Raw genomic sequence first — 44,468 nt, 5'->3', positions numbered from 1 at the left:
GGGCGTTACTCCTTCATTTTACCTATTGAATTATCAGTTCTCCCACAACCGAACGGTTGTAGTGCGTAATCTTTTCAATTACGAACGTGTCACACATTGCCAGTGGTATTGTCCCTGCTCTAATATATTATGGTATAGATTTTATTATAGCTAAATGGTTTTTGCCGTCAATTCTAATATTAAGTAGTATTATGGCTATACTGACGGGGAGTTCCTGGACAACCATTGGAACTATAGGCGTTGCTGCTATGGGAATAGGAGAAGGTCTAGGTATTCCCGCAGGCCCTATTGCTGGGGCCATTGTCTCCGGAGCTTTTTTTGGGGACAAGCTATCACCACTGTCTGATTCCACTAATTTAACTGCAGCTATTGTTAATGTTGATTTATACGATCATATCAAACATATGCTATATACAACTTTGCCTGCAGCTATTATTGCATTAGGACTGTTTACTTTTATGGGGTTTTCCCTAGTGGATAGTGGTAGCTCTGCTGTAAATGCTAGAGAATTGCAAGATTATATGCAGGATAATTTCAATTTTTCTCTGTGGTTGCTTATTCCACCAATAGTAATTGTAGCTATGATAGTAATGAAGGCTCCTCCGATTCCAAGTTTAATGGCAGGGGTGATTCTGGGAGGAATAATCCAGGTATTTATTCAAGGGCAGTCTGTTGGCGATGTATTCAATTATCTATATCACGGATACTCTATTTCTACTGGACAGTCTGATATGGATGAATTGCTTACAAGAGGTGGCCTTGAGAGTATGTACTCTGTTGTAATATTAGGTATAGTTTCCTTAGGCTTTGGTGGTATTATGAATGCAACAGGCATGCTTGCAGTAATAGTTAATAAGATGAAGCAATTTGTAAAAAGTCAAGGAAGACTTGTAGTGACAACAATGACTACATCTATTATGGTCAATATAATTGGAGCTAATCAATATTTGGCAGTTATACTTCCTGGTCAAATGTATGAAAGCTGTTATAAGAGGCTAAACTTGCATAGGAAAAATCTAACTCGTGCTCTTGAAAGTGGAGGAACATTAACGGCTCCACTCATTCCTTGGAATACAAGTGGTGTGTTCGTACTTTCAGTTCTAAGTGTAGACGCTCTAGCTTATGCACCGGTCGCTTTTATTTGCTGGATTACAATGATTGTGACAGCGATTTTTAGCTTTGCAAATATTACAATGGAAAATGAATAAAGGCAGTTAAGCAATTGGGGTGTTGCAAAGTATAATAAAACTACAGAGGCAGACACTAAAATAAAAAGATAAAGAAAAGGGAGATAAGATGACAGAGAAAAAAGTAATAATAAATAAAGGTTGGAATTTGGAGAATAGTTATGCTCGTCTGCCAAAGACATTTTATACTAGCATTGAGCCAACTCCTGTACGGGCACCCAGCTTAATCAAACTCAATCAATCACTGGCTAAGTATTTGGGCTTAAGTATTGATGAACTACAAAGTGAGGAAGGCGTAGCAATACTTGCTGGCAATAGCTTGCCTGAAGGAGCTTTGCCTCTTGCTCAAGCTTACGCGGGGCATCAATTCGGCCATTTTGCAATGTTAGGGGACGGCCGTGCTTTGCTACTTGGCGAGCAAATCACCCCTAAAGGGGAGCGGTTTGATATTCAGCTCAAGGGTTCAGGTAAAACGCCGTACTCTCGCGGGGGCGATGGTCGGGCGGCACTTGGGCCGATGTTGCGCGAATATATAATTAGCGAAGCAATGCATGCGCTTGGTATTGCCACCAATCGCAGTCTAGCAGTAGTTACAACTGGTGAGTCAGTAATCCGTGAAAGTGTACAGCCTGGTGCAATTCTAACCCGTGTGGCTGCTAGTCACCTGCGCGTGGGTACCTTTGAGTATGTTTCACAATGGGGCACTGCTGAGGAACTTCGAGATCTGGCAGACTATACACTACAGAGGCATTTTCCAGGATTTGATGGTGCTAAGAACCCGTACCTATTTCTGCTTCAGCAAGTGATTAAACGTCAGGCTACACTTATTGCTAAGTGGCAACTGGTTGGTTTTATTCATGGGGTGATGAACACCGATAACATAGCCCTTAGTGGAGAAACAATAGATTATGGTCCTTGTGCCTTTATGGATACCTATGACCCGGCAACTGTATTTAGTTCTATTGATACCCAAGGCCGCTATGCCTATGGCAATCAGCCCCATATAGCAGGGTGGAATCTAACTCGATTTGCTGAAACCCTATTGCCATTGCTTCATGATGACCAGGAGCAGGCTGTAAAACTTGCCCAGGATGCCATAGCAGGGTTTACTGAGTTGTACCATTGTAACTGGCTGGCGGGAATGAGAGCAAAATTAGGTATATATAATGAAGAAAAACAGGATGAAACTCTGATTAAAGACCTACTCAGTATAATGCATAAGTATGGTGCCGACTATACTAATACCTTTCGCACACTAACTTTTGATAAACTAGAGAATACTGTCCTGGTTGGTACTACTGAGTTTGAAGAGTGGAATAAATTATGGCAATCGAGATTAAGCAGACAGGAGGAATCTAAAGCTTCTTCCCACCAGTTGATGAGGAAGTCAAATCCTGCCCTAATCCCTCGCAACCACCGGGTAGAAGAGGCACTTGAAGCGGCAGTTAAACATGGAGACTTCAAGGTGATGGAGCGTCTTCTAGATGCTCTCTCGCACCCATATGCCCACTCTCCCGAGCAGGATGAATATTCTGTATTACCTTCACAATCTGCCCATCCATATCGGACCTTTTGTGGTACCTGATACGGACAAGCATAGGGCGTGATAAGTTATTTGGATAAACCTTTGAGGCTTTTAATAATTACAGGAAGAGAAATATTTTGGTCTGGCCTAGTTGTATTCCAGTAAAGCAACAAAAGAGTAGTAATAACAGTGGGAATCCAAATAAATGGTTTATCATAAAAAATTATAACGAGAGCCAATATTTTACAAAATCTATAAAAAATGATGGCATATACTGCATTCTTTCGACTTAGAGAATTAATCATAATGCCTCCTTGATTGTAAGAGAATTAAATCCTTTTACTAGTATAGGATATTGGATAATACCTCCTATTGTCAAGACAATTTTTGTTAACAAGAGTTTATCTCTTTATAGTATATTATTCCCATAAATCTAAATTATTTATGGGAATTTTTTTTACCCTGCATATCAAGGAGCCGGTAGTAGACCTGCGTTGTATCTAAATACCTCCTATATAGGAATTAAATCTGGATCAGGTAGTGAAACAAGTCCCTATATTATTGAACGCTAAGAAAAAATTTGCAAGGAGTTGGTCACCTCAATGTGTGATCAACTCCTACTGATCAAAAGAGTATGCTTTATATAACTGCAGCATTCTATTCGCAGAATGCTCCCATGTAAAGTTATGATGCACATGTTGAATAGCAGCTTTCCCCATGGAAGTAACTTTTGTTGGATTGGACAGTAAATCAATCAAAGCTTTTGAAAGCTCTTTCTCAACTGAGTTAGGATCTAGTAAAACACCTGTTTTTTCATGCTTAATAATCTCTGGTATCCCACCTGCATTTGTTGCCACTACAGTGACCCCTGTAGCCATTGCTTCAATATTTACTAACCCAAAAGGCTCTGCTTTTGAAGGGACCACGATAATATCTGCAATTTGAAACCATTTTTGAATTTCGTTATGGGGAACATAAGGAATAAAATGTATTGAATCGGACATATCTTCTGCAGTTTGATGTAGTTTCTTAACGTATCTTGTTTCCTTATTTAAACCAAAAAAAGCACTACCCACTACAAAAAGGTCCGTGTTTGGCATCTGTTTTAGAATATTTGGGAAAACATTCAAAAGGTGATGAACACCTTTTATTTTTTTTAGCCTACCCACATAAAGCACTACCTTTTTCTTTTCTATACCCAAAGATTGTTTAAACTGTTTTATATCTTTTTGTATCGTAGGGTCCCATTTTGATTTAAATTGATTTATGTCTATTCCATAATGATTGACAGTTACTTTACTTTTATCACAACCTGTATACTCAACTAAATAGTTTTTCATATATTGACTGTTTACGAGAATTTTATTAGCAACATTAATACATTGAAGTAATTCCTCTTTTGAAATTCTGTCAGGCATAATAAAAAATGTAGAATGGAGAAATAACCAGAGCTGCTTTTTTGGAAATACTCCCCGTAAATGTTTTATATACTTAGGACGGTTTTCAACTTGGATAATATCCGTATCTGTCTCTTGTAGTTTTGCTGCCACCTGTTTGATATAAGATTTAGCACCTTTATAAGGGAAGCGAATATATGTTAGTTTTCCTGCCTTTTCATAGGTGGGGTGTTTTCTAACTTTTTTACCGAAGATAGTAAAATCAACATCATCCTGAATCATAGTGGTTATTTGATGAACAATTGTTTCTACTGACGTGGAATTAGGATCAGGAATAGGATGAGAACCTGGAGTAATTATAGCCACTTTAGGTCGTTGTTTCATTTAACCTCCTCCTTTCAAGTACGCTTTATTATATTCAAAATTTAGAGTAAAGTAGCCAATATTTTATAAAATCATATAATAAAGCAAACAAAGCTAAAGGAGAAGATAAAAGTGGATGATTTTAAAGAAATTATTGTAACGAAAGGATCTCCTAAAGTAAGAGTGAAGAAAAACCCAACATCCTACAAACTTATTGGAAAAGGGATACAAGGCGCTGTGTTTAAAATATCTTCAGAGCGCTGTGTCAAGATATATCCGGAAGAAAAACACGCTGCAATGGAGCAAGCAGTATTACAGGCTGCTAAAGGATCTCAATACTTTCCCATGTTATATGAAAGCGGAAAGAACTATACTGTGATGGAATTTGTTTCGGGTATTACCCTTAGAGATTACCTATTTGACAAAAATGAAATCCCAATACATATAGTTGAACAATTGTTAACAATGTTAAAAGAACGAGAGCAGTTAGGTATACCTAGGGTTGATGCCAATTTGAGACATGTTATTATTAGCGATGATCATACGATGAAGGTAATAGATCATGTAAATTCATTCAAAAAGAAATTGCGAGTGCCAAAATCATTAACTCAAGGGTTAAAAAACCTCGGTTTATTAGAGGACTTTTTAAAAAAGGTAAGAGTTCTTGATGAAGAAACCTTTATTAAGTGGAAGAAATCCAGAACTATTGGTAAATACATAAGTAAGTACCGGTTGTAGGTGAAAATATGAGCAAAGAAAAGCTGGCGAATCTTGAGGTAGGTCAATGCCTGGGAAGAGGAGTACAAAGTCAAGTTTATAAAGGATATGACCTTATAAATAAAAGGGATGTTGCAATTAAAAAAAGGGTAAATATAAAAGGCGCACAGCAAGAAGTAAAGATTATGAAAAAATACGGCCAACACCCTTATTTACCAAAGCTTTATGATTATTTTACATATAAAAATCGGGCGTATATTGTGATGGAGCATGTTGATGGGAAGCCATTAGGCAGAGGTAGAAAAGTAGAAAAAAAGAGCGAGGAAGATGCGGTTGAAATAACAATAAATGTACTAAAAGGTTTGGGGCATTTGCACACACATAACATTTTGCATGTTGATACCTTACCAAAAAATGTTATGTTACTGCCAGGGAACAATGTTAAAATTATTGACTTTGGGTTCTCTTTTGAAAAGGGCATAGAAGGGTTGTATAAAGGGGAAAGAAAGCATAAAAGAGTAACGGGAAAACCTCCTGAATTAAGGGAACAAATTCTTTTGTTAGATGATACTACAGACATCTATGCAGCAGCATATCTGTGTGTATCATTACTAAATGGGCAACAGCCAAAATGGGACAAAAAAAATGGAAACATGTATTTAACTTAAAAAACAAATCACTAGAAACTGTTTTACAAAAAGCTATGAGTAAAGAGAAAAGATTGAGATATTCTAGCGCTGAAAAGTTTATTTGTGCCTTGGAACTAGGTTCAAAATGAGGTCTGCGAAATTGCATTGAGTAGGGACTACCGGAGTCCCGCCTACGACCAGTTCCCAATTGTCGTTTTGATCCAACCTTATTACATCAAAACCTTTGGGAGGGACAATGTATTGGTCTGAATCTAAGCTAAGTACGGCTGCCTCAATAGCTGTACCAATATAGATGTAATCTTGAAATACCGCCAATGCCCAGGGTGTTCATTTCTAGCGTCTCCAGCGCCTACGTAGAGGTGGTCATTGTAGCTTAGTAACAGATCCACATTACCCCGAGGGTTTTTATCTGGGTCACCAAAAACATCCACTTGCTCCCAGCCATCCCTCTCTGGGTCATAGCTACTGAATAACTGAATCTCAGCCTGACCCATGAGCGGTAGGTCACCCATGTATAATTTCCCTCTGTGTTCTGCCAATCCTCCTCTCCCTTAATTTTATTAATTTGTTAGCAGAAAAGTTACACTAGCAATGTAAGAGTTAGTCTTGCAATTTTGCCGATAATCTGCTATATTTAAATTAAGCACATCCCTTTAGTAAGAAGGTAAAGTTTTTTGTAAGAACGGTTTCGTTTTATGCAAGAAAGTAAACCCTGCTTTTAGGATTGTGTTTTTTGTTTTTACAAGAAGATAAGTTAGAAGTTGTAAGGAAGTGTATTTTAAAATCCAAGTATATGATAAAAAGAGTAGAAGTTCCTCGATTATGTTTGTCAAGTTGTTTGGTAAGCTTAAAGGGATGTGCTACTTGTAGGAGGTCTGCATAATTGCAGGCCTCTTTTTACATAGTAGCCTATGGAACCTAAGTGGAGGGAAAAGAAATAATAGCTATAAGGGACAATGGTGTATTCCTTGTGGACATGTAGAGTGGGACGAGGATGTTTATGAGGCATTAAAAAGAGAAACCTTTGAAGAAACTGGACTGAAGGTTGAAGTTAAAAGCAGGGGACGATTTAGATGAAGTAGAATTTTTTAGTTATAATACTGTACCTAAACTAGCTTTTCCCACAGATCAGATAGTAATAAATAAATTATATAATGAGGGTATTTTGACTTGCAATTTTCAAAACACTCTGCTATAATAAGATTAAGCACATCCCATCAAAGTAGGTTAAGTTTTTTGTAAGAACGCATTAAGTTTCGTTTTTTGCAAGAAGAAGTGCCAGCTTTTAGGAAGGATTGTGTTTTTTGTTTTAGAAAAGTAATTTCAAGGTAAAAGGTAAAAGGTAAAAGGTAAAAGGTAAAAGGTGAGAATTAAGAATTAAGAATTAAGAATTAAGAAGTAAGAAGTAAGAAGTAAGAAGTAAGGAAGTGTATTTTAAAATCGAAGTATGTGATAAAAAGAGTAGAAGTTCCTCGATTATGTTTGTCAAGTTGTTTGGTAAGCTTAATGGGATGTGCTGCTTGTAGGAGGTCTGCATAATTGCAGACCTCTCTTTATGTACGTTGAAAGTGACCTGGATAAAAAATCCAGGCCACTTTTTGTTTACATATTATGGTGCTTTTGTATATTTTTTATTAATGGATTAATAGCGTAAATTTGAATGTTTTAAAATATGCAGGGTAACCTAAAATCAACGAGAGGATTCTCTCAGTAAATTTTAAAGGAGGTTTAAACTTAATGGTACAAAAACCAAAGGCAGAGCCATTTAGAATAAAAATGGTTGAACCAATAAAAATGATTTCACGAGAAGAAAGAGAAGCTGCTCTTAAAGAAGCTGGATATAATCTATTTAATTTACGATCCGATGATGTATACATTGATTTACTAACCGACAGTGGTACTGGCGCCATGAGTGACAATCAATGGGCTGGACTAATGCTTGGGGATGAGGCATATGCAGGCAGTAAAAACTACTTTCATCTAGCTGACAATGTAAAAGAGTTATTTGGGTACAACTATACAATTCCTACCCATCAAGGAAGAGGAGCTGAACAAGTTCTATTTCCGGTGTTGTTGACCAAGGATAAGCCGTATTCTATTAGCAATTACCACTTTGATACAACTAAGGCCCATGTTGAAATAGCAGGAGGACGAGCAGCTAACATTCTAACTGGTGAGGCATTTGAAACTCATATTGAATCACCATTTAAGGGGAATTTCGATTTAGAAGCAGTTGAAAAGTTCATTCAAGAAAAAGGACCTGATAAGATTGGGATGGTGGTTGTTACAGTGACATGTAACAGTGCTGGAGGACAACCTATTTCCATGGAAAATATTCGTCAAACCAGTGAATTGGCAAGAAAACACAATATCCCACTTGTGATGGATGCTGCAAGGTATGCGGAAAATGCTTACTTTATAAAGTATCGTGAAAAAGGTTATGAAAACAAATCAATCCGCGAAATTGTAAAAGAGATGTTCAGTTATACGGATTGTCTAACAATGAGTGCCAAAAAAGATCCTTTAGTGAATATTGGTGGGGTCTTGGCATTTAAAGATGACGAAGAACTATTCCGAAAATGTCAGTCCAGAACAGTACCTCTAGAAGGATTTCCTACTTATGGTGGTCTTGCAGGTAGGGATATTGAAGCAATGGCTAGGGGCTTAATGGAAAGTATTGATGAAGACTATCTAGAGTATCGAATAGGACAGGTTAAGTATCTTGGGGATAGATTAGACGAAGGTGGAGTTCCATACCAGAAACCAACAGGTGGACATGCGGTGTTTGTAGATGCTAAAAAAATGTTGCCACATATTCCTTTCGATCAATTCCCTGCGCAAGTCTTGGCCAATGCACTATATCTGGAGTCGGGTGTTCGTTCCGTAGAAATTGGTTCCTTCTTGCTAGGGCGAGACCCGGATACAGGGGAAAACTTAGAATCTCCATTTGAGTTGTTGCGACTTACAATTCCGCGCAGGACTTACACAGTATCTCATATGGATGTGATTGCAGATGGGTTGATTGCAGTTAGTAAATATGCAGAGCAATTAAAAGGTTTAGAATTCACTTATGAACCAGAAATACTAAGACACTTTACTGCGAGGCTAAAACCCTTATAAACTTAAGATGAAGGGGAGTTTTTATTATGAGTAAAGGAACAGGTAGAGAAACATGGACCAGTAATTACGGTTTCGTTTTAGCTTGTATTGGCGCTGCTATGGGCTTAGGAAGTATATGGATGTTTCCATGGCGCTTAGGTGCCTATGGTGGTGCCGCTTTTTTGTTACCCTATCTAGTATTTATGTTTGCGTTGGGTATTACTGGGCTTATGGGAGAATTTGCCTTTGGACGAAGTCAAAAAAGAGGTGCCATAGGTGCCTTTGAAAATGTTTTAAAAGAGAAGGGGTCATCAATTGGCCCTGCTCTAGGTGCGTTACCAGTACTAGGTGTTACAGGAGTATTTGTATTTTATCTAATTGTGGTAGGGTGGATTTTCAAATACTTCGCTTTATCACTTACAGGAGCCTTTAATACAATAGATATTCCTGCATACTTTGGCGGTTTTGCAGGGAGTACAGAGGCGGTAATCTGGCATGCCATTGCTCTTGTTGCTACTTTGATAATTGTAAAATTAGGTGTTTCAAAAGGTATCGAAGCAGCAAACAAGTATATGATGCCAGCGCTATTTGTGATACTACTGTTAGTAGCTATTCGAGCAGTTACTCTTCCTGGTGCCATGGAAGGAGTGCGTTTTATACTTTTCCCTGATTGGTCTTATTTAGCGCAGCCAATCACCTATGTAATGGCTTTGGGTCAAGCGTTTTTCTCTGTTGCACTTGGTGGTGCAGGTATGCTGGTCTATGGTAGTTACTTGAGAGATGATCAGGATATACCATCCTCAGCTTTTAACACGGCTTTTTTCACTACCATTGCAGGATTGCTGGCAGCTTTCGCCATAATACCCGCTGCATTTGCCTTTAATCTACCAGCAGAAGCCGGACCTCCATTGCTTTTCATTACTTTACCCAATGTATTTGCAGAAATGCCTGGTGGTTATATATTCGGTGTATTGTTTTTTCTAAGCGTACTTTTTGCAGCAGTATCCTCCGCCATTAACTTAATGGAGGTTCCAGTTGAGGCTGTAATGGATCGCTTTAATTGGGGAAGAGATTTCAGTGTTCTAGCTGTTGCTGTTTTCGGTTTTGTGGTTGGATTGCCATTAACATTGAACATGAACTACTTTGGGATGTTTGCTGACTTTGTAACCATATATTTGGTTCCACTAGGTGCTGTATTAGCAGCCATTGTATTCTTTTGGGTATTTGGAATTTCTAATGCCAGAGAGGAAATTAATAAGGGTGCTAAAACACCTATTGGAGCTTGGTGGGAACCCATAGGTAAGTACGTTTTTGTTGGTGTTTCTGTTGCCGTGTTAGTACTAGGGGTTATTTACGGAGGTTTTTAACAAACTAAATTTTAAAAAGGGGTGTATATAGAAAATATGGAAACTATTAACTCTAATAAAGCAGCTCCAGCTATTGGACCGTTTTCACATGCTGTAAAAGTAAATGGTATGGTTTTTACCAGTGGACAACTACCTTTTACTGCAGAAGGACAATTAGTCAGTGAAGATGTTCAAGAGCAAACGAAACAAAGCTTAAATAATGTGAAAGCTATTTTAGAAGAAGCTGGAACAGATATGAGCAAAGTAATTAAGTGTATGATTTTCATCAAAGATATGAATGATTTCCCTAAAATTAATGATATCTATGGATCTTTTTTCAGTGAGCCATACCCAGCACGTAGCCTTGTAGAAGTTGCCCGTTTGCCAAAGGATGTTAAGGTTGAAATCGAAGCTATTGCTTTAGTGTAACTTAACTTGTATATGCTAAGAACCCCATCCTTGCTTTGGGGTTCTTAGTTTATTCAAATAAAATTCTATTAATTGGTAGCAAACCGTGATATAATTATATATTATTATTTATTCTAAAAAAGAAAGAGGTAACTTAAAGTTGGAAAAAAATTTTTTGTCTTTAGGAGTTAGAAATGAATTAAACGAAGTTTTAGAAAAGCTAGGAGTCAAGGAGCCTACTCCTGTTCAGCAACAGGCAATCCCTATTTTATTAGAGGGAAAAGATATTGTGGCTCAAGCCCAAACAGGTACAGGGAAAACCTTTGCTTTTTTGCTACCCATACTGGAAAAGGTAAACGTGAACAAGCCTTATGTTCAGGCCTTAATAGTTACTCCTACAAGAGAGCTGGCGATACAGATTACTGCCGAATTAAAGAAATTAACCCCTGCAGTAAGTGCTAATGTATTGGCTGCTTACGGTGGTCAGGATGTGGAAAGACAAGTCAAGAAGCTAAAGGGTTCAATTCATATAGTTGTTGGGACGCCAGGACGAATATTGGATCACATCCGTCGAGGAACAATAAACCTTTCTGGGGTGAAAATGCTAGTTCTTGATGAAGCTGATCAAATGCTACATATGGGCTTCTTACATGATGTAGAGGAAATAATTAAACATACATCTGATAAACGGCAGACGATGCTTTTTTCAGCAACAATACCGGGGAAAATTAGAACTTTGGCAAGGCGTTATATGAAAAATGCAGTAGATGTTCAAATAGATAGTAAAAAGATAACTTTAGATGAGATTAAACAAGTAGTTTTAACGACTACTGATCGGGAAAAGCAAGACAGATTATTTAAATTAATTAATCAGTACAAACCATACTTAGCTGTGGTGTTCTGTCGTACCAAAAGAAGGGCTAGTAAGCTTAATGAAGCCCTGCTTGAGAGTGGTTATCTATCTGATGAACTACACGGTGATCTATCTCAAGCTAAGCGTGAGCAGGTTATGAAGCGCTTTAGAGAGGCCAAGATACAAATACTTGTGGCAACTGACGTAGCAGCAAGAGGCTTGGATGTGGAAGGGATTACTCACGTTTTTAATTATGATATCCCTCAAGATGCAGAAAGCTATATTCATCGCATTGGAAGAACTGGTCGAGCAGGGGAAGAAGGAAGAGCGATTACATTAGCCACATCGAGGGATTCCTTTTCACTAAGGGAAATTGAAAAGGGAATTGGTATGTCTATTGAGATAGAAGGGGAAAAATTAGAACGACCAAAGAAACAACCCCTTAAAAAAGGTAGGCAAGATAAAGGGTCACGAACCGAATTCAGCAAAAAGAAAAAGCAGGGGCAGTTACAAAAGAAGTCAGCTCAAAAACCAAACGAGAGAGACAAAGGGGTAAGGAAAAAAAGAAAAAACGTAAGAAGCCGAGCCAATTAAACCATCGAGGGGACTGTCAAACCGTCCCTTTAACAGTCCCCTGTTCGTTAATATGCCGAATCTACTGAAGTTTCCATGTAGACTACTAAATAATCTCCAAAGTAAAAGCCAGGCAAGAAAAATATAACAGTCCAAATAAGGGCACCAATAGCAGCTATACTAAAAAACTTCGATAGTGACATAGTTCCAATCTCATGAGGGCATGAATCTTCATATCTATTTCTTAATAAGTGAAGTTTTTCTTCCAAAGTGGTGTCCTTGTGATAACCAAGAGTAGTTAGAAGAGCAACATTTTCATCGTTAGCAAGGAATTGTACGAGCATTTCTCTTTTAAAAAGTAGAACTGTCTTATAGCCCTGTTTCTTTCGAAGTTCAAAATATTTAAGGTTGAGCTCTCTACAAATTTCGTCCTTATATTTATCCCAAAGATATAATTTGTTTTTTTTATGCTTAGTTAAGGTGACTAGAGAAGAAGGTTTTATCCCTTTTACAGTTGGTGCAGCTATAAAAGCAACTAGTGAAGTAATATATTCCTTTCCTTCTAATTTACTAACAGTTTTTAAGTATTGCATTTTTATTAACTTGTCCAAGATAATCCCCCTTACGAAAATCTGTTATAAAATAAACTAAATAAGTATGATAACACCATTATAGTTGATAACGATTTTCATTGTCAACTAGTTTTGATTAAATACTTGGAAACAAAAGCTGGTTTGTTTGGAGGAAATTCGACGACTAAACTGGAATTAATACAACAATAATCTTTTTTTGGAGGTGTTTTTTTGTTTATTAATAAAGAGAAACACGTATTTGTCATGGACAAAAATAACCAACCCGTAGAAAGAGTTGCCCTGCCGTGTAATTTGACTTTTGAAACCTTAGATTGTTTTAGCGAACAGATAAAATGCTCCGAAGACACTATTGCTACACTAAATTTTGATAGGGTAAATCCAGCTACTGGTCCTGTCTATTTAGAAGGTATAAAAGCAGGAGATGTAATAGCCATTAATATCTGTGACATAAGGATAAAATCCCCAGGAAAGATGGTAGCAGCTCCTGGAGCAGGTGTATTAGCTTCAATATTAGAGGAAGCTGAGACAATGATGGTTCCTATAGAAGACAATAAAGCTACATTTAAAAACTTACAGTTACCATTAAATCCCATGATGGGTGTTATTGGGGTAGCCCCCAAGGATGACCCAATACCTTGTGGTGTCCCCCATAGTCATGGTGGGAATATGGACACTAAACTAATTGCAACTGGATCCACTCTATACCTTCCTGTTCAAGTTGATGGGGGGCTGATTGCTATAGGTGACTTGCATGCAGCTATGGGAGATGGAGAAATCATGGTTTCAGGGGTTGAAGTATCAGGAGAAGTAGATGTTACAATTACTAAGGCTGAAAATGTTAACTTTAGTAATCCTGTAGTTAAAACTGATAAGGAGCTTGCTATTATAGCATCTGCTGAAACACTAGATGAGGCAATTGAGATAGCAACTATCCAAATGGCCCGATTTTTAGAAACCCAAACAGAGCTAAGTTTAAATGAAGCAGGTATGCTGATGAGTGCTTGTGGCAACGCTCAAATTTCACAAATAGTAGATCCTTTAAAAACAGCTAGATTTTCCATGCCTATAGACGTACTTAGAAAGCTAGGGGTATTTATTGCGTTTTAACCACCCTTGACAAGAATGATTGCAAAATGTAAGGAGCGTGACTAAGATATCTAAGATTTTGGTATTGACAGAAAAACCTGCAACAGGAAGAGATATTGGAAAAGTGTTAAACTGCAAGCAAAAAGGTGATGGCTACATTTATGGAGATAAATATGTGGTGACTTGGGCAGTTGGGCACCTGGTTACTTTGATGGAACCAGATGAATACGATGCTAGGTATAAGCGTTGGAGCTTGAATACATTACCCATAATTCCTGAAGAGATGAAGTTGAAGGTACCCCAAAAGACCTCTAAGCAATTTAAGGTAGTAAAAAAATTAATGAATAGTAATGGAATAAGCTCTTTAATTTGTGCTACTGATGCAGGGAGAGAGGGAGAGTTGATTTTTCGTTATATCTATAACCTTGCGGGCTGTAAAAAGCCATTTCAGAGGTTGTGGATTTCCAGCATGACCGATGCAGCAATAAAGGAAGGGTTTAGTAAGCTAAAGGAAGGAAGCGAATACGATAACCTCTATTACTCTGCTAAATGTCGTTCTGAGTCCGACTGGCTTGTGGGGATAAACGGTACTAGGGCTTTTACAGTTAAGTACAATACGCTTTTTTCCATTGGGCGGGTGCAAACACCTACCCTGGCCATGTTAGTTAAAAGACAAAAAGAGATAGCTTCCTTTGAACCAAAGAAATATTGGGAGATTAAAGCTAATTACAATGAATTTACGGGTACGTGGTTTAATCCTGAAACTAAAGAAAACAGAACCTATGATCAGGAAGAGGCAAAGGCCATTGCCAAAAAGGTTAAGGGAAAAGTAGGGACTGTCGAGGAAGTTAAAGAGGAGCAGAAGCGAGAGTTGCCTCCATTGCTATATGACCTTACTGAGCTGCAGCGGGATGCAAATAAGAAATATGGCCTATCAGCCCAGCAGACCCTAAATATAGCCCAAAGTTTATACGAAAAATATAAGTTAATTACTTATCCCAGGACAGATAGTCGCCATTTAAGTAGTGACATGACGACTATCTTGAAACCTACTGTAGCCAAATTGGCAGTAGAGGAATACAAAAAACATTGCGACTACATACTAGGATTAAGTAAACTGCCAATAACTAAGCGTATAGTAGACGATACTAAAATATCAGATCATCATGCTATCATACCTACACCTGTTACACCTAACCTTAGTAAATTATCTGACAGAGAAAAAAATATATATCACCTCATTGTTTCGCGCTTTTTATCAGTATTTTACCCTAACCACCAATACACAGTAACTACAATTAAGGTAGAAGTGGAAGGGGAAAAATTCATTTCTAAAGGAAAGGTAATTAAAGAAATTGGCTGGAAAGTACTACAAGTAGAAGCTGAAACTAAGAGGGGAAAAGGGAACAAAGAAAAAGAACAGATTTTACCCGACGTAAGTCAAGGAGATCAGGTTCCAGTTGAGAGTGCAAAGGTAGTATCTAAGGAGACTAAGCCACCAGTGCCTTACACTGAGGCAACTCTTTTAGCGGCCATGGAGGGTGCAGGTAAGTTTGTAGAAGATGAGGAACTAAAGGAGCACTTAAAAGAAAGTGGCCTAGGTACACCTGCTACAAGGGCAGCTATTATTGAGAGGTTAATTAAGGTTAAGTATGTGACTAGGAATAAAAAGGCTTTAGTGCCTACAGATAAAGGAATGAAAATAATTGAACTAGTGCCGCCAGAATTGAGGTCACCCGAGACTACGGGTAGGTGGGAAAAAGGACTTGCCGCAATAGCCAAAGGAACAATGACTCCTACTAGATTTATGGAAAGCATCAATAGATATGTAAATTATATCATTAAAGAAGCTAAAAATAACTAGGCAGAAAAGAGGGGATAGGGTGGAAAATAAAATTAGACTAATAAATATTGGGGCACTAATTGCAGTCATTGTAATAAATTTTTTGGCAAACTGGCTGCCAATTAACAATCAGACTACAGCAGAGGTTTCTGCAAAATATCCTGCTCTTTTTACACCTGCAGGCTATGCTTTTTCAATATGGGGACTCATATACTTATTACTGACTGGCTTTGTTATATACCAAGCCCTTCCGGGGCAAGAAAAGAATAAAATGATTATTTCTATTGGATATTTACTTGCTATTAGTAGCGTATTTAATGTTTTCTGGATATTTGCGTGGCATTATGATTTAATAGGCCTTTCCTTGATTATAATGTTAGCGTTACTCGTTACATTAATTATACTATACATAAGAATAAACAATAAAAAGAAATCAATTGCATTAGCAGATAAACTACTGGTACAGCTTCCCTTTAGTATTTACCTTGGTTGGATCAGTGTGGCCACATTAGCAAATGTAGGCTCCTTTATCTATTACATGAACTGGGATACTCTACTTATAAGCCCTGTTATCTGGGCTATAGTCATGATTATTTTAGGAACTTTTATAGCTTTTTTAAATATCCTCACTAAACACGATACGGCATATGCTTTAGTTTTTGTTTGGGCATTTATAGGGATAGGGGTACGGCATAGCAGTGAAATTCTTATACTTACAATTACAGCATGGCTTGCAGCAGCAGCAATTACCTTTTTACTGGGGTGGACAAAATACTCCAATCATTATATAGACCGGAGGTATTAAAGGCATTGAGAGGTGATACATGATGATAAATTTGGAAGAGTATAATCCCAAAAAGCATGATAAGCATTTAATAGCTGAGCTTATATACCAATCTGATGAAGAGTTGAACTCTCTAGTTTATGGAGAACAGGAAGAAGCAATAAAGGTGATTACAGCACTTATAGATATGGAAGATAACTACTACACCTCTCCCTACATTAAATGTGTTGTATACCAGGAAAAATTTGCTGGAGTCTTAGTAGGTTTTCTAGTTAATGAGAAATCTCAAATAGATAAAAGCTCAGGAAAAGCATTTGCAAAGGCCATGGGGACATGGAATTTTTTGAAAAGGATGCCTCTGCTCTTTAGGATGGGGAAAATAACATCAGGGGAGATGGACGCAAAGGGGTATTATATTCACACTATCTGTGTAGCATCTCAATTTCAAGGGCTTGAGATTGGGAGAAAGATAATAGAAATTTTAGCAATAGATCATGAAAAGCTTTATTTACACGTGAATATAAAGAAGCAAGGGGCTCAAAAATTTTACAAGAGAGTAGGCTTTCAGCCCCAGTCAAAGGGCACCATAAATCATAAGGGGAAAGAAATAGGTACATACTTAATGGAAAAGAAATCAAGCTAGGGGATGATTTAAGAGATGGGATCAAAGTCTGCATTAATAGTTGGCGCCAGTGGCTTAGTGGGAAATGAGTTACTAAAGCAGCTATTGTCTGCTCAGGAATACGGCAAGGTCGTGGCACTTGTTCGAACTTCTCTGGGTATTGATCACCCAAAATTAGAGGAGAAAATAATAGACTTTGATAATATAGACTTCTACAAAGAATGCTTTAAGGTAAATGATGTATTTTGCTGTTTGGGAACTACAATCAAAAAAGCAAAAAGCAAAGAAATATTTAAAAAAGTAGACGTGGATTATCCCGTAGCAGTTGCAAAGTTGGCTAAGGAGACGCAAGTGGAAAAATTCTTAATTGTAAGTTCAGTGGGTGCTAACCCCAATTCAAAAGTTTTCTACTCTCGCATGAAGGGGCTTCTTGAGGAGCAATTAAAAGAGTTAGGCCTTAAGTCACTACATATATTTAGGCCATCGCTATTGCTCGGAGAGAGAAAAGAACAAAGGCTCGGGGAGGATATAGGGAAGTTTGTGACCAAGGGGATACTCTTTATGTTCAAAGGTACTCTTTCACATTATAGCCCCATAGAAGCGAGAGTATTAGCGTTAGGCATATATAGGATTGCCCAAAGTAATGCTAAAAGTGGGGTACATGTTTATAGCTATAATCAAATCTCAAACGTAACTCTAGAAACTTAGAAAACGGCTCCATTTTTAGAAGCCGTTTTTTCTATATTCACTAGGCAGGAATGAACTTTTTTTGATTTGCGCGCTCCCAATGGCGATGTTGGGCAATGGCATTAATAAATTCTTGACTAAAGTAGCCTTCTTGGTTGTGATTTCCCATGTCGGCGGCATTTTGGATTGTTAATACTCCCTGATCTTTAACCAGTTGAGCGTGAGTATCTTTGCCAGCGGTCTTTGCGCCTTTAATCTGAGAAGTGGTTAGTAAGTCAACCCCCTCGTTAGTAGCGCCGATAGTCTTGGCGTGCTTAAATGCTTCATTTATAAAGTGTAACGCATCTCCTAATTGCATGAGCTGGTCTACACTCTGGCGCCCACCGGGAACATACACCGCATCATACATAACAGAACCAGCACCTAGCCAACTTTTATTTACCTCTAGTTGTTGGCCATCCACTCCTGTAATCATACCCTGTTTACTACTAACAATATGACAGTGTAATCCTGCACTGTTTAAGGCATTCATTACTTGGTTTACCTCGGAGAAATTAACGCCATTTTCTGCTAGAATGGCTACCTGTCTTGTCTTTGCTGTTTTAATTGTATTTTCTTGGCTAACTGCTGGTGATGAATCAGAGACGTCAGCTTTGCTTGGATTTGCCGGGGGAGTTGCTCCAATCCCCATGGCTATTTGAGTAGCTAAGTGTCCATCTATATTGTTATACATATCTACTATCCGTTGCTTAACCTGCTTGTCCATAACCCCGCCTAACTCAAAGTGAAAAGCTTCAATTATATGCTGCTTCTCTATTGGAGACATGCTGTTCCAGAAAATTTTTGATTGGCGGTAGTGATCATTAAAGCTCTTGCTCCGCTCACGAACCTTTCGGCCTTCAACCTTTTCTGTGTAATGAACATATCCTCCTTCCTGATCTGGAACAGGGTGAGGCGAATTTCCCTGAAGAGCATTGGGGAAGTAGCTGACGCGGCCTTTATCAATAGTCATTCGATGGTAACCATCTCGTTGATTATTATGAAGAGGTGCTATCGGGCGGTTAATGGGAATTTCATGGAAGTTAGGTCCTCCTAATCGGATTAGTTGTGTATCTAGATAGGAGAATAATCTTCCCTGTAGCAATGGGTCGTTGGTAAAATCAATCCCTGGTACAACGTTGCCCGGGTGGAAAGCCACTTGTTCTGTTTCAGCAAAGAAGTTATCAACGTTTCGGTCTAAGGTCATCTTACCAATTTTTTTAACCGGGATAACTTCTTCTGGCCATAGTTTGGTTGCATCCAAGATATCAAAGTCAAAATTAAACTCATCTTCTTCCTTAACCATTTGTACACCCAGCTCAAACTCTGGGAAATCCCCTCTGTTAATTGCATCCCATACATCCCGACGGTTATAATCAGGGTCTTTACCAGCTAGTTTTTGTGCCTCGTCCCAAACTAGTGAATGGGTTCCCAAAACAGGTTTCCAGTGTAATTTTACAAAGTGTGCCTTACCCTGATTATTGAAAAACCTAAAGGTATTGACGCTAAAGCCTTCCATCATCCGAAAACTCTGAGGGATTGCTCTGTCTGACATTAACCATAGAACCATGTGGGCAGTCTCAGGTGTGCTGGCTACAAAGTCCCAAAAGGTGTCATGGGCGCCAGAAGCCTGGGGAATTTCATTGTGAGGTTCAGGCTTAAGTGCGTGAATCAGGTCTGGGAATTTGATGGCGTCGTGGATAAAGAAAACGGGTATATTATTGGCCACCAGGTCATAGGTCCCCTCTTTTGTGTAGAATTTAGTAGCAAAGCCTCGCACATCGCGCACAGTATCTGCAGAGCCTCGGGATCCAATAGCTGTAGAAAAGCGAACGAAAACCGGTGTTTTAACAGATGGGTCCTGTAAAAAAGAAGCTCGGGTAAACTCAGTCATGGGTTCATAAGCTTGAAAATAGCCATGGGCCCCGAAGCCTCTAGCATGAACCACTCTTTCTGGAATGCGCTCATGGTCAAAGTGAGTTAATTTTTCTCGAAAATGAAAGTCCTCCATTAAAGTTGGACCACGGGAACCTGCTTTAAGGGAATCGTCCGTATGAGAGACAGGAACCCCTTGATTAGTGGTAAGATTTTTATTGTAGTGATCAGCTCGATAAGGTTTTAACTGTTCATCCTTGCTGTATTCGTTTGTTTTATCCATTCATTACAACTCCTTCTTTTCAAATATAAATAATCTTACTTTTATTAGATTACCTTCTATTTAACTGATATATACTTAGCGCTACCTTGTTAAAAATGGCAAGTACTTTAGTTGATTTTCTATTGTTATTGTGATGATTTTTACAGTATTTAATATTTACTCTTGATACGATTATTCTATTAGAATGAGGGGGGACTAAAATGGCTTATGAGGTTAAGGGCGAAATTTTCAATACTTTGTTAAGCAAGTGGAAGAAAAAATATAAGATATATGCACCAAAAAGACTTGAAAAGCGAGGGCGTTTTTCTGATACAGATTTAATCCGCTACGGTGAAATTGAAGCAGTAGAAGAAATTGTGTGGAGTGAGAAATCTCACTTTTCCCCAAAGGAGATTGTACATCCTATAACACAAACCTTATTATATTTTACAGAAGATCAGTATCAGGAATCTTTGGTACAGGATAAAAAAATAATGATTTTCTTACGTCCCTGTGATATTAACGGTTTTAAAAGGCTGGATACTATTTTTCTGAATAATGGACCTTATCCAGACTATTATTATGAGCGATTAAGAGAAAAAGTGAAATTTGTAATGATTGAGTGCAAAGAAAGCTTTGACAACTGTTTCTGTGTTTCCATGGACGCTAATTTTTCCAATGACTATAATATGGCTGTTAGGTTTAATCAAGAAAACCTCTATTTCCATGTTAAGGATGATGTGGCTTGCGGACGCTGTAATGTTCACTGCATTACCTGTAGTTGTTTTACTACACAGGATATAACTTATGATGACAACCCAAAAACAGGGGAGAGAAGAAGAATCTGGGCAAGTTGTCACGTGGATAACTTTACCACAATGGCAGGTGGACACGAATTCAGAGAAGATTATGGTTCTAGAATGAGATTTAAGACCATGCATAAAATTTATGACTACAAAAAAAGATTTGGAGAGCATATGTGTGTTGGTTGTGGACGGTGTGATGATCAGTGTCCTGAATACATCTCTTTCTCAAACTGTATTAATAAAGTGCATCAGGTGTTAAAGGAGGAGAAGACCAATGAACAATAATCCCTATATACCGCAAAAGGTGAAAGTATTGAACGTAACTGCACAGACCAATTTGGATATAACCTATAAACTAGCATGTGATATGAAGCCAGAAAACGGACAGTTTGTTCAGGTATCTATTCCGGGGGGAGGGGAAGCACCTATTTCAATTAGCGATTTTGGAGATGGTTACATTGAAATGACCATTAGAAAAGTGGGTACTCTAACCAATGAAATTTATAGCCTTAAACCTGGAGATGACCTATTTATTAGAGGACCTTATGGAAAGGGATTTCCCATAGAAAAATATAAGCAAAGGCAGTTGATTGTCATAGCAGGGGGAACTGGCTTGGCTCCTGTTAAGAGCATTATTAACCATTTTTATCGCAATCCAGGGGAAGTTAACAAGCTTAATATATTACTAGGTTTTAAGTCACCAGAGGATATATTATTTAGAGAAGAAATTGCTTTATGGAAAGAAAAATTTGATATCACATTAACAGTTGACCAAGCTCAAGCAGACTGGCAAGGAAACACAGGTCTTATCAGGTTTTGAAATCTTGGGCATCCCCTTTCAATGTATGGAAGCGGTTAACAAAAGGTTAGAGCCCCTAGTTCAAGAACTAGAATTAAATCAAGGTGTGAAAATAGAGAATCCTCATAAGGGATATCCATCTGCAGGAACAAGAAATGTATCAGCTTGTATAGGAAATCAAGTCTGTCAATTTGCCAACTACAACACTACTGAATTTGCTAGAAAAGTAGAAAAGTCTATTTTCCCCAATGACTATCATGTTAAGAGAGCCCTTTCTGGTTGCCCTAATGACTGCATCAAAGCCCATATGCAGGACTTTGGAATTTTAGGGATGACAAAACCAGAGTATGAAGTGTATAGGTGTATTAGCTGTGAGGCTTGTGTAAAAAACTGTAGCAAAAATGCTACAGGGGCATTGAAGGTGCACAATGGCAAGGTAAAAAGAGATGAGCACCAGTGTATTGGTTGTGGGGAATGTGTCTTAAAATGCCCAACTAGTGCCTGGACTAGAAACCCCGAAAAGTATTATAAGTTATTAATAATGGGTCGGACAGGGAAGAAAAATCCAAGGTTAGCTAAGCCATTTTTAGAGTGGGTGGATGAGGCTTCAATTATAAAAATAATTCAAAATACCTATGAATACATTGATGAGTTTATAGATCGTACTCTGCCAAAGGAACACGTAGGCTATATAGTAGACCGGACAGGAGAACAAGTTTTTAAAGAATATGCTTTAAAAGATGTGAACCTTGGTTGTGAAGTAAAGGAATATTTATAATATATTTGAAACCTTTTTATTGTTTTTACGTCTATTAGATTATACAACAATAAAAAGGGGAGATATATTATGAAAACTAAAAAAATACTTATAGGAGTTTTATCAGCATCAATAATTACATTATCTGCAGGTACTTCTTTTTCATCTCAATTTAATGACAACTCCGTTGCGGTGCCTATCAACAGTTACAAGGATACTGTAATCGTAGGTTCTGAGCACAAAGAAGAAATTACTGGATTTGGTGCCTTTACTGGAAAGGTTAAGGAAATATCTGATTTCCAAAGTATGGAGGGAACAAAAATAGCTTTGCTAGAGTCAGAGGATGGGAAAATAGCTAATATTTTAGTATCCGAATCCACATATATATTGGATGATGCAGACATTAAAGAAGGATCTGTAATTACTGGATATTATGACTTAAGTGCACCGATGTTGATGATTTACCCTCCGCAGTATAGGGCTGAAGCTGTAGTGATTGAAACTGAGGAGAAAAATGTAAAAATGGACGTGTTTGATAAAAATTTAATAAGTGCAGATAACACATTAAAACTTAATGTGACTGATGAAACTAAAATTGTGTGGCAAGATGGTACAGAGTTTACAGGAGATTTAAAAAATAGAAAGCTAGTAGTTGAATATGATATTTCAACACGTAGTATTCCTGCTCAGACTAATCCAAAAAAAGTTACTGTATTAAATGAAGGGGAAGAAAATCGGGCAACTGCTATCATGGATAATGTATCCAATATGGAGATAGTGGTTAATAATGAGAGAATAGATGCACCTAGCGCTTATACTAATGAAGCTGATGTTGTAATGGTTCCTCTACGCCCAATTGCTGAAGCTATAGGCTATGAGATTTCTTGGGATAGTGAAACACAGAGTATTAGGTTGGGACTAGGAATTAATTTAACTATTGGAGAGGATAACTATATATATATGAAAACTGCTCCAATAAAATTAGGCACTGCACCCACAATAGAGAACGGTATAACCTATGTTCCTTTAAATTTCTTTAGAGAAGTTATGAAGATGAATAATGCTTATGTATTTGAGGGACAGATTGTGATAGATGATGGAGAAGTAATGGAGTAAGAAGGAACCACTACTAAATGGTATGTAAAACCATATATAGTAGTGGTTTTTTTTGATTTACAGTTTAAGCAAGTGTTATAATGGTATATAATAGCACTTTTTTGGGGAAACGGAGAGGAGGAGTTACGTTGATAGAGAAGGATAAAATCGATATATTTCAAGAAATTCCTGCTAACGTGGGACAAGTTTTCTGGATAAGTTCAGCTGACCATAAGCAAATGCTTTATATAAGCCCTGCCTACGAGAGTGTGTGGGGAAGGAGTTGTGAAAGCTTATATAAAGACCCCACTTCATTTCTTGATTCAGTCCATGAGGAAGATAGACCTAAAGTTCTTGCTGAATTTGCAAGATATCTAGAAGGAGAGCAATTTAATTTAGAGTATCGAATTCTCTTACCAGATGAGAAAGTTCGTTGGGTGTCAGCACATTCGTTTCCAGTAAAAAATGAAGATGGCACAATTATAAGACGTACTGGAGTAGCATATGACATTTCTAAGCGCAAAGAAGTGGAGAGACAACTTAAGCAAAAAAACAAAGAGCTAGAAGGATTTTTCAATGTTTCTCTAGGACTAATGTGTATTGCAGATTTGGAAGGAAATTTTATCAAGGTTAATAAGGCCTGGGAAAGAATCTTAGGGTACCCCACTAGTGAAATAGAGCAAAAAAACTTACTTGAATTTGTCCATCAGGATGATAAAGCCAGTACCCAAAATGTTGTGGCTCAACTTCATAAGGGTAAAGAGGTAACAAGCTTTATTAACAGATATGAAAGTAAAAATGGGAATTATCGTATTTTAGAGTGGAGAGCTAATATATATAATAATGTAATCTATGCATCAGCTAATGATATTACAGAGAGTGTCACACTGGAAAAAGAGCTTGAAAAAGAGAAGAACTTTTTAAATCTAATTATCGATAGTACTCCTAATCTTATTTTCTCAAAGAATTGGTACGGAAGATACACGTTGGTAAATGATGCCGTTACAAAATTGTTTGGAAAAGCTAAGGAAGAGGTTATTGGCAAAACTGATTTTAACGTTTTTACTATACCAGAAGAAATAGAGCCCTTTCTAGAAGATGACCGGGAAGTAATGAGGGAGGGAAAGAAAAAAATAATTAACGAAGAAACATTGACAGATAGTGAAGGCAATACTAGGTGGTTTCAGACAGTTAAAGTGCCATTGATCATGTCTGAAGATAGAGAAGAGAGACAAGTATTGGGGATTGCTACAGATATAACAGATAGAAAAATAATTGAACAGAAACTAGAGCAGCAAGAAAAACTCTATCGTGGGTTAGTAGAATCGCAGCAAGACTTGATTGTCCGTGTCGATATGGAAAACAGGTTTACCTATGTTAATGAATCTTACTGCAAGACTTTTGGTAAGGCAAAAGAAGAATTAATAGGTAACTCATTTGCGCCTCTAGTACATGAAGATGACTTAGGAAAAACGTTAGAAGCAATGCAAGACTTAGAGAAACCTCCATATAGAGCATATATAGAACAAAGAGCCAAGACAGTTAATGGTTGGCGTTGGATCGCCTGGGAAGATTATGCTATTAAAGACTCTAATGGAAAAATTATTGAAATACAGGGTGTAGGAAGAGACATTACAGAACTAAAAGAGGCAAAACGAAAGGCCGAGGAAGCAAACAGGGCTAAGAGTCAGTTTTTGGCTAATATGAGTCATGAAATACGTACACCTATGAATGGAATAATTGGCTTAAGTCATCTTGCTTTAAAGAAAAGTCAGGATGAAGGGGTAAATAAATACGTGAGGAAAATTAAGGATTCTTCTAATTTATTATTAAATATTATTAATGATATTCTAGACTTTTCTAAAATTGAAGCAGGTAGTCTTAGACTCGAGGAGAATACTTTTCATCTTTATGAGGTTATAAAAGATATAGGTGATGCTTTTTCCGATCAAGCGAAAGAAAAAGGATTGGAATTAATCATCAATATATCTCCAGAAGTGCCTAAATACGTCTCAGGAGACGACTTAAGATTGAGACAGGCACTGACTAATTTAATAAATAATGCAGTTAAATTTACAGACAGAGGACAAGTCACCATCTCTATTGAAGTTAAAGAGAATAATGGGGATGCAGTGGAGCTTTTGTTTGCTATAAAGGATACTGGAATAGGAATAGCTGAGGCAAAGAGCGGGCTTTTATTTCAGCCATTTTCTCAGGCAGATGGATCTATTACTAGAAAATATGGAGGCACTGGATTAGGTTTGTCAATAACAAAACGGTTAGTAGAGCTTATGGGCGGAACTATCTGGCTTGAAAGCGAACTTGGCCAGGGATCAATCTTTTACTTTAAAATACTTTTTAGCCTACGGGTTGATGCAGGGGCTATAGAAACCTTTACAAATAGGAAAAGTTTAAAAATACTTATTGTAGATGACATTCGTGAAGATAGAAAAGTATTAGGCGAATTTGTAAAATCTTTAAACTGTCAGTATACCTCTGTGGATTCGGGAGAAAGAGCTTTAAAGGAGATTAATAAATTATTAATACAAGGAAAGAGAAACTTTGATTTAATATTGATAAACTACAAAATAAATGGCATTGACGGATTTGAAACTATAGCACAGATAAAAAAAATACAGGAGCTGGGGACCCCACCTGTGATACTCATGATGAGTAGAAATGATGATGTTGAGAGTACTAAAGCTAGAGCTGATGCAGCAGGATTCGAAGGTGTACTTGTTAAACCTATCGAACAGTCTACATTATTCAATGCAATTATTAACGTGTTTGGGAAAAGAGAAAATCTATTCTCTGTAGAGAATGCTAGCGAAAAAAACAAAAAAATTAATGAAGAGTTATTAGGATTAAATGTCTTATTAGTAGAAGACATTTACACAAATCAAGAGATTGCACGAGAAATCCTAGAACAAGAATCTCTACAGGTAACAGTTGCTGAAAATGGATCTGAGGCACTGGAGTGTATACGTAAACATAACTATGACGTGATATTAATGGATATGCAGATGCCTATCATGGATGGATATAAAGCAACGAAACAAATCAGGGCGCTTACTGATGTAGAAAAAAAGAATATTCCCATTATTGCATTAACGGCTCATGCCATGGCTGGAGACAAGGAACGTTGCTTAGAAGCAGGAATGAATGACTATATCTCTAAGCCCTTTAACCCAGAAGAGTTATTAGCTAAAATTTCAGCATGGGTAGGAATAACAAACAATAACCAAGCAAGAGGAGGTAAATTAAGTACAAAGAAGGAGCAAAAAAGACTTCCCCATTACATGCCTGGCATAAAGGTAGGAGAAGGCTTGCATCGAGTAGGTGGGAATTCTGACTTGTATTTGCAGTTATTAAAAGGTTTTTCTGTGGATGCACTTAGAGTAGTAGAAGAGATTGAAGACGCTTATGAAAAAAGAGATTTCAGTCTACTCAAGACAAGTGTCCATAAGATTAAGGGTGCTACCGGCAATATTGGGGCAACAAAAGTCATGGATATATGCAAAGAAATTGAACTAGAGCTAGAGAAAGGGAGACCCATAGGCAAGTACATTCAAGAACTTACAGGAGAAGTGTCAGAAGTAGTAAACTCAATAGATAAACTTATTAATAATCAGCCTGACGTAATGCCAGAAACAAATTCTTTATTGGAAAAAGCAAACAAAGAAGAGTTAAATAGATTGTTAACCAAGCTAAAGGAACAATTGGAGGAAGATATTTTTATTGAACTGGATTTTTTAATGGAGTTAGAAAAGCACATACCAAGAAATGAAAAATTATTTGAGGAATACTTGAGCCTTAAAAAAGCTATTGAAGATTTTGATTACGAAACAGCGCGAGTTCTTGTAAATGAATTTGAGCAGCTGACAAAATAACTTTTAGGAGGAGAGCAAATGGAAGAAACTGCAGAAAAGCATACCATCCTGATTGTAGATGATTCACGAACAAACATCATGACACTAGCAGAATTACTAAAGGATGACTGGAATATAAAAGTAGCTACAAGTGGCAAAGCAGCACTGCGAATAGCAGAGGCAAAAAAACAGCCAGATATCATTCTATTAGATGTAATGATGCCGGAAATGGATGGGTATGAAGTATGTAAAAGATTAAAAGAAGCACCAGAAACGAAGGATATTCCCATTATATTTGTAACTGCTATGGATAGGGTAGAGGATGAAGAATATGGGCTTAGTTTAGGTGCCATTGATTACATTACCAAACCATATAGTCCCCCGCTTGTAAAAGCACGGGTTAAAAACCATTTGGAATTGAAACAGTACCGCGATATGTTAAAAGAAACCTCTATGATCGATGGTCTTACAGGTATTCCTAACCGGCGTCGCTTTGATGAGGCTTTATCTATGGAATGGAGCCGTGCTGCTAGATATGGCAATAGCCTTTCGTTAGTTATGATTGATATTGATCACTTCAAAAATTACAATGATACTTATGGGCACTTAGAAGGAGACGAATGTCTACGCAAAGTTGCAGCAGCAATGCAAAGTATTCCTAAAAGAAACACTGATATTGTAGCAAGGTGGGGAGGAGAGGAATTTGCTTGTTTGTTGCCAGATGCCGATGAAGCCTCTGCTAACGAGATAGCTGAAGAACTTCGAAAGAAGGTAATGGCCTTGCAAATACCTCATGAAAGCTCTCAAGTCTCTGATGTAGTAACTGTAAGCTTAGGGGTGGCCACTATGGTTCCCCAAAAAGGTCAACAACCTGATGTGCTTGTGAAGAAGGCAGATCAAGCACTGTATAATGCAAAAAAGTCTGGTCGAAATAGGGTGTCAACTGAAATATGAAAAAGAAATTATTTATAATAGTAGCATTTATTGTAATTGGCACTGCTCCATTTTATTTGTGGCAGATAAAACAGCCACATACTTTAGATGTATTCATCTTTAACCAAGCAACAATAGAAAACTCTTACAGAGAGCACAATGGTTTAACTTGGGTTCTAAACCAAAGTCAGTACCAGGTTGATGTGGGAGCTGAACTACCTGCTACCCTTGAGCTCTATGACCTAATCTATATAGCTGATACCTATGGGGGGTTGCAAGCTGATGAACTGGAAAAAATAAAAAAATCACTGTGGAGTGGCACAACATTAATAGCAGAACATAATACCTGTGGCAGTCTTAATCATTTATTAGGGCTAGAATGGACGGGATGGATTGGCCGCTTCTTTGTAGATTTAGATAGAACTGGAGAGGTACCAAAGTGGGCTATTGAAAGCTACGAAAAGCAGGGAAAGGAATGGGAATACTCGGGAAGTGGCTTTTTGTTTGCTAACAATGAAGACAAAGTTATAGTGCTAGATGACCCCATTTATGCTACCACTAAGGGGATTAAATTCAGCTTAACTGATGCAGGGCAGGGGCTTATGAAAAGCGGAAGAAATATTAATTACAACTACTGGTTTAATATTGTGGAGCCTTTAGAGGACACCAAGATCCTAGGGGAATACCACCTATCCATTACAGAAAAGGGAAAAGAAAATCTGGAGGAAAATGGAATACCTGCAACCTTTCCAGCGATTATAAAAAACCCAGCAGGTTTATATGAAACCTATTATTTTGCAGGTAGTTTTGCCCGTATGCTCTCTACGCCAAGCTTCTATCAAGCTAAAGGAATTCACCATATTCAAAGGCTATTTACATCTAATACAGTATTAAGTGAGGATGTTTTTTACTGGAGGGCCTATGTGCCTATGATGAAATCCTTACTAGATGATATTGCCCTAGGGGAAGGGTACAATGTAGCTGTAGAACCTGACCTTTACAAAGCAGATGAGGTGGAGCTACTAGCTCGGACTAATCAAGAGTTAATAGAAATATATATAGAGGGAGAATGGCGGGAAATGCCCATTCTTGGGATGAATATTGGAATGGCTAAGCCGGGGAAGTGGTTTACAGAATTCCCCGAAGCTGAAGAGACATATACCCGCTGGTTTAAGAGGATTTCTGAAATGAATGCAAATACAATCAGGGTTTATACTCTTCAGCACCCCTCCTTTTATCGAGCATTGTTAAAGTTTAATGTGCAGAATCAAGAAAATCCCATATATTTAATGCAAGAAATATGGCCTGAAGAGCATCCCCCTGATGATAACCTTCTAGGCCGCCAATACCAAAAGGAATTTTTAAGAGAGATAGAATTAGTAATTGATGCCATTCACGGGAACGCAGTAATCCCTGAGAGAAGGGGTAGGGCCTGGGGTGATTTTTATGCGGATGTTTCACCATATACTATTGCATACCTAGTGGGCAGAGAGTTTGAGCCAGAAGAAGTAATTAGTACTGATGAATTAAACTCTGGATTTACTTTTGAAAGCGATTACCTTAGCATGCTCAATGGAAGTCCTACAGATGCATGGTTTGCTAAGAACTGCTCCTATGTGCTGGAATATGAGGAAGCTCAATATAATAGACAAACTCCCGTGGCAATAGTGAGCTGGCCTACCTTAGATCCCATGGAGCACCCGGCTGAGTGGAATGAGCAGGGGGATAAATCGCTGGAATACAATGATAAAGTATCTATTGATATAAGGAATATCACTGTGGGAGAAAAAACCAAGGCAGGCTTTTTTGGTGCCTATCATATTTACCCTAACTATCCGGACTTTATGAATAATGAGCCATCCTACGCATCCTATAGAGATGAGCAAGGAGAATTTCGGTATGGGGGATACCTACAGCATTTTTTAGAATACCATCAGGGGTATCCAGCCCTAGTAGCTGAATTTGGACTTGCCACAGGTATGGGCAATGCCCACAGCAACCCCAATAATTATCATCACGGCAGCATGACTGAAGAAGAGCAGGGAAAAGGCGTAGTGCGGATGATGGAAGCTATTTTTAACGAAGGATATATGGGCGGAGTAATCTTTGAATGGATGGACGAATGGGCGAAGAAAACATGGACCACAGAGCCATTTATGGTGCCCTATGAGCACAATGTTTTTTGGCACAATGCAATTGACCCTGAACAAAACTATGGGATTATGGCCAATGAAGCAACAAAGCCCAAAGAGCCAGAGCTTACACTTCAGCCCATAGATGCTACAGCTAAACCAATTATCCATAAAGTTGAACTCAGGGCAAACGAAACCTTTTTCTTTATAGATATATTATTGGATGAGAAATTTAATTTTAATGAGCATGAGGTTTTAATTGGAATAGATACTTACGGTCGCAACAAAGGTGAGTTTTACTTTAGCCAGGATTTAGACATAGAAGCACCATCAGGAATGGAATTTCTAGTAGAGCTTTTAGGTAAGGATAAAGCTAGGCTACTAGTCACACCATCCTACAACAGTAGCAACATGGCCTTTTCCTCTACATACAGTAGGGATGCTGTTTTTGAATTAATACAACCTCTAATAAACAAAGAGCGGGTTACTAAAGGTGGCACAAGGATTGAAGCAATTTATGAGGATGCCAGCAAACTGAAGTACGGTGATCAGATTGGCTCAACTAATTACTGGTTATACCAGAACAATGAAATTAATTTGCGACTGCCCTGGGGCAGGATAAGCGTGACTGACCCAACTACTCATAGAATTCTAGATGACCCTAGGGAATACAACTATTATCCTGAGCGGGATACATTTCACACCAATACCACAGAGGGCTTTTTAGTATATTTGATGGTAATAAATAAAAGGGATGGGGAAATACTTCAAAAGCTGTTCCAAAATCCTGAAAAGCCCTACTTGTGGGAGTCATGGGGAGAGCCCCGCTACAGGGAGAGGTTAAAAGATAGCTACTATTACATTCAGGAATACTTTAGCACTTTCAATTGAGGATAATTAAGGGGGAGGCAATGAAGCAAACAGTAACAAGAACACTTACAAAAATTGATGACAGCGGCGTCTATCAACTAGGTTTTAGGGAGAAAGACTTCAGCGTAATTAGCAGTGCATATATTATTATTGATCAGTATCTTGATGATAGTGAAGGTACTTATAAAAAGGAAGTTGTCATTATTGATCCTGGTTCGGTTATAAATGTCTCAGAGTTGAAGGATATCTTAACAAAAATAATTGAGCCCGGAGAATTAAAATATGTTATCTTACAACATCAGGACCCTGATTTATGTGCAGTTATTCCATTTTTGGAGCACCTGTATGGATTATATCAGTATGTGGCCCACTGGCGCGGTGCCGTATTGATTAAACATTATGGAATTAAGAATCCTTTTTACTTTATTGACCAGAGGAATTTTAAATTACAGCTAAAAAGCGGTAGAGAGCTTTTGTTTTTTCACACACCCTATGCCCACTCTCCCGCCGCCATAATGACATATGATACTAGAAGCAAAATTCTGTTTTCGGGAGATTTATTTGGAGCCTTTTCCACGGATGAGTACAAGGAATTAGATGAAAGTTATTTGAAGGCTATGGGATTATTCCACGAAAACTATATTCCATCCCAAGAGATTATGAAATTGATGCTAGCTAGAGTTGAAAAAATAAAGAACCAGCTAGGCATAAATTTAATTGCGCCTCAGCACGGGTTGATAATTGACAAATCAAATACTGAAAAGGTTATTGCCAAGCTTGGCCAGATAAACTGTGGAAAGTACTTGATCGATCTTGAAGAAGAACTCCTACCAAAAGTAGAAGATATGGGAGAGATAGATAGTGAAATAACTCCCTATATAAACTTGATTGACTATATGTCTCAAGAGATGGAGGGCTTGTATAACCAAAATCGCATGCTAAACCAGAAAATGGAAGAAATCGGTGATAGTATTAACAAAGACCCTTTGACAGGCCTATACAGGAAACAATATTTTGTGGATTTTTTAAATAAACTATTGGAAGAGATTCAATTATCTGATTTAAATAAAGCATGTCTAGCTGCTTTTAGCATAGACAATATAGCCAATATAAACCAACGGCACGGTGAAAAATATGGAGATCGCATTATAACTAAAGTGGCTGAAACTGTAAAGAATAACCTGCCTGCAAACTATATGGTTTTTAAGTACCTAGGACCAACTTTTTTTATTATATTTCCAGAAGTTGAATTAGAACAATGTAGGGCTGAAATGGAGGCTGTTAAAAACAAAATTTTACAAGCCAGCTTAGAATGGGAGCAGGTTAATATTAGCGGTGGTATAACCCCTATAAACAAAAGGGAGATAGCCCAGGATGGGAGCACCTTAATCGAGCACACATTGCAAAAAATTAAAGTGGGGCAAAAGCAAGGCGGCAACAGAGTTATTCTCAATCTGGATAAGCTACAGCTAAAGGTCACTAAAAAGGTATTAATAGCCGACCCCAATGAAGTGAGCAGGAGGATTATTGCTAATATTGTGCAGGGACTAGGATTTGATTCAGTTGTAGCCGCTGATGGGGTAATAGCACAGGATATAATAAAAAAAGAGGAGGTTGACATGGTTATTTGCGAAGCGCTACTAACTAAAAGAGACGGCTATTCCTTGCTGAGCTTTATAAAAACGGATAGCTATTATACAAATATCCCTGTGGTATTTGTTTCTTCAGTAGACTACCCTGAAAAAGTAACCAAAGCCTTGAAAATGGGGGCTGCCGATTACTTAGTCAAGCCCTTTTCAACTGAAATAATGAGAACCAAGATAAAGCTACTACTATCCAAGTCATAAAAGGAAAGGTGAAACTATGGAGCAATTAGCGATTCAACTTCTGATTATATTTTCTCTTATAGTAATACTCTTTTCTGCATTTCTATTTTTTAGGCGACTGTATATTTCTGAGCAACATAGAAAAAAAAGCCAGAGGCAGAAGGTAATCGCTCAAATATATCAAAACTATGTGGACGGAATTATATCAGAAGGTGAGTTAATAGATGCATTGGAAGAATCCGAAATTTACAATAAAGAAATGATAATCTTAGAGGTGCTGTTAGAATACGCCAATATATGTAGCACACTTCCTTCTAATGCTGCTTTAGAAAAACTGGGAATAATTAATTTATTGAAAACCATGTTATCAAGTAGGGCAGGATGGAAAAAGGCGACAGCCTTGAATGCCTTAATAAAATTCAATATAACAGGCTTTGCAGAGGAAGCTGAAAAGCTTTTGGCACATAAAGAAGAATTGATATCATATACAGCAGCAGAATACTTAATAACAATTAAAGAATTAGAGAAGCTAGATAGAATAATTAAAATACTGTCCCAAACGGACGATTGGTATCTACATCATTATGCTCAAATTTTTGCTCAATACCAAGAAGAAGCATTTCACATACTTATGGCACATTACAATTCAACAGTTCTTCTTAGTGAAAAGCTCTGTATTGTAAAGATGTTAAGGGGATTTACCATTCCTCAAAACGATTCCTTTCTTAAAGAGCTAGTTTTTACAGAAGACAAAATCATTAGAGAGACAATCGCTGAATATTTGATAGAAAAGGATCCTGGATATCTGGTGCAAAACAACTTTTCCAATGACATAAGCCCATATGTGAGATCCCTGTACTTTCGCGGTTTTATGGAATTAGGGTATGATGATTCCAACCTACAGGTGTTACTTACTCATTCACTAGACAAGTCTGAGGTTATTCGCAGGAGTATCGTAGCCGCATTAACTCATTATTGCCAGACCAATCCAAAGACAATCGAATTTTTAGAAGAAAATCTGGTTAGATTTCATGAGTACGATAAGGCAATTATTCATGTGTTTGACCAGTTGAATATTACCGATGACTATATTAGAAATTTAATAAGGCCAGAGGGTGAACAAAAGGCCCGCACTATTCTTAAAAAGTACTTAGAGCTAGGAGAACTAGGGGATATTCTCAGATTTTTGAGCACCTCAAGAAATGATAGTATCAACAAGAAGCTTACAGAATTGGTCTGTGAGTACGCCAATTCTCAAGATCTTGAGAATAATAGCGACTTGCTGGAAAGGACTCAAGAGCCGTATAAATCCAAAATAAAAGAAATTATTAGACCCAACCTGATAAGACAAGCTGAAAAAACAGAGGATAAAAATATTAAACAGCGCTTGATTTTACTAAGTGTTTTGATAACGGTAATTATAGCTCCCTTTATTATATTCGGATACAAAAATCTCAACCTACTTTTACAGCATAACATCTCTCTGTTTATTACCTATTTAATTTTGGATTTTAATAAGGCGATTATATTTTATGTGGCAAGTATTAATACAATCTATTTGATTCTCAACTTTTTATCTTATGCAGGGTTGAAAAGGTACAGTGAAAAGAAGAAAGCATGGCAATTGGGAGATTATTTTAAGAGAAAGTTAATACCACCTATCTCAATTATTGCACCCTGCTACAATGAATCTGCAACAGTTATCGAAAGCATCAATTCACTGCTCAACATAAGATACCCCAGGTTTCAGGTAGTGGTTGTCAATGATGGCTCTAAGGACGATACTTTGGCCAAGTTAATTGGCTACTATGAGCTGGAGAAAACTAATTATATATATAGAGAGATGATTCCCACATCTAAAATTAGAAATACATATAGCTCAGTTAGGTTTGACAATTTGGTAGTTGTGGACAAAGAAAATGGTGGTAAGGCTGATGCGCTCAATGCAGGTATTAATATAGCAGAGCACCCCATATTCTGTGCTATCGATGCTGATACACTAATTGAAGGAGATTCCTTGATAAATGCTTCCGCGCCCTTTTCCTTTGATCACCTAAAAACAGCAGCCACAGGTGGAAACATCAGGGTTATAAATAACTGTAGAATAGATAACGGGGTCATAGAAAAGTTTAATATTCCAAGAGGTACTGTAGAAAATTTTCAGGTTATAGAATACATTCGAGCTTTTACAGGTGGAAGAATCGGCTGGTCCTACTTAAATAGCCTACTAATTATATCAGGAGCCTTTGGCTTGTTTAAAAAGAGGATGGCCTTTAATATTGGCGGCTACAGCACTAAGGAAAGTCGGAATTTAGATACTGTAGGCGAGGATATGGAGCTAGTTGTTTCCTATCACAAATATCTAGCTAAGAGGAAAGAGAAATATCAAATCACCTTTTGTCATGACGCTAATGGCTGGACAGAGGTGCCTAATGACTTAAAATCGCTTAAAAAACAGAGGAATAGGTGGCAACGGGGTTTAATTGAGGTGCTGACAAGTAACTTCAGTCTGTTTTTTAATCCCCGGTATGGCCGGGTGGGAACAACTGCTTATCCATACTTCTTCATTTTCGAATTTATAGGCCCTTGGATAGAGGTAATGGGTTATGTTTTTGTGGTTTTAGCTTTATTTATGGGTATTTTAAACCCATCTATTTTCATATTATTGTTTGTATTTTCTGTTCTCTTTGGGATAATCATTTCTCTTTTTGGACTGTATATTGATGAAAAAGAGAGCATAAGGTATAGCAATAAGGAGTTCTTTAAACTACTGGGTTTTGCCTTTATAGAAAACTTAGGCTTTAGACAAATGGGAGCATTCTGGCGGGCAGGAGCATTTATCAGCTTACTTTTAAATAGGCAAGGTTGGGGGACTATAACCAGAAGAGGTTTTGCTCCAAATATTAGCCAAGGACAATAAACATAAGTTTAGCTACTTGACAGAATCTCAAAAATCAGCGATAGTTTTATGGTGTGTACTTTTTGGTTTTAAACTATAATCTATCGCTGAAAGGGATGAAACAAATGAATGAAGAAACAAAGCCAAATGGTTTTGCACTTATTCCATTTCTAGTCTTCGTAGCAATTTTTTTAGGAAGTGGCATCCTCCTAGAATTGCAAGGGGTAGAATATGCTTTTTATCAGCTACCAGCTCCTGTGGCAGCTATGTGCGGTATTATTACAGCATTTCTGTTGTTTAAAGGAACTGTTGAAGAAAAATTTAACGATTTAGTTAAGGGCTGCGGCAATAAAGATATCATAATTATGTGCATTATATATTTGTTAGCTGGAGGATTTGCAGCGGTTACTAAAGCTATGGGCGGTATTGACTCCACTGTGAATCTAGGCCTTACCTATATCCCAGCTGAGTATATAACCGCTGGAATTTTTTTAATTTCTGTATTTATTTCGGTAGCTACCGGGTCCTCGATGGGTTCAATAGCAGCTGTTGCTCCTATTGCTGTGGCCTTAGCCCATACAGCAGGGCTCAACATGCCATTGACCTTAGCTGCAGTTTTAGGAGGTTGCATGTGCGGCGACAACCTTTCAATTATTTCGGATACTACTATTGCAGCTACAAGAACTCAGGGCGTAGCCATGAAAGATAAATTCAAGGTAAACTTTTTTATTGTGCTGCCAGCACTTATAATTACAGTAATATTACTTCTGATTTTTGGTAGGCCGGAGACGGTAGTGGAAATAGAAACTCATAATTACGATTTAATAAAAGTGATGCCTTATATTTTTGTTTTAGTTGCTGCTATTGCAGGCATGAATGTCTTAACTGTCTTAACTGGAGGTATCCTTATTTCCGGCACTATTGGGTTAGCCTATAGGGAATTAACTGTATTGACTTTCACTCAAGAAATTTACAATGGTTTTAATAATATGTTTGAAATTTTCTTGCTTTCTATGCTCACAGGTGGACTAGCATACATGGTGACAAAAGCAGGAGGGATACAGTTTTTACTGGAGAAAATTCAAAGCTTTATTTCGGGTAAAAAATCAGCTGAGCTGGGAACAGCTTTTCTAGTTTCTGCAACAGATGCTGCCGTGGCAAATAACACGGTTGCCATTATAATTAGTGGGCCAATAGCTAAGAAAATCAGCACTAAATTTCAAGTGGATCCTCGCAGAAATGCTGCCATTCTGGATATATTCTCTTGTGTTGTTCAGGGAATGATACCATATGGTGCTCAGATGTTATTGATAGCCAGCCTATCAATGCATGCGGTATCCCCTTTGCAAATTATACCGCTGCTGTGGTATCAGATTCTCTTGGCACTGGCAGCCATAATATCCATTTATCTGCCCTTTGCTAATGGAGTCATTAACAAAAACCCTTGGAAATGGGAGCAAATGTAGTATCAAAAATCCCTAGCGTATAATCGCTAGGGATTTTTAGTGTGTAATTATCGATATGCAGGGATGTCTAGCAGTTCGTCCACAGTTACAAAAACATACCCCTCAGCCCTTAAAGTATTGATTAGTTCAGGGAGAGCTTCTACTGTGGCGGCCATGCTCGTACCTTCACCACTTGCTGAATGGAATAGCAAAATAGCTTCTTCTGTTACATCAGGTAGAGTATTAATCAGGATCTGCTCTACATTTCGATCGCGCCAATCTACAGAATCAACTGACCAGTTGATTACTTTATAGTCTAATTTCTCTAGCTCTGTCATGGTGTTATAGTTTACTGCTCCATATGGAGGGCGCATTAATTGTGTTCTCAAGCCAGTTATATCGTTTAGAATATTTTCCGTTCTTATCATTTCACTAATCAAGCGGTCCTGAGATACTTTTCGTAAATCAGGGTGGGACCAAGAGTGGTTCCCAAGCACATGACCCTCTTCTACAATTCGGCTTACTACCTCAGGATATCTTTCTGACCTACTACCCATTAAGAAGAAAGTTGCTGGCACTTGGTATTCCTTCAAGACGTCTAACACTTGTGGTGTGTATATTTGGTCTGGGCCATCATCAAAAGTTAAGGCAATACGGTTAGTATTAGAGCCTCCTTTTAGATAAAAGGTATCAGAAAATTGTCTAACTAATTGGGATACCGTGTATTCAAAGGATGACTCGGGCGGTACTAAATTAGCACCCTCTGGGACTTGTAGTACTTGTCCTACAGACAAGTAGCTCCAATCAGATAAACTGTTTGCTTCTGCTAAATCATCCATGGATACCCCAAGGTGTTGTGCGATTTTATAAAGGCTGTCCCCTAACTGAACTCGATAACTAGTCTCTTCATTAACAGGTATGATTAATGGCTGGTTTGCAAAAATTCTTTCTGGATTTGCAATATAACTGTTGTTCTCTAGAATTTCATCCATAGTCAAATCATACTTTTGAGCGATAAGGTAGATGCTCTCACCAGGTGCAACTCGGTGAACTTGCATAGCGTGAGAGTGATAGGGCATAACCAATAATGCAATACCTAAGATAAACACTAAAAACTGCAATGTCTTTTTCATTATGCTAAATCCTTTCTTGTATATATTTTTTTACCAAAAGGCTACATACGATTTATGCAAAAATGTATATAAACCTAAGACAATACTTTCGGCATTAAATCACCATATCCTACAAGTAAATAATGGGAGAGTATTGTCAACCTGGTAGCAGCGGTGTGTTTACAATGATTTAATTATTGGGTATTATAGAAGCAAGCATTTTGATGGGAGCTGATAATATGAAAGAATATATTGCAAATATCGAGAGAAAAATTTTAGCAGGTCAGCAGATTGACTTTAGTGACGCTATTAAGCTAAGTGCCTTGGAGAAAAAAGAGGACATAGATCAGCTGTGCAATAGTGCCAATAACATTCGGGAGTTTTATTGGGGTAATAGGGTAGACTTATGTAGCATCATGAATGCTAAGTCAGGGCGATGCTCAGAAGACTGTAAGTTTTGTGCCCAATCCAGCCGTTATAATACTGGTGTAGAGACCTTTGATTTAGTATCCATAGAAGCAGCAATAGAACTGGCAAAAGAAAACCAAGCTGAAGGGGTTAACAGATTTTCTCTTGTTACTAGCGGTAAAGAGATTAGAGAAAGCGACTTTCAAAAGGTGCTTGAGATATACAACTTATTGCAAAGAGAGGTAAGAATGGATTTATGTGCTTCTTTAGGGATAATCGGTTATAATAAGTTATTGAAACTAAGAAAAGCGGGTATAACTATGTATCATCACAACTTAGAGACTAGCAGGGAGTACTATCCAAAAATATGCACTACTCATAGCTACGAAGAGAGAATTGATACTATCAAGGCAGTCCAAAAAGCTGGTATGGCTGTCTGTTCTGGGGGAATTATAGGCTTAGGAGAGAGTATGGCGGACAGAGTTAAACTGGCTTTTCAATTAAGGGAACTAGAAGTGAGATCTATACCAATTAATATCCTAAATCCCATTAAGGGAACTCCACTAGAAAACACAGAGGTAGTTAGTGAAAGTGAAATTCTAAAAACCTTTGCCCTCTTCAGGTTCATAAATCCTAGGGCAGCTATAAGACTTGCTGGTGGCAGAGATTTAATTGCTAACCATGGTAAAGTTTGCTTTAAAGCGGGAGCTAATGCTACAATTACAGGAAACTACCTAACTACTTCAGGTAACAAAATAAGAGATGACAAAAAAATGATAAAAGAGTTAGGTCTAAGTTTAGATTAACTTAACTTAAAGGAATGATAATAATGGATAGTTTTTTACCAATAAGTAAACAAGATATGCATGATAGAGGGTGGGATCAGTTAGACTTTATTTTGGTTTCTGGTGATGCCTATGTAGACCACCCATCCTTTGGAGTGGCAGTTATCGGCAGGGTGCTAGAGAGTAGGGGCTATAAGGTTGGGATAATAGCTCAGCCTAAGTGGGATAGTGCTGTAGGTTTTAAAGCGTTGGGGAAACCTAAGCTGGGTTTTCTCATTACTGCTGGAAACATTGATTCCATGGTAAACCATTACACAGTAGCTAAGAAAAAGCGAAACGATGATCTTTATTCTCCAGGAGGAGAAGGAGGGCATAGGCCGGATAGAGCCTCTATAGTCTACGCTCACAGGGCTAGGGAGGCATATAAGGGTGTTCCCATAATCTTAGGTGGAATCGAAGCTAGCCTAAGACGATTTGCCCATTATGATTACTGGTCAAACAAAATCAGAAGGTCAATTCTTTTAGATGCCAAAGCTGACCTGTTAGTTTATGGAATGGGGGAACAGCAAATAGTGGAGATAGCTGAGGCGCTAGAGAGCGGCATCCCTGTAGAAGAAATAACCTATGTAAAGGGAACTGTATATAAAACTCAAGACAAAGAAAGAGCGCATGAACCGCTATTCCTGCCTCACTACGATGAGATATTGGAGTCAAAGAGAAAGTATGCAGAAAGCTTCCTGCTTCAATATAAGAATATGGACGCTATTTGGGGAAAATTCTTAGTAGAGCCTTACAGGGGTTATTACATAGTTCAAAATCCTCCGCCTGAGCCTCTGAGCCAATCCCAACTAGACCAAATATATTCACTTCCCTACATGAGGACATACCACCCTAGCTACGAACAAGCAGGGGGGATACCCGCAATCAAGGAAGTGAAATTCAGTTTAATTAGTAATAGGGGCTGCTTTGGCAGCTGTAACTTTTGCGCTCTTAATTTTCATCAAGGGAGAGTTGTTCAGGCCAGAAGTCATCGCTCTATTTTGGCGGAGGCTGAGAAGCTAGTGTGGGAACCTGATTTTAAGGGGTATATCCACGATGTGGGTGGACCTACAGCTAATTTTCGCCACAAAGCTTGTGAGAAGCAGGAAAAGCACGGAGTTTGTAAGGACAAGCAGTGCCTATACCCCAATCCATGTAAACAGCTTAAGGTAGATCATGATGATTACCTAAAGCTATTGAGGAGATTGAGGGAGCTTCCCAATGTGAAAAAGGTCTTTGTCAGGTCAGGAATAAGGTATGACTATTTAATTCACGATAGAAATGATAAATTTTTCAAAGAGCTCTGTGAGCACCATATTAGTGGCCAACTAAAAATAGCCCCTGAGCACATATCATCTCAAGTATTAGATAAGATGGGCAAGCCCACTAGAGATGTTTACGAGAAGTTTACTAGTAAATACAACAAAATTAATGAGCAATTGGGGAAGAAGCAATTTTTAGTACCTTATCTCATGTCTAGCCACCCAGGGTCAACTCTTAAGGATGCTATTGAATTAGCTGAGTACTTAAGGGATCTAGGCTATATGCCTGAGCAGGTTCAAGATTTTTATCCTACACCAGGAACCCTTTCTACCTGTATGTATTACACAGAATTAGACCCAAGAAATATGAAAAAAGTATATGTGCCTAAATCTCAGCGTGAAAAGGCTATGCAGAGGGCATTAATACAATATAGAAAACCGCAAAATTACAAACTAGTTTATGAAGCTTTAACCAAAGCTGGAAGAACTGACTTAATCGGTTTTGGGAAAAAGTGCTTAATCCGACCACCAAGACAGCAAGAACCCTCAGGGAGAAATAATAAACATAATAAAAATAGGAACAAAAAGCAAAGAAGAAGCAGGCAATAGAGTTATGGAAAAGTTCTCGGGGAAACCCGAGGGCTTTTTATTGTTTTATTCAACCACCAGCAGGGAATTAGTGCTAATAAAAGAAATAGATAATAACAACTAAAACTAATAAAGGTGGTAGGTTAAGATGATGTGGAAAGATAAATACAAAATTGGCGTGCCAACTATTGATCAGCAGCACGAAGAACTCTTTAATCGCGTATCAGCTTTTATCCAAAAAGTAAATCAGGAAGGTGATTGGGAGGAAAAACTTGAAAAGGTCAAGGAAACCATGGCCTTTATGCAGGAGTATGTAGTTTTTCATTTTGACGACGAGGAGAAGTATCAGGAGAAAATTAATTATCCGGACCTAGAAAATCACAAAGAAGCTCACAAGAAGTTTAAACAAGCTGTTAACAATTATGCCAAACGACTTGAGCAGGAAAACTATACGCAAGAATTAGTTCAGGAATTTAGCGGTAAGCTTATGGCTTGGCTAATTATGCACGTTGCAGCAACAGACCAGAAAATAGGAAAGTATGTGCAAGAGCGTGGGGGTGAAGAGATATGAAAGTAGAATATGTAAACCCTTTCTTTAAAGCTACAAATGAAGTATTTAACCTAATGTTAAGTGTGGAGACGGAAAAAGGAGAGTTAAGTGTAGTTGAAGACATGGTCTCCAGTAAAGAAGCAAATGTTGTCCTGGGAGTAACGGGAGACCTGCGCGGCAATATTTTGTTTAGCTTTCCCAAAGAGATGGCATTAGAAATGGTCAAAATTATGTCAGGTATGGAAATGAATGAAATTGATAGCTTTGTATCCTCGGCCCTAGGAGAGGTTGCAAATATTATCGGGGGCAATGCCATAACAAATCTATCTGAAAATAATTATACATGTGATATAGTGCCACCTCAGATTTTTGTAGGACAGTACAAGTCACTTTCCATGGCATCAGGGAAAGCACTATTAGTGCCCTTAAAAACAGACATTGGTCAACTTGATCTCCATATATTCTTAAAAGAATAGCAGAAGACACAGGATTTTTGGATTTTTTATCGAAATATACCCTGTTTGAATAATTTTAATATGGGGGAATTACCAGACCCTTTGGCAACATTAGCTGAGTAGAGAAGGCTAGAGTGCCAAAGCCAATTCAAGATAATTATCAGTTACCTAGATTTTCTCCTTTAAGTCTTCCTGAAGAAAGTGGTATTATTAGAGTTGTAGACTGGATGGTGGAAAAGGAACTGTTAGAGCGAACTTATAACTACGAAGAGTTAGTTACGAATAAATTTGTTTCAAATTAGGAGAAATCATAGTGCAATTAAAGAATTTAGACATAGTGTATAAACAACAAAATAGCGATACTTTAGTTAGGGCGGTAAAAGGCTTTAATTATGATTTTCACAAGGGGAAGACTTATGCTATTATTGGTCCCTCAGGATGCGGGAAGAGCTCACTCCTATTGGCTATGGCAGGTTTGCTTAAACCCACAAGCGGTACTGTGAAATGGATGGGGGAGTCTATTGTAGAACCACATCCATCAATATCGCTAATTTTGCAAGACTATGGTCTCTTTCCTTGGAAGACAGTTTGGGAGAACGCATGTCTCGGACTAGTTTTACGCAATCAGTTGGATGCCAAAGGAAAAGAGAAGGTAAAGGGAATTCTAGAGTATTTAGGTTTGTTCCAGTACTTAGATCGCTTTCCAAAAGAGTTGAGTGGAGGCCAGCAACAACGGGTAGCTATTGCCAGGGCATTGGCAACTGATCCTCAACTGCTGCTCATGGACGAGCCATTGAGTGCTTTAGATGCCTTAACTAGAGAAAGTATGCAGGAACTGTTGGTTAATATTTGGAAGCGAGAAGCAATTACAATGATTATTGTCACCCATAATATTGAGGAGGCAGTATATTTAGGACAAGAAATACTAGTTATGACTGACTTACCTGGTCAGATAGAGCATGTTTTTGAGAATCCCCATGTGGGAAATGCTCAGTTTCGATCTAGTCCAGAATACTATAAATTTTGTGCTAGTATTAGAGCAAAATTAAACGCTAAGGGTGTTGGCAATTTATGATGAAAACAATAAGGTATATTGCCAGTGCTTTCACTCTGTTTTTTATCTGGCATGTGGTGGCAGTGATTGTTGATCGAAATGTACTGCCAACGCCAATTGAAGCGATTGAACAGTTTATACACTACATGTCTAGGGGATTACTGCAACACTTTTTTATTAGTACCTATAGGGTAGTAGTTAGTTTGTGCATTGCCTTTATCCTGGCTGTGCCTCTAGGTTTTTTAATGGGTAGAAATTCAAAAGTGGATGATTACCTAGCTCCTATGGTTTATATGCTATATCCTTTGCCTAAAAGTGTATTCTTGCCTTTACTAGTTGTATTCTTTGGGCTGGGGGATTTGCCAAAGATACTGTTAATTACTATAATTGTTTTCTTTCAGATTTTAGTTACATCTAGAGATGCTGCCAAAGGGGTACCTGAAGAAATGGTTTTATCCATGAAGTCTTTGAATGCATCCCAGTGGCAGATATATCGTCACGTTATTTGGCCCAGTAGTTTACCGAAGATACTGACAGCAGTACGCATTAGCTTAGGTACTGCCGTGGCTGTGCTATTTTTGGCTGAGACATTTGCATCCATAACAGGACTAGGCTATTTTATTATGGATTCCATGGGTAGACAAGCATACAGCCGAATGTTTGCTGGAATAATGGGCATGGGAATATTGGGATTAGGTATGTACTTAATAACTGATTGGATAGAAAATAAATATTGTAAATGGCAAAAATAAAGAGGAACTGTCACTTTGACAGCTCCTCTTTTATGTGTGCCCGGCACGGGCGGTAACTTGGCGGTGAAAGTCCGCTGTGGGCTTGGTAGTGGGAACCACTAGCCAATGACAAGGGTGTCCATC

At 38.0% G+C, this 44,468-nt stretch carries 36 protein-coding genes; 31 read left to right on the top strand and 5 right to left on the bottom strand.

Annotated features, from left to right (window positions below):
• Positions 1–86: 86 nt before the first annotated feature.
• Positions 87–1,208: a Na+/H+ antiporter NhaC gene (gene nhaC / locus GGQ84_RS09795; protein WP_429162153.1), complete on the top strand. Its 1,122-nt coding sequence runs from the start codon at positions 87–89 to the stop codon at positions 1,206–1,208.
• An 88-nt stretch (positions 1,209–1,296) separates the two neighbouring features.
• On the top strand, positions 1,297–2,772 hold the full coding sequence (locus tag GGQ84_RS09790) for a protein adenylyltransferase SelO (protein ID WP_429162151.1): 1,476 nt from the start codon (positions 1,297–1,299) through the stop codon (positions 2,770–2,772).
• A gap of 557 nt (positions 2,773–3,329) precedes the next feature.
• Here the strand turns inward: GGQ84_RS09790 and GGQ84_RS09785 are convergent.
• Complete coding sequence (locus tag GGQ84_RS09785) at positions 3,330–4,493, bottom strand: glycosyltransferase family 4 protein (RefSeq protein ID WP_429162149.1); 1,164 nt, start codon at positions 4,491–4,493, stop codon at positions 3,330–3,332.
• A gap of 111 nt (positions 4,494–4,604) precedes the next feature.
• On the opposite strand from GGQ84_RS09785, the gene GGQ84_RS09780 reads away from it, so the two are divergent.
• A complete protein-coding gene (locus GGQ84_RS09780) occupies positions 4,605–5,210 on the top strand; it encodes a hypothetical protein (protein WP_429162147.1) in 606 nt (201 codons plus the stop codon).
• 8 nt (positions 5,211–5,218) lie between these two features.
• Positions 5,219–5,857: a protein kinase domain-containing protein gene (locus tag GGQ84_RS09775; RefSeq protein WP_429162146.1), complete on the top strand. Its 639-nt coding sequence runs from the start codon at positions 5,219–5,221 to the stop codon at positions 5,855–5,857.
• A gap of 233 nt (positions 5,858–6,090) precedes the next feature.
• Here GGQ84_RS09775 and GGQ84_RS09770 read toward each other — a convergent pair whose 3' ends face one another.
• Positions 6,091–6,378, bottom strand: coding sequence for a hypothetical protein (locus tag GGQ84_RS09770; RefSeq protein ID WP_429162144.1), 288 nt, complete (start codon positions 6,376–6,378; stop codon positions 6,091–6,093).
• Positions 6,379–6,718: 340 nt separating this feature from the next.
• On the opposite strand from GGQ84_RS09770, the gene GGQ84_RS09765 reads away from it, so the two are divergent.
• From GGQ84_RS09765 to GGQ84_RS09745, 5 genes are all read left to right on the top strand, one after another.
• Positions 6,719–6,916 carry an NUDIX domain-containing protein gene (locus GGQ84_RS09765; protein ID WP_429162156.1) on the top strand — a complete coding sequence of 66 codons (198 nt, stop codon included), beginning with the start codon at positions 6,719–6,721 and terminating at the stop codon, positions 6,914–6,916.
• Positions 6,917–7,576: 660 nt separating this feature from the next.
• Positions 7,577–8,959: a tryptophanase gene (locus tag GGQ84_RS09760; protein WP_429162142.1), complete on the top strand. Its 1,383-nt coding sequence runs from the start codon at positions 7,577–7,579 to the stop codon at positions 8,957–8,959.
• A 26-nt stretch (positions 8,960–8,985) separates the two neighbouring features.
• Entirely contained in the window at positions 8,986–10,305 is a 1,320-nt protein-coding gene (locus tag GGQ84_RS09755; RefSeq protein WP_429162140.1) for a sodium-dependent transporter, read from the top strand.
• 36 nt (positions 10,306–10,341) lie between these two features.
• A complete protein-coding gene (locus GGQ84_RS09750; RefSeq protein WP_429162155.1) occupies positions 10,342–10,713 on the top strand; it encodes a RidA family protein in 372 nt (123 codons plus the stop codon).
• A 139-nt stretch (positions 10,714–10,852) separates the two neighbouring features.
• Positions 10,853–12,139 carry a DEAD/DEAH box helicase gene (locus GGQ84_RS09745; protein WP_429162139.1) on the top strand — a complete coding sequence of 429 codons (1,287 nt, stop codon included), beginning with the start codon at positions 10,853–10,855 and terminating at the stop codon, positions 12,137–12,139.
• 47 nt (positions 12,140–12,186) lie between these two features.
• Here GGQ84_RS09745 and GGQ84_RS09740 read toward each other — a convergent pair whose 3' ends face one another.
• A complete protein-coding gene (locus GGQ84_RS09740; protein WP_429162137.1) occupies positions 12,187–12,729 on the bottom strand; it encodes a DUF3793 family protein in 543 nt (180 codons plus the stop codon).
• 192 nt (positions 12,730–12,921) lie between these two features.
• Between GGQ84_RS09740 and GGQ84_RS09735 the strand changes: the two genes are divergently transcribed.
• The 5 genes from GGQ84_RS09735 to GGQ84_RS09715 are packed head-to-tail and all read left to right on the top strand — an operon-like array spanning position 12,922 to position 17,754.
• Positions 12,922–13,818 (top strand): acetamidase/formamidase family protein, encoded by an 897-nt coding sequence (locus tag GGQ84_RS09735; RefSeq protein WP_429162135.1) that lies wholly within the window; start codon positions 12,922–12,924, stop codon positions 13,816–13,818.
• A 37-nt stretch (positions 13,819–13,855) separates the two neighbouring features.
• Positions 13,856–15,661, top strand: coding sequence for a DNA topoisomerase III (locus tag GGQ84_RS09730; protein WP_429162133.1), 1,806 nt, complete (start codon positions 13,856–13,858; stop codon positions 15,659–15,661).
• Between the two features lie 19 nt (positions 15,662–15,680).
• Entirely contained in the window at positions 15,681–16,445 is a 765-nt protein-coding gene (locus tag GGQ84_RS09725; protein WP_429162131.1) for a TspO/MBR family protein, read from the top strand.
• Between the two features lie 19 nt (positions 16,446–16,464).
• Positions 16,465–17,067, top strand: coding sequence for a GNAT family N-acetyltransferase (locus GGQ84_RS09720; RefSeq protein ID WP_429162129.1), 603 nt, complete (start codon positions 16,465–16,467; stop codon positions 17,065–17,067).
• 15 nt (positions 17,068–17,082) lie between these two features.
• The gene (locus GGQ84_RS09715) at positions 17,083–17,754 is read left to right on the top strand and encodes an oxidoreductase (RefSeq protein ID WP_429162128.1); all 672 of its coding nucleotides are present in this window, start codon (positions 17,083–17,085) and stop codon (positions 17,752–17,754) included.
• Between the two features lie 40 nt (positions 17,755–17,794).
• Here the strand turns inward: GGQ84_RS09715 and GGQ84_RS09710 are convergent, their stop codons facing one another.
• Entirely contained in the window at positions 17,795–19,930 is a 2,136-nt protein-coding gene (locus tag GGQ84_RS09710) for a catalase (RefSeq protein ID WP_429162126.1), read from the bottom strand.
• A 200-nt stretch (positions 19,931–20,130) separates the two neighbouring features.
• Here GGQ84_RS09710 and GGQ84_RS09705 point away from each other — a divergent pair, with 200 nt between their 5' ends.
• From GGQ84_RS09705 to GGQ84_RS09660, 10 genes are all read left to right on the top strand, one after another.
• Complete coding sequence (locus GGQ84_RS09705) at positions 20,131–21,000, top strand: 4Fe-4S dicluster domain-containing protein (protein ID WP_429162124.1); 870 nt, start codon at positions 20,131–20,133, stop codon at positions 20,998–21,000.
• Positions 20,990–21,535, top strand: a complete 546-nt coding sequence (locus tag GGQ84_RS09700; protein ID WP_429162122.1) for a ferredoxin reductase domain-containing protein — start codon at positions 20,990–20,992, stop codon at positions 21,533–21,535. The genes GGQ84_RS09705 and GGQ84_RS09700 overlap by 11 nt, the downstream gene beginning before the upstream one ends.
• Positions 21,483–22,292: a sulfite reductase subunit C gene (gene asrC / locus GGQ84_RS09695; RefSeq protein ID WP_429162120.1), complete on the top strand. Its 810-nt coding sequence runs from the start codon at positions 21,483–21,485 to the stop codon at positions 22,290–22,292. The genes GGQ84_RS09700 and asrC overlap by 53 nt, the downstream gene beginning before the upstream one ends.
• A gap of 69 nt (positions 22,293–22,361) precedes the next feature.
• A complete protein-coding gene (locus tag GGQ84_RS09690; RefSeq protein WP_429162118.1) occupies positions 22,362–23,387 on the top strand; it encodes a stalk domain-containing protein in 1,026 nt (341 codons plus the stop codon).
• 128 nt (positions 23,388–23,515) lie between these two features.
• The gene (locus GGQ84_RS09685; protein ID WP_429162116.1) at positions 23,516–27,256 is read left to right on the top strand and encodes a PAS domain-containing hybrid sensor histidine kinase/response regulator; all 3,741 of its coding nucleotides are present in this window, start codon (positions 23,516–23,518) and stop codon (positions 27,254–27,256) included.
• Positions 27,257–27,274: 18 nt separating this feature from the next.
• Positions 27,275–28,189, top strand: coding sequence for a diguanylate cyclase domain-containing protein (locus tag GGQ84_RS09680; protein ID WP_429162114.1), 915 nt, complete (start codon positions 27,275–27,277; stop codon positions 28,187–28,189).
• Positions 28,186–31,191 (top strand): hypothetical protein, encoded by a 3,006-nt coding sequence (locus tag GGQ84_RS09675; RefSeq protein ID WP_429162112.1) that lies wholly within the window; start codon positions 28,186–28,188, stop codon positions 31,189–31,191. Before GGQ84_RS09680 ends, GGQ84_RS09675 begins: the two co-directional genes overlap by 4 nt.
• A gap of 20 nt (positions 31,192–31,211) precedes the next feature.
• A complete protein-coding gene (locus tag GGQ84_RS09670) occupies positions 31,212–33,017 on the top strand; it encodes an oxygen-binding di-iron domain-containing protein (RefSeq protein ID WP_429162110.1) in 1,806 nt (601 codons plus the stop codon).
• Positions 33,018–33,033: 16 nt separating this feature from the next.
• A complete protein-coding gene (locus GGQ84_RS09665) occupies positions 33,034–35,916 on the top strand; it encodes a glycosyltransferase family 2 protein (RefSeq protein ID WP_429162108.1) in 2,883 nt (960 codons plus the stop codon).
• A gap of 104 nt (positions 35,917–36,020) precedes the next feature.
• Positions 36,021–37,361, top strand: a complete 1,341-nt coding sequence (locus tag GGQ84_RS09660) for a Na+/H+ antiporter NhaC family protein (protein WP_429162106.1) — start codon at positions 36,021–36,023, stop codon at positions 37,359–37,361.
• Positions 37,362–37,408: 47 nt separating this feature from the next.
• Here GGQ84_RS09660 and GGQ84_RS09655 read toward each other — a convergent pair whose 3' ends face one another.
• Complete coding sequence (locus GGQ84_RS09655) at positions 37,409–38,473, bottom strand: polysaccharide deacetylase family protein (protein ID WP_429162104.1); 1,065 nt, start codon at positions 38,471–38,473, stop codon at positions 37,409–37,411.
• 218 nt (positions 38,474–38,691) lie between these two features.
• Between GGQ84_RS09655 and bioB the strand changes: the two genes are divergently transcribed.
• The 7 genes from bioB to GGQ84_RS09620 all read left to right on the top strand — a co-directional run bounded on the left by bioB (position 38,692) and on the right by GGQ84_RS09620 (position 44,345).
• Positions 38,692–39,666, top strand: coding sequence for a biotin synthase BioB (gene bioB, locus GGQ84_RS09650; protein WP_429162102.1), 975 nt, complete (start codon positions 38,692–38,694; stop codon positions 39,664–39,666).
• Between the two features lie 23 nt (positions 39,667–39,689).
• Positions 39,690–41,555: a YgiQ family radical SAM protein gene (locus GGQ84_RS09645; RefSeq protein ID WP_429162101.1), complete on the top strand. Its 1,866-nt coding sequence runs from the start codon at positions 39,690–39,692 to the stop codon at positions 41,553–41,555.
• Between the two features lie 127 nt (positions 41,556–41,682).
• Entirely contained in the window at positions 41,683–42,105 is a 423-nt protein-coding gene (locus tag GGQ84_RS09640; protein WP_429162099.1) for a bacteriohemerythrin, read from the top strand.
• Positions 42,102–42,560 carry a chemotaxis protein CheX gene (locus GGQ84_RS09635; protein ID WP_429162098.1) on the top strand — a complete coding sequence of 153 codons (459 nt, stop codon included), beginning with the start codon at positions 42,102–42,104 and terminating at the stop codon, positions 42,558–42,560. The genes GGQ84_RS09640 and GGQ84_RS09635 overlap by 4 nt, the downstream gene beginning before the upstream one ends.
• Before the next feature lie 113 nt (positions 42,561–42,673).
• Complete coding sequence (locus GGQ84_RS09630) at positions 42,674–42,841, top strand: hypothetical protein (protein ID WP_429162096.1); 168 nt, start codon at positions 42,674–42,676, stop codon at positions 42,839–42,841.
• Positions 42,842–42,852: 11 nt separating this feature from the next.
• Entirely contained in the window at positions 42,853–43,614 is a 762-nt protein-coding gene (locus GGQ84_RS09625; RefSeq protein WP_429162094.1) for an ABC transporter ATP-binding protein, read from the top strand.
• Positions 43,611–44,345 carry an ABC transporter permease gene (locus GGQ84_RS09620; RefSeq protein WP_429162092.1) on the top strand — a complete coding sequence of 245 codons (735 nt, stop codon included), beginning with the start codon at positions 43,611–43,613 and terminating at the stop codon, positions 44,343–44,345. The genes GGQ84_RS09625 and GGQ84_RS09620 overlap by 4 nt, the downstream gene beginning before the upstream one ends.
• The last annotated feature ends 123 nt before the right edge of the window (positions 44,346–44,468 follow it).

Source organism: Desulfitispora alkaliphila, assembly GCF_050433185.1.
GTDB lineage: Bacteria > Bacillota > Desulfitisporia > Desulfitisporales > Desulfitisporaceae > Desulfitispora > Desulfitispora alkaliphila.
Note: the sequence above shows the minus strand (reverse complement) of the source record. Positions and strands in the feature narration are given on the sequence as shown.

Coding starts and splice junctions, on each gene's coding strand:
- bioB (WP_429162102.1), top strand. CDS start 38,692: ATGAAAGAATATATTGCAAATATCGAGAGAAAAATTTTAGCAGGTCAG.
- GGQ84_RS09690 (WP_429162118.1), top strand. CDS start 22,362: ATGAAAACTAAAAAAATACTTATAGGAGTTTTATCAGCATCAATAATT.
- GGQ84_RS09700 (WP_429162122.1), top strand. CDS start 20,990: ATGAACAATAATCCCTATATACCGCAAAAGGTGAAAGTATTGAACGTA.
- GGQ84_RS09680 (WP_429162114.1), top strand. CDS start 27,275: ATGGAAGAAACTGCAGAAAAGCATACCATCCTGATTGTAGATGATTCA.
- GGQ84_RS09635 (WP_429162098.1), top strand. CDS start 42,102: ATGAAAGTAGAATATGTAAACCCTTTCTTTAAAGCTACAAATGAAGTA.
- GGQ84_RS09790 (WP_429162151.1), top strand. CDS start 1,297: ATGACAGAGAAAAAAGTAATAATAAATAAAGGTTGGAATTTGGAGAAT.
- GGQ84_RS09775 (WP_429162146.1), top strand. CDS start 5,219: ATGAGCAAAGAAAAGCTGGCGAATCTTGAGGTAGGTCAATGCCTGGGA.
- GGQ84_RS09785 (WP_429162149.1), bottom strand. CDS start 4,493: ATGAAACAACGACCTAAAGTGGCTATAATTACTCCAGGTTCTCATCCT.
- GGQ84_RS09640 (WP_429162099.1), top strand. CDS start 41,683: ATGATGTGGAAAGATAAATACAAAATTGGCGTGCCAACTATTGATCAG.
- GGQ84_RS09720 (WP_429162129.1), top strand. CDS start 16,465: ATGATGATAAATTTGGAAGAGTATAATCCCAAAAAGCATGATAAGCAT.
- GGQ84_RS09755 (WP_429162140.1), top strand. CDS start 8,986: ATGAGTAAAGGAACAGGTAGAGAAACATGGACCAGTAATTACGGTTTC.
- GGQ84_RS09715 (WP_429162128.1), top strand. CDS start 17,083: ATGGGATCAAAGTCTGCATTAATAGTTGGCGCCAGTGGCTTAGTGGGA.
- GGQ84_RS09645 (WP_429162101.1), top strand. CDS start 39,690: ATGGATAGTTTTTTACCAATAAGTAAACAAGATATGCATGATAGAGGG.
- GGQ84_RS09665 (WP_429162108.1), top strand. CDS start 33,034: ATGGAGCAATTAGCGATTCAACTTCTGATTATATTTTCTCTTATAGTA.
- GGQ84_RS09660 (WP_429162106.1), top strand. CDS start 36,021: ATGAATGAAGAAACAAAGCCAAATGGTTTTGCACTTATTCCATTTCTA.
- GGQ84_RS09655 (WP_429162104.1), bottom strand. CDS start 38,473: ATGAAAAAGACATTGCAGTTTTTAGTGTTTATCTTAGGTATTGCATTA.
- GGQ84_RS09675 (WP_429162112.1), top strand. CDS start 28,186: ATGAAAAAGAAATTATTTATAATAGTAGCATTTATTGTAATTGGCACT.
- GGQ84_RS09705 (WP_429162124.1), top strand. CDS start 20,131: ATGGCTTATGAGGTTAAGGGCGAAATTTTCAATACTTTGTTAAGCAAG.
- GGQ84_RS09670 (WP_429162110.1), top strand. CDS start 31,212: ATGAAGCAAACAGTAACAAGAACACTTACAAAAATTGATGACAGCGGC.
- GGQ84_RS09750 (WP_429162155.1), top strand. CDS start 10,342: ATGGAAACTATTAACTCTAATAAAGCAGCTCCAGCTATTGGACCGTTT.
- GGQ84_RS09620 (WP_429162092.1), top strand. CDS start 43,611: ATGATGAAAACAATAAGGTATATTGCCAGTGCTTTCACTCTGTTTTTT.
- GGQ84_RS09710 (WP_429162126.1), bottom strand. CDS start 19,930: ATGGATAAAACAAACGAATACAGCAAGGATGAACAGTTAAAACCTTAT.
- GGQ84_RS09760 (WP_429162142.1), top strand. CDS start 7,577: ATGGTACAAAAACCAAAGGCAGAGCCATTTAGAATAAAAATGGTTGAA.